This is a genomic window from Mesorhizobium sp. M1066, assembly GCF_040318635.1.
Taxonomy (GTDB): Bacteria; Pseudomonadota; Alphaproteobacteria; order Rhizobiales; family Rhizobiaceae; genus Mesorhizobium.
Genome location: NZ_JAMYMR010000042.1, coordinates 1 through 46,454, shown reverse-complemented (window position 1 = coordinate 46,454; position 46,454 = coordinate 1). Strand labels below are relative to the sequence as shown.

The window sequence follows — 46,454 nt, the reverse complement described above, 5'->3', positions numbered from 1 at the left end:
TGGGGGGGGTCAATGGTCTTCGCGCGGCGGGGCGTGGGGGGCGCCTGGGGGGGGTGGGGGGCCGTGTTCTTGGTCGCCTTGGTGCGTTTTGGGTGGCGGGGGGGGGGCTGGGGGGGCCCCCCGGGCGATGTCCGGGCGACTGTCCATCACCGTCATTTCTTGGGCATGTAGTCGGCCATTTCCCAGATCGGCCGCAATTCGACCGTGCCGGTGCTGGCTGCCGGACAGCGTGCCGCCCATTCGATGGCTGTATCGATGTCAGCCGCCTCGATCATGTAGAAGCCGGCAAGCTGCTCCTTGGTGTCGGCATAGGGGCCGTCGATCACGTTGGTCTTGCCGTCAGCGATCCGCACCGAGGTGGTGGCCTGGGTCGGGCGCAGCCTTTCGCCAGCCAGCCACGCACCGGATTTCTTCAACGCTTCGGTATAGGCGCCATAGGCCGCGCTCATCTGCTGGGCCTTCTCGATCGGCGTGTTCGCCAATGCGGCTTCGTCGCTATTGATCAAAATCATGTATCGCATGGTCTTCTCCCGTTTTGCGAAGGCCGCGTCCTTGCGAGGCCGGACGTATGTCGCGCGGCAGTGGCCGATTTCGACAGGCTGCTCAAAAAACTTTCGGCCCCGATGGCTTTTTGTGCAAGCGGCCATCTGTTTCCTGATCCCTCAACCGTTCGTCTAACGAGCGCAATTGCGGGTTGGCATTTGCGGCTCGCTGTCTAAACTCGCCCCGGTTCGCATCTAGGAGGCGGTGCGGTCGTCGATATTTTCAGGGAGGAGATCCGATGTTCAATTTCAAAACGAAATTCGTTGCAGCCGGCGCCGTGGCGCTCTCGCTTGGCCTGGGCACCATCTCAGCCAGGGCGCAGGAATTCATCAATGTGCTGACCGGCGGCACATCCGGCGTCTATTATCCGCTCGGCGTGGCGCTGTCGGAAATCTACGGCAAGGGCATCGAAGGCGCACGCACCCAGGTGCAGGCGACAAAGGCTTCGGTCGAAAACCTCAATCTGTTGCAGCAGGGCAAGGGCGAGATTGCGTTTGCGCTGGGCGATTCCGTCAAGCTGGCCGCCGAAGGCAATGCCGAGGCCGGTTTCCCCGGCAAGCTCGATAAATTGCGCGGCATCGCCGCCATCTATCCCAATTATATCCAGATCGTCGCCAGCCAGGAGTCCGGCATCAAGACGCTGGCCGACCTCAAGGGCAAGAGCCTGTCGGTCGGCGCGCCTGCCTCCGGCACCGAGCTCAACGCCCGCGCCATCTTCGCCGCCGCCGGGCTGAAATATGAGGATCTCGGCCGGGTCGAATACCTGCCCTTCGCCGAATCGGTCGAACTGATCAAAAACCGGCAGCTCGACGCCACGCTGCAATCGGCCGGGCTCGGCGTCGCCTCTATCCGCGACCTCGCCACCTCGGTGCCGATCAATGTCGTGGCGGTGCCAGCAGAGGATGTTGCGAAGATCGGCTCGCCCTATCTTTCGGTGGTCATTCCCAAGGGTACCTATGAGGGCCAGAGCGAGGATGTCGCCACCGCCGCCGTCGGCAATTTCCTCATCACCCGCGCCGATGTCTCCGACGAGACCGCCTACCAGTTGACCAAGCTGATATTCGACCATCTCGACCAGCTTGCCGCGGCGCATGCCGCTGCCAAGGCGATCGACCCGGCCAAGGCGCTCGACGGCATGCCGGTGCCGCTGCACCCCGGTGCCGAGCGTTATTACAAGGAGAAGGGGCTGTTGAAGTAAGACGCGTGGCAACCTGACATGTCTTCGCCAGGCGCCCCCCTCTGTCCTGCCGGACATCTCCCCCTCAAGGGGGGAGATTGGACGTCACCACACCCTTCGCCAATCGCTAACGTTGCAGGACGTGCGCAGACACCAAGGCTGCTGATCTCCTCCCTTGAGGGGGAGATGCCCGGCAGGGCAGAGGGGGGCGCCACGCACTACACTTCGCTCCTTTTGGAGACCGTCGGATGAGCGAAGCAACGTCTGGAACAATACCCGACGGCAAATCCGCCACCTTCCATCTTCCTGTCGTCGAAGAGCAGGTCGAAGGCCTGCCGCCAGGCTTCGGCGACGGCATCGCCGGCAAGGCCGCTTTTCTCATCGCTGTCGCCTTTTCCGTGTTCCAGATCTATGTCGCCGCCTATGGCAGCATTCCGAGCCAGGTGGTGCGGGCCATGCATGTCGGCTTCCTGCTGCTGCTCGGCTTCGGCCTGATCGCCAATCTGCGCGCCAAAAGCATGCCGGCCAAAGCCGCGTTCTGGACGCTCGGCGTGCTCGGTTTCGGCACCGGCCTCTACAATTGGGTGTTCTACACCGACCTCATCCGGCGCTCCGGCTTCCTGACCACGCCGGACCTGATCGTCGGCGCTGTGCTGGTGGTGCTGGTCTTCGAGGCGGCGCGGCGGCTGATGGGCCTGCCGCTGGCGGTCATCGCCTTCATCTTTCTCGCTTACTGCTTTTTCGGCAACCATCTGCCGCCGCCGCTCATCCATCGCGGCTATGATTTCGCCCAGCTGGTCGACACCTTCGCCTACGGCACCGAAGGCATCTACGGCACGCCGATCTATGTCTCGGCCGCCTACATCTTCATCTTCGTCGTCTTTGCCGCCTTCCTCGAACGTGCCGGCATGATCGCGCTGTTCAACGATTTCGCGCTGGGCCTTGTCGGCACATGGCGCGGCGGCCCGGCGCAGGTCTGCGTGCTGTCGTCGGCGCTGATGGGCACCATTTCCGGCTCGGGCGTCGCCAATGTGGTGGCCAGCGGCCAGTTCACCATCCCGCTGATGAAGCGCTTCGGCTTCCGCTCGGCCTTTGCCGGCGCCGTCGAGGCGACCTCCTCGATGGGCGGCCAGATCATGCCGCCGGTGATGGGCGCGGTCGCCTTCATCATGGCTGAGACGCTGAACGTGCCTTATGCCGAAGTGGTCAAGGCGGCGATCATCCCGGCGCTGCTCTATTTCGGCGCCTGCTTCTGGCAGGTGCATCTGGAAGCCGGCAAGGCCGGCCTGCACGGCATGGCCAAGGCCGAGCTGCCCAACCCATGGGACGCGGTGCGGCAACACTGGCCGCTGGTGCTGCCGCTGGCAGCGCTGATCTATCTGCTGTTTGCCGGCTATACGCCGATCTTCGCCGGCACGATGGGCCTGGCGCTGACCATCGTGCTCATCCTCGGCACACCGCTGGCGGCGGCGATCGGACCGCTCGCCTTCCGCATCGTCTTTTGGATCGCCCTCGGGCTTGCCGCCGCTTCGTTCATGAAGTTCGGCGTCAACCTCCTCGGCCTGGTGATCGCCGCACTGATCGTTGCCTGCTTCACGTTCAAGGGCGGCCGCGCGACGTTGCAAATCTGCGTCGACTCGCTTGCCGAAGGCGCCAAGAACGCGCTGCCGGTCGGCATTGCCTGCGCCATCGTCGGCATCGTCATCGGCACGCTGACGCTGACCGGCATCGCCTCGACCTTCATCGGCTGGATCATCTCGATCGGCCAGGACAATCTGTTCCTGTCGCTGGTGTTGACCATGGTCACCTGCCTGGTGCTCGGCATGGGCATCCCGACCATCCCCAACTACATCATCACCTCGTCGCTGGCCGGGCCGGCGCTGCTGGAACTCGGCGTGCCGCTGCTGGTCAGCCACATGTTCGTGTTCTATTTCGGCATCATGGCCGATTTGACGCCGCCCGTGGCGCTGGCCGCGTTTGCCGCCGCACCGATGGCTAGGGAAAGCGGCCTCAAGATCGGCATCCAGGCGACCAAGCTGGCTATTGCCGGCTTCGTCGTGCCGTTCATGGCGGTCTATACGCCGGCGCTGATGCTGCAGGACGCCGGGCCAATCGCCGCCCAGTTCGGCTATCCCGTCGAGGTCGCATACATCGTCGCCAAGGCGTGCATGGGCATCGTGTTGTGGGGTGCCGCCGCCGTCGGCTTTCTCGCCCGCCGCATGGCGTTGTGGGAACGGCTCATCGCCTTCGCGGCCGGCGTGCTTCTGGTCGCCGCGGTGCCGCTCACCGACGAGGCCGGCTGGGTGCTGGCGCTGGCCTGGATCGGCTGGCACTGTTTTCGCTCACGGCAGGCCGCTAAAGCATGAGCCTGTGCATCCTGGCCGCCGGCAAGACGGTGACGCTCTCCGTTGCCGCCTTCACCCTGTCCTGGACGCATTCGGTGGAACGGACGCGGTGGGAGGAAGACTGGAAGGTCACGCCTACCGGCCTGCAGTTGGTCGAAGCCCGGATCGAGGGCTCGGGCGCCGGCATGGAGCCACCGGAAGGCGCGCTGCTGAAGGAGGGTTGGTGGAGCTATGCGCCAGAGATCGACCCACAACGACGCGTTGTGCTCGCCGCTTCCGGCGCGACCGGCGACGGCTGGACACTGTGCACGGTTCAGGGCTGCAGGGAACTGGGCATAGCTGCAGGCGGACCGATCGTGCTGGAGCCGTGCGGGCCGGATGGCACGACCCAACCACGATAATGCGTGATCGGCCTTCAGAGCAGATGAGAAATCTCGCCGGGAACGCGGAAGCGGCTTCCTCGGCGGCTTCGAACGAATGGACGATGCGGGCGCCAGAAGCGTCAACGTCGACGATGAGGCGCTTCAAGCGCTGCTCCCCATAGCCACGTTTTCTAGCCAAGGAACCGTTCCCGCAGCTCGGGTGCGGGGATCTCGCAGCTGTCCTTCTTGCCGAACAGGGCGTAGCGGTTCTTGGCGATGCGATCGTAGAGCCAACCACGCAACGGGCGCGGCAGCAGCAACAGCGCCTTTGCCGCCCGCCAGGGCCAGCCGAGTTCCGCCATGACGGCGACGAAGCTGTCCAGCCGCGTGAAGGCGACGCCGTCGATCAGGACGAGGTTGGTTTCGTAAGAGTCCGTGCGCAGTCCATGCTTCCGGAACAGCGCCTCGCCGAAGGGCGACTGCGCCGTGGCGAAGCGGAAACGGCCTTGGCGGTCCAGCCTGACCACCATGCGCACGAAGCCGGAGCAGAGCACGCAGACGCCATCGAAAACGATCAATGGATAGCGTGCGTCGAGAGTTGTTCCTGAGGGATGATTTGACTGGGGTCGACTGGGTTGGGAATGGTCGGTCACGCTGGCCTCGGCTGCTCGTGTCCTACGACACTAAGCCGGCCAGCGTCGGTATCAAAGCCCCGGCGTTGGCGCACGGCGCCTGTCGGCGAGAGCGGGACGCTCGGCGCGATAGGTGGTGGCGCGGGTAGAGGCGGCGGGCCTGCAGATCCGGCTGTCGTGGCGATTTTCGAAAGCCATGATCAGTGCGCGCCCAGCGAGTTGCCGCGACGGGCGCAGGCCGGGCCGGGGCCGCGCATGTAATAGCGCTCGGGCCGATAGGTCGGCGCGATGAATTCGCGGATTGCGGCAGCATAGCCGATGAGGTGCGCGAGGAAGTTCATTACCCTGGTCCCTGTCCCGATTTTCGGATGTCCCTTCCGAATTGCGGTCATCATAGCGTCGAGGCGTGAATAGTCGGTGAACGTGATGTTAATATCTGGTCGAAAATGCCTTGCTTCGTGGCTGGATTGCGGCTGATTCGGGGTCTTTCGGTGCAGTTCGTCGGCATTCCGGCCAATGTGACTTTTGCATCACATATGTTTCGTTTGAATGTCGCCGGGGCGCGGTTCTGTTTCAACTTTTGCCGCGCCCGCGAAATTTCCGTGCTGGCGACTTGGCGCCGGGGAAAACGATCCTTTGCATCTGAGCGCCCGCGCGGCGGAACTGGAGCGCGGCCCGCCCGTTCTCACCTTCATCTGGTTCTGGAAGGAAGATATCATGGCGCCGCGTCCGGCCTGGAGAGGCTATCTGAAGCTTTCGCTGGTCACCTGTGCCGTCGAACTCACCAATGTCGTCACCCACACGGAGCGGGTCTCGTTCCGCATTCTCAATCGCAAGACCGGCAACACGGTGAAGCGCCTCTATGTCGATGCCGAAACCGGCAAGCCGCTGGAGGAGGATGACGAGATCAAGGGCTATGAACTCGACGATGGCGATTTCATCCATATCGAGGAAGATGAGATCGAGGCGGTGCAGATCGAATCCTCGCACACGATGGCGCTCGACGGTTTCGTCGACAAAGCTTCGATCCAGCAGATCTATCTCGATACGCCCTATTATGTCGCCCCGGCCGACAAGGTGTCGGAAGAAGCGTTCGCCGTCATCCGGGACGCGATGGCGGGCAAGAAGATGGCTGGGTTGGCGCGTATCGTGCTCTACCGACGCGAACGGCCGGTGGTTATCGAGCCGCTCGGCAAAGGCATGGTGCTGACGACGCTGCGCTACGACAACACGGTGCGCCAACCGGGCACCGTCTTCGGCGACATCGAGTCGGTGAAGACCGATCAGGAGATGACCGACCTCGCCGAGCTGATCATCGACAAGAAGAAGACCAAGTTCGATCCCTCGAAATTTGACGACAAATACGAGGACGCGCTGCTGGAACTGATCCGCGCCAAGAAGGCCGGCCACAAGGCGCCGAAGGCCAAGGCGGCGCCCAAGCCTTCCAATGTCGTCAATCTGTTCGACGCGCTGAAGAAGAGCCTGTCAGATTCCGGGTCATCGAAAAAGCCTTCGTCGGCGAAAACCAAGCCGGCGGCCAAACGCGCCAAGCCGAAAGGCAGCGCACCCAAACGCAAATCGGCCTGAGGAACCCAACGGATGGCCAGCCTCGAACAATATCATTCCAAGCGCGATTTCAAGAAGACCGCTGAACCGGCGGGCAAGGTCGCCCGGACCAAGAAGAGCGAGGCCGGCGGCATCTTCGTCATCCACAAGCATGCCGCGACGCGGCTGCATTACGACCTGCGGCTTGAGCATGACGGCGTGCTGTGGAGCTGGGCGGTGACGCGCGGCCCGAGCCTCGACCCGCATGAGAAGCGGCTCGCCGTCCATGTCGAGGACCACCCGATCGACTATGCGCCGTTCGAGGGCACCATTCCCAAGGGCGAATATGGCGGCGGTTCGGTCATCGTTTGGGACGAGGGCACCTGGACCCCCGAGATCGACCCGGCCAAGGCGATGAAGAAGGGCCATATCAGCTTTGAGCTTGAGGGCCACAAGCTGCATGGGGCATGGCATCTGGTGCGACTGAAGCCGCGTGCGGGTGAAAAACGCGACAATTGGCTGCTGATCAAGTCGGACGATGCCGCAGCGCGTCCTGGCGAGGATATTCTCAAGGAGGCGCCGGAATCGGTGAAGTCCGGCCTGACCATCGAGGAGGTCGGCGAGGGCAAGTCCGCAAAGGGTGAGAAGCCAAAGGTCTGGCATTCCAACAAGCCGGCCGCCGGCAAAGCGAAACCCGGCAAACGCCTCGACTTCATCGAGCCGCAGCTGGCCACGCTTGAGCGCGATGCACCGCCAGGCAAGGACTGGCTGCATGAGGTGAAGTTCGACGGCTATCGCATGCAGGCGCAGATAGCCGGCACCGATGTGCGGCTGCTGACCCGGACCGGCCTCGACTGGACGGAGAAATTCGGCAACGAGATCGCCGCGGAGCTGGCCGGGCTGAAATGCAGCGACGCCATCATCGATGGCGAGGTGGTCGTGCTCGCCGACAGCGGCGTTTCCTCCTTCGCGCTGCTGCAGCAGGACCTGTCGGCGAAGCGGACGCATCGGTTCATTTATTACGTGTTCGACCTGATGCGCCTCGACGGAAGGGATTTGCGCCGAGAGCCGCTGGTCGAGCGCAAGCAGGCCTTGCAGGAGCTGCTCGGCGAACAGTCCGACAATCCGGCAGTCCGCTTCAGCGACCATTTCTCCGAACCTGGCAAGATCATGCTGGAGCATGCCTGCCGTATGGGCCTGGAAGGCGTCGTCTCCAAGCGTGCCGATGCACCCTATCGCAGCGGCCGCGGCCCGACCTGGGTGAAGTCGAAATGCACGGCGCGGCAGGAATTCGTCATTGGCGGCTATCTGCCGTCGGACAAGACCGGCCGCGGACTGCGCTCGATCCTGGTCGGCTTCCACGAGGGCGGCAAGCTGCATTATGCCGGCCGCGTCGGCACTGGTTTCTCCGGCAAGGGCGCCAATGAGCTGAAGGCAAAACTCGATGCATTGACGGCAAAAACATCGCCTTTCGCAACCGCCGTGCCGAAGGGAAAGGGCCTGGTCTGGGTCAGGCCCGAGCTTGTCGGCGAAGTGGAGTTTCGCAGCTGGACCTCGGACCGTATAATACGCCACGCCTCGTTCCAGGGATTGCGGGAGGACAAGGCGGCGGAGGAAGTCGTGCAGGAAAAGCCCAAAGCGTCGACAGGCAAGCCATCGACAGGCAAGAGCACGGCCAAGCCGGCATCGGGTGGCAAAGCCGCCGGATCGATGACGACCACTGTAAAACTCTCGCATCCCGACAAGCTGCTGTGGCCGGACGAAAACATCTCCAAGCGGGGCCTGCTGGACCATTACGCGCAGGTTTGGCCGCGCATGGAACAGTTTGTCGTCAACCGGCCGCTCAGCTTGGTGCGGGCGCCGGACGGCGTCGGTGGCCAGCGTTTCTTCCAGAAACATGCCTCGGCCGGCATGAGCGACAAGATCGCCCGCATGAAGGACCCTACTGACGGCGAGGAGATCCTGTACATCCGGGATTTCGATGGTGTTGCCGCACTGGTCCAGTATGGCGTGGTCGAGATCCACATTTGGGGGTGCACGATCGATGAGATCGAAAAGCCCGACCAGATCATCTTCGATCTTGATCCCGATGAAGGTGTCGACGTGAAGGCGGTCCGCGAGGCGGCACTCGATATCAGGGGCAAGCTCGACGAGCTGTCGCTGCCGAACTTCGTCAAGACGTCGGGCGGCAAGGGCTTTCACGTCATGGTGCCGCTGAGACCAGCGGCGGATTGGGAGGAGGTCAAAACCTTCGCCCATGATTTCGCCAGGGCGCTGGAGCAGGGTGCCCCCGACCGCTACACGGCGACGCTGTCGAAAAAAGCGCGCACGGGAAAGATCTTCGTCGACTATCTGCGCAACGGCAGGGGCTCGACGACGGTCGCGCCCTATTCGTCGCGCGCCAAGAAGGGCGCCACCGTGTCGATGCCGGTGACCTGGGCCGAGATCGAGGCCGGGCTGGCGCCGAACGCTTTCCCGATCGGCGACAAGACGACGCTGAAGGAGTTGGCGAAAGCCGATCCGTGGAAGGAATTTTTCAAGCAGGGGAAGGTGTTGAAGCGGGGGTAGTTCTCCGGGCGCCCCCTCTGGCCTGCCAACACCTCAGCTCAAAAACACCCTCTCAAACGCCTGCTTGCCCGGCGGCGAGAAGATCACCGCGCGGCTGTCCTTCTCGCGGCGCGCCCATTTCTCGGCAAGGATCTTGTCGAGGATGGCGGCGCCCAGAGTGCCGGCGAGGTGTGAGCGCCGCACGCTCCAGTCGAGGCAAGCGCGGCACACCGGCCGCCGCGGCTTGGTGTAGACATCGATGCCTATCGCCGCGAAATGCGATGCCGCCGATGGCCCGAGCCTGATCTCTTGTTCGTCGCGGACCAGTACGTTCTTGGCGACGAGCCGATCGAGCATCGCCACCGCCTGCTCGCCGGCGAGGTGATCGTAGCAGACGCGCGCCACGCGCATGGGGCCATCGCGCGGACCCGGGCGCACACGCTTTGGACCGACGGCTTCCGCGACGCCTGTGATGGCTTCGATCATGCCCGCCACCTGCGGTCCGGCGAGGCCGTAATAGCGATGCCGGCCCTGGCTCGCCACCGTGAGCAGCCCACCTTCCATCAGTTTGCCCAGGTGCGAGCTGGCGGTCGGCAGCGAGACGCCGGCCTCGAGCGCCAGCTCGCTCGCCGTCAGCGCCGTGCCGCCCATCAGGGCATTCAGCATGTTTGCCCGTGCCGGGTCGCCGACCAGGCTGGCGATGCGGGCGATGTCTGGTCCTTCGCGCATGGTTCGTTCCTCATCGAAGCATCCTTGTCAGATAATCACTATTCTCAGGTGAGATCAAGGAGACGACGATGGCCGCACGAACCGCTTTCCCCGCAGCCCCACTTCCCAGCCGCCGATCGTTCCCGTTCGTCACCTGGCTTCGCTCGCGGCTGCTGGCCCGCTGGTATGACCGCCATCTGCAGCGTCTCGACCTTGCCGAGATCGATGATCACCTGCTGCACGACCTTGGCCTGACACGGCAGGACGTGCGCCGCGAATGCGCGAAATCCTTCTGGCAGCCCTAGCAGGCCGGGCGGCAGGACGTTTCGATGCCGCTCAAACTATCGACGCAACCCCAAGGAGACCACAATGACCATCACCTGCTTCATCCACTACGAGATCGACCCGTTCGGCAAGGCGGCCTTCGAGGAGTATGCGCGCAATTGGGGCCAGGCCATTCCACGCTGCGGCGCCGACCTGATCGGTTACTACGCGCCGCATGAGGGCTCGGCGACGACCGCCTATGCCGCCTACAACATCGAGAGCCTGGCCGCCTACGAAGCCTATCGCGCCCGGCTTGCCGCCGATCCCGCCGGCAAGGCAAACTACGAGTTCGCCAAGCGCGAGAGATTCATCCTGAAGGAGGACCGCATGTTCCTGAAACACGTCTCGGGCCCGCATGCGAAACTGGTGCTGCCGTGATTGCCGTCATCTTCGAGGTCGAGCCGGCGGCGGGCCGACGCCACGCGTATCTGAGCATCGCCGCCGATTTGCGTCCGCTGCTTGACGGCATCGACGGCTTTCTCTCCATCGAGCGTTTTCAAAGCCTGGCCGATCCGAACCGCATCCTGTCGCTGTCGATCTGGCGCGACGAGGAGGCGGTCAAGGCCTGGCGCAACACCGAAGAACACCGCCAAGCGCAGAAGGCCGGCCGTGGCGGTATCTTTGCCGGCTATCGTCTGCGCATTGCGCATGTGGTGAGAGATTATGGGCTGACGGAGAGGGACGAGGCGCCGGCCGACAGCCGGGCAGTGAATGGGTGACAGCCTCGCGCCAGCCCCTCATCCGGCCGCTGTGCGGCCACCTTCTCCCCTCGGGGGTCCGAAGGACGGGCGAGACACGTGGCTCGCCCCGGAATGGTCAGCCGAGCGAAGCGGAGCCTGGGTGAGGGGGCGCTTTGCGGTTACGCATTTCCGATCAGCACGCCGGCCGCGAACACCAGGGCGCCGCCCAGCACCACCTGGAAGGCGGCACGCAGGAAGGGCGTCTGCATGTAGCGGTTCTGGACAAAAGCGATCGCCCACAATTCGAAGAACACCACCACCGCGGCAACCCCGGTGGCCGTCCAGAAATGCGGAATGAGATAGGGGAGTGCGTGGCCGAGACCGCCCAGCGTCGTCATGACACCGACGGTCAGACCGCGCTTGATCGGCGAGCCGCGGCCCGACAGCTTGCCGTCATCTGAAGCGACTTCGGTGAAGCCCATCGAAATGCCGGCGCCGATCGAAGCGGCAAGCCCGACCAACAGCGTCTGCCAGGTGTCATGCGTGGCAAAGGCAGCGGCAAAGATCGGCGCCAGAGTGGACACCGATCCGTCCATCAGCCCGGCCAGCCCTGGTTGCACATAGGTTAGGATGAACTGGCGCTGCTCGGCGGCGGTCTCTTCATCCTTCACTTCGCCCGGTACATGTTTCTGCTCCAGCCGCTGCGCCAGGGTCTCATGGCCCAGTTCGGCCACCGCCAGATCGTCGAGCAGTTTTCGCGTCGAGGCATCTGCCGTGCGCTTGGCCGCCTCGACATAGAAAAGGTAGGCTTGCCGCTCCATCGCCTCGGCCTGGCTGCGCACGTGCTCGATGCCGAGCGGCCGGACCAGCCAGTCGGGCTTGCGCTCGTAATAACCCTTCACATGTTCGCGCCTGATCAGCGGTATGCGCTCGCCGAACCGCTTGCGAAAAAGCTCGATCAGCGCATCGCGATGGCCATCCTCTTCCCCGGCCATCTCCTCGAACACTTTTGCCGATTGCGGGAAGTTTTCCGTCAGGCCATCGGCATAGGCGCGGTAGATGCGTCCGTCATCCTCCTCGGACGAAATGGCCAGCGCCAGGATCTCCTGTTCGGAGAGCGATTCGAAGGGACGGCGGCCGAAGCCGAAAACACGGGAAAGCATGAGGAATTCACCCTAGTTTAGAATGGTTCTAAACTATGGTTTGGCGTGCCTAAGGTCAATTGCGCGCTTGGGTCGCGCTCAAGAATTGTTGAAGTCCCGCGCGCGAGGGCCTCCCTTCATTATCAGTGAATGTTCACCTATATGATTTGACCCAACCAAAACAAGGAACCGGCAGATGACGGCAAAACAGCCTCCGCACCCCTATGACCCAAAGCCCGTTCTCGATCTCATCGCCAGCATCGAGGCCGACCTGCAGCGCCTGAAAGGCCTAGTCGAGCAGCAGGTCGAGAAATTCGACCCCGCCAATCCGCACAACAAGGCGCCGGACGGCAAACTGACCGAGGAAGGCGTCGAGTGCTGCTACCGCATGTTCGACGAAGGCAAGTCGCGCTATTCGGTCGCCCAGCAGATGAAAATCTCATTTGCCGCCGCCAGCCACCGGTTCAACAACTGGCGAAAGCTGGGCGGGAGCAAGAGGCAGAGGACGCTGCTGGGTTAAGGGCGCTCAATTGCCGTCTCGGCGCCGCCCCTCATTGCCCTGCCGGGCATTTCTCCCCGTATAGTGACGGGGAGAAAGAAGCCGGCCGCGACACCGGCACCCTTCTTGCAACGCTGATGATTGGCGAAACCGCTGGCGACGGCGCCCCTCTCCCCGTCACTATACGGGGAGAGGATGCCGGCAGGCAGGCGAGGGGCAGCGCCACGCCGGTCATGACTAACCAAACTTTGTAACGGTTACATTTTTTCATTGGTGCGTCACATCTGTTTGCGGGCATCATGGAAAGACCCCTGTCCACTGGACCTTACAGGACCCGCCATGACCACCCCTCCCGGGATCGCCGACATCCACGCCGCCGCCGCACGTCTCTCCGGCCTGATCGTCGAAACCCCCTTGATCGAATCGCAGGAGCTGAACAAGCGCTTCGGCGGCCGCATCCTGTTCAAGCCGGAGACGCTGCAGCGCACCGGCTCGTTCAAATTCCGTGGCGCCTACAACAAGCTGTCGTCGCTGAGCGAGGAGGAACGCAGCCGAGGCGTCGTCGCCTTCTCGTCGGGCAATCATGCGCAGGGCGTCGCGGCGTCGGCGGCGATGTTCGGCGTCGAGGCGGTCATCGCCATGCCTTCGGACGCGCCGGCGATGAAGATCGCCAACGTCCGCAAGATGGGGGCGGAGGTGGTGCCGTTCGACCGCTTTCGCGACGACCGCATGACCGTGGTTCGCCCTTACATGGAAAGGGGCATGGTGCTGGTGCCGCCTTTCGACGACCCGGCCATCATTGCCGGCCAGGGCACTATCGGCCTCGAATTGATGCGCCAGGCAAAAGTGCTTGGCGTCGACCTCGATGCGGTGATCGTCCCCTGTGGAGGCGGCGGCTTGTCGAGTGGCATCTCCGTTGCTGTCAAGGATGCCTCGCCGAACACAGCGGTCTGGGCGGTAGAGCCCGAGCACTTTGACGACACCCGCCGCTCGCTCATCGAAGGCGCCAGGGTGTCGAACGAGCCGGGCCACGCCTCGATCTGCGACGCGATCCTGACCGCCGAACCCGGCCTGATCACCTTCGAGATCAACCGCAGGAACCTTGCCGGCGGCATCGCCGTCTCCGACAAGGCGACCGCACAGGCGATGCGCGACGCGATGGCCTACCTCAAGCTGGTGGTCGAACCCGGCGGCTGCGTGGCGCTGGCGGCACTGTCATCGGGCGAGATCGAACTGTCCGGCAAATGCATTGCCGTGGTGCTGTCCGGCGGCAATGTCGATTTCGGCACCTATGCCGGGATCATGGCGGCGGCTTAGAGCGGTGACAGGCGGGTCGAGCGGATACCCTGAAATCCGGCAGCGCTGAGCATGGCCATCCAACGCCCGCTCGCGCGCTCGGAACTGCCTGGTGATACGGCATCACTGGCCAGCCACCTCATCGGCAAGATCGTGGTGCGCGAACTGCCCGAAGGCATCGCCAGCGGCCGCATCGTCGAGACAGAGGCCTACGTTGTCGGCGATGCCGCAGGACACGGCTACCGGGGCCAGACGCCGCGCAATCGTTCGCTGTTTCTCGAGCCCGGGCACGCCTATGTCTATCTCGCCTACGGCATCTCCTACATGCTCAACGTTTCAAGCGAGATGGCGGGAACCGGAACCGGCGTGCTGATCAGGGCGCTGGAGCCGCTCGAAGGCATCGCGATCATGCGGCTCAATCGCGGCATCGAGCGTTTGCGCGACCTGGCACGGGGACCGGGAAGGCTCGCCCAGGCGTTGCGGATCGATCGTTCGCTCGACGGGCTCGATCTTTGCCGCGAAGGCCCGCTCTGGCTCGGACATGATGGTGGCGAACCCGGCGAAATCGGGAAGAGTGTCAGGATCGGCATCTCGAAGGATGCGGACTGCCTGCTGCGGTTCTATGTCAAAGGGAACCCGTTCGTCAGCGGTCCAGCTTCGCTCAACGGTTAAGCGATGGCCGCTGATTGGCCTTGACCCTAGTCCAGCGTTCGCCTGAACCGCACCAATGCCACACCGGCAAACAAGGCCACGAACACCACCAGCCAGCCGATCTCCGTTGCCACCGCCGGCAGTTCGGCGCCCTTCAGCATCACCGCGCGGGTGATGCGCAGGAAATGCGTCAGCGGGAAGATCTCGCCGAAGATTTGTGCCCAGTCCGGCATGCCGCGATAGGGGAACATGAAACCCGACAGCATGATCGACGGCAGGAAGAAGAAGAAGGTGAGCTGGAGCGCCTGCATCTGCGTGCGGGCGATGGTCGAAATCGTGTAGCCGAGCAGAACCAGCGCCAGCACGAAGATCAGCACGGCGGTCAACAGCAGCGACATCGATCCGGTGAAGGGGATTGCGAACAGCAGCTTCGCCGCCGCCAGCACCACCACCACCTGCACGCCGCCGACCGCCAGATAGGGCAGCACCTTGCCCATCATGATCTCGAGCGGGCTCGACGGCATCGCCAGAAGGTTTTCCATCGTGCCGCGTTCGGTCTCGCGGGTCAGCGCGATCGAGGTCATCATCACCATGGTCATCTGCAGGATGACGCCGAGCAGGCCGGGCACGATGTTGTATTGCGAGATGCCTTCGGGATTGTAGCGCCGGTGTACGACGACATCGAGCTGGCCCTTGGCGGCCTCGGCCGCGGCTTCCTGCGTCCCTTGCGCCCTCAGCAGCGCCTGGCTGGCGACGGTGCCGAGCGTCGAGATGGCGCCGCTGGCCACCGCCGGGTCGGTGGCGTCGGCCTCGATAAGTATCTGCGGGTTGTTGCCGCTCTCCACCCTCCTGGCGAAATCGGCGGGGATGGTGACGACGAAGGCGACGTCGCCGCGCGATATCAGGAACTCGGCCTCGGCGGCATTTTGCGCGACATGGTCGAAACGATAGTAGCCGGTGGTCTGCAGCGCCGCGACAATGGCCCGCGTGTAGGGATCGTTGCTCGTCGCCACGAGTGCCGCCGGCAGGCTTTTCGGGTCGTTGTTGATGGCGTAGCCGAAGAGCACCAACTGTATCAGCGGCACGCCCAGCATCATGGCGAAGGTGATGCGGTCGCGCCGCATCTGGATGAATTCCTTGATCAGCAGCGCGCCAAGCCGGGCGAAGGAAAAGACGCTGTTCATGCCATGTTGTCCTTCGACCCGGACATGAACTGGATGAAGACGTCCTCGAGGCTGGTTTCGCCGGGCGAAACTTTCACGCCCTTATGCTCTTTCTCGACGTCTGCGAGTGCGGCTTCGAGCTTCTTCCTGTCGGAGCCGACGACATGCAGCGTCGCGCCGAAAGGCGCCACCTGGTCGACGCCGGGGCGGCCCTGAAGCGCTTCGGCGACCTGATCGAGCCGTGGTCCCTGCAGCACAAACGTGGTCAGCCCGGCATTTTTCACCACTTCGGCGACGGTGCCGGTGGCCAGCATCTTGCCATAGGAAATGTAGCTGATGCGATGGCAGCGCTCGGCCTCGTCCATGTAGTGGGTGGAGACCAGCACGGTCAGCCCGCCGCTGGCCAGGCGATGGATCTCGTCCCAGAACTCGCGCCGCGCCTTCGGGTCGACGCCGGCCGTAGGCTCGTCAAGCAGCAGCAATTTCGGCTTGTGCATGATGCAGGCGGCCAGCGCCAGCCGCTGCTTCCAGCCGCCCGACAAGGTGCCGGCCAGCTGGTTGCGGCGCGACGCCAGGCCGAGGTCCTCCAACGTGCGCGCCACATGCTCCTCGACCGGCTTCAACCGGTAGAGCCGCGCCACGAATTCGAGATTCTCGCCGATCGTCAAATCCTCGTAGAACGAGAATTTCTGCGTCATGTAGCCGACTTCACGCTTGATGCGCAGGCTGTCGGTGCGGATGTTGAAGCCGAGCACCGTGCCTTCGCCTTCGTCCGGCGTCAGCAGGCCGCACATGATGCGGATGGTGGTGGTCTTGCCCGAACCGTTGGGCCCGAGAAAGCCGACGATCTCGCCCTCGGCGACCGACATCGTCACATGGTCGACGACGGTCTTGTCGCCAAAACGCTTGACCAGGCCATGGACGTCGATGGCGTTCATTTTGCACTGTCCGCGAGATCAACATCGACGATCTGGCCCGGCTGCAGCGGGCCGGCATCGCCCTCTGGCCGTGCCTCTACGAGGTAGACCAGCTTCTGCCGGTTCTCGAGCGAATAAATCACCGGCGGCGTGAATTCCGGATCGGGCGAAACGTAGCTGACGCGCGCCTTCACATCCGGGCCGCAGCCGTCGCAATGGACGCCGAGCAAGGTGCCTACCTTGACCGAGGAGAAGGCGGCTTCGGGTATATAGACGCTGAGCTTCACCGCACCGTCGGGCAGGATCGAGATGACAGGCGCGGTCGGACCTGATGTATCGCCCGGATTGCGGATGACATCGTTGACGCGGCCCGGCGAAGGCGCTGCCAGCACCCGCTTCGACAGTCGCCATTGCGCCTGCTCCAAGGCCGCCTGCGCCTGCTTGACCTGGTTGTCGGCGGCCTTGATCGTTTCGGGGCGCGCCGGCAGGCCGCCGACGGCGAGATTGGCATTGGCCTGGCCGACCTGGGCAATGGCCGTTTCGAGCGTGGCCGACGCGGTGTCGAAATCGGCCTGCGTGCCGGCGCCGCGCTTGAACAGATCGGCGGCGCGGTCGTATTTGCGCTTGGCGTCGGCGGCCTGGGCGCTGGCCATGTCGACCTCAGCCTTCAGCACGGCGATCTCTTCAGGCCGCTTGCCGATCTGCAGGTCGGCCAATTGCGCCTGCGCCTGGGCAAGGCCGGCCTGCGCCTGCGCAACCGCGATCTTTGCGTCGGCACTTTCCAGCGTCACCACGGTCGTGCCGGGCACCACGCGGTCGCCGCGCTTCACGGTGACGGTCTCGACCTGCGCCACCTCTATCGGTGCCAAAAGCACGTAGTCGCCTTCGACATAGCCGACGGCCAGCGGGGCTGCCGGGGCACAGGCGCTGAAAAGCTGCGCGGCGAGCGGCAGCGAACACAGAAAGCTCATGGTCTTTGCCCCTTTGTCTTTGCACCTTTTCTGGCGGCCAATATGGCCTTGAGATTGCCCGAAGTGACCGCCACCACCTTGGCGGCCTCCGCGGCGCCGATATCGGTCCAGCCCATGCGGCGCATCACCGCCTCGCGGCCGATGCGGAAATAGATGACCTGGCCGATCAGCGTGAACACGGTGAGCCTTGTGGCCTCGCTTTCGGCGGGCTCGCCGGTTGCCTGTTCCCAGAGTTGGCACAGCCGGCGATGGCTCGGCTCGAAGACACCGTCATAGATACGATCGAGGGCTGCCGTCGGATGGGAAAGTTCGCGCAGGATGAACTGCACGATCTCGCCGGCCTGCGGACTGGCCACGACAAAGCCGACCATTCGCTCCAGCGCCGCGAAGAGCTGCGCCTGCGCTGCCTCGGGACCGACCGGCGCGGTCGCCTGCGCGTTGCCGAGCGCCGGGCCGGCGACCGTCTGGATGGTCTCGACAATAAAGTCGGCGGCGGCCGTGCGAAGGCCCTCCTTGCCACCGAAATGATAGGCGATCGAGCCGATATTGGCTCGCGCCTCGGCGGCGATCTCGCGCGTCGAGGTGCCGTCGAAACCCTGACGCCCGAACAGTTTCAGCGCCGCCTGGACGAGGGCCGCGCGCGTCATCTCGGCGGGCTCGCGGCGAAGAATTTTAGGCTCAGGTAGTTTGATCATGAGCAGAGTTTAATCAATCGATTGATTAAGTCAACTTCTGTTCGTCATTGTCTTGCCATCGACGGCGGCAAACGCTTTAGTGCGCGGCCATGGGCAAGGAAGTCGAACGAAAATTCCTGGTCACCAGCACCGCATGGCGGGAGTTGGCCGAGGCCAATATCCGCATTCTTCAGTTCTATCTCGCTGCCGGCCCCGAGCGCACGGTGCGCATTCGCATCAGCGATGGCACTTCCGCCAGGCTGACGCTCAAATTCGGCAGCAAGGCGCGCGAACGCGACGAATTCGAATATTCGATCCCGCTGTCGGAGGCGGTGGAGATGCTGGACTTCGCCATCGGACGTGTCATCGAGAAGACACGTCACCATGTTAGGCACCGTGGCTATCTCTACGAAATCGATGTCTTTGGCGGTCCGCTTGCGGGACTTGTGATCGCCGAACTTGAGACGCCGGAGGACGTGCCGGACGAAATGCTGCCTGACTGGCTCGGCCGCGAAGTCACCGGCGAGTCAAAATTCTATAACGCGTCGCTCGCCCTTGGGGGGATACCGGAGATCGCCGCATGAGCTTTCGTATCGATCCGCGCCTGCCGCTTACCGGCGAGGTCGGGCGTATCCTTGCCGAGGAAATCGGCAAGGCGCTGCATCACCTTGACGCCGCACGGAGCCGGCCGGAACAGGCGCTGCACAAATGCCGCAAGCGGTTGAAGAGCGCTCGTGCCTTGCTGCGCTTGGTTCATTCCGGTGACGAAACATTCTGTGAGACCGAGAACCAATGCTACCGCAACGTGGCCGGCCTGCTTGCCGGTCCGCGCGAGGCGACAGCGCTGATCGAGACCATCGACCGGCTGGCGGCAAGCTTTCCCAAGGAGGGCGCCGAAGACGGGCTGGGTGCGGTTCGCGACAGGCTGATCGCGCGCCAGCAGGAATTGCATGAAGGCGCCGGGCTCGAAGCGGCGATCGGCGCAGCGACCGCCGCTTGCGAGGATGGCCTCAAACGCATCGAAGCGCTGGCCTTGCCCGACCAGCCGGAACAGGCGGCCGACGTGCTTGCCGAAGGTGCCCGCGTCACGCTGCGCCGTGCCAGGAAGGCGCTCGACAAGGCCGGATCGCGGGGCGCGGCCGATGATTTCCACGATTTGCGCAAGGCGGCCAAGACCCACGGCATGCATCTGTCGCTGCTCGGCAGGCTGTGGCCGACACCGATCAAGGCCCGGCGCAAGGCGGTCGACGAACTGGCCGAGCGGCTGGGCGACCTGCACGATGTGCTGGTGATGCGCGCGCTGCTCGAGGCCGACGACCAGCCGCTCGGGCCGCCCGAGGACACGAAACTTCTGGGCAAGCTGTTGAAACGGTCGGAGAAGCAGCTGAAGAAGAGCTGCCTTGCCGAGGCGGCCGAACTGTTCGGCGACAGTCCCAAACGCTCGACACGCAAACTGGCCCGCAAGGCGCGCGACGATCTGGCTGCGCCGCCGGAAGAGGCCGCGGCGACGGCAAGTTGACTTGGCGCCTTTCCTCTCCCTCCGGAGGGGGAAGAGGTGGCGCTGCAAAGCAGCGACGGAGGGGGGGAAGCCATTCGTCAAACGCGCCGCCGCCTGCAATACAGGCACAAACCCCGCGCGCAAGGGCGACCCCCACTCCGTCGAGCTTCGCTCGACACCTCTCCCCCGATCGACGGGGGAGAGGAAAAGCGCGCGTTCACCGGCTTCATTCCTCTGCCTTCAGCGGGGAGACGGTGGCCGCGAAGCGCGCCGGATGAGGGCCTGCGCCCTATCAGCAACCCTGTCGCTCCACCCGTGCGCTAGCCCTCATTACCCGCCCATGCTAATCGCCATGGAACATGACCGAGCCCGGCGACACGCTTCTGGATCGACTTGGCCGCTGGCTTGCCGGCCGGCTGCAGGAAGAATCGTCCGGCTACGAGCCCTACACACCGTCCGATGCCGAAACGCTGCGCCGCACGCTTGAGCCCGGCGACATCCTGCTGATCGAGGGCAACCAGAAGATCTCGGCGGCGATCAAATACCTGACCCAGTCGACCTGGTCGCATGCGGCCTTCCATGTCGGCGACGCCTTGCCAGAGCCGCAAGACGGCTCGGAGCGGCCGCGGCTGATCGAGGTCACGCTCGGCGAAGGCTGCGTCGCCGTGCCATTGTCGCGCTACCGCACCTACAACACCCGCATCTGCCGGGCGAGCGGGCTGGCGCCGGAGGATCGCGACAAGGTCGTCGCCTTCATGATCGGCAGGCTCGGCCTGAAATACGACCTCAAGAACATTTTCGACATGCTGCGTTTTTTCTTCCCGACACCGCCGGTGCCGGTGCGCTGGCGGCGCCGCATGCTGGCCTTCGGCTCCGGCGATCCGACGCGGGCGATCTGCTCGACGCTGATCGCCGAGGCCTATGGCCAGATCCGCTATCCGATCCTGCCCGAAATCACCCGTGCGCCCGGCCGCGCCTCGGCGCAGTCTAACTATTCGCGCAAGGAAATCCTGCACATCCGCCACCACTCGCTCTACACGCCGCGCGATTTCGACCTGTCGCCCTATTTCCGCATCGTCAAACCGACGCTGGAATATGGTTTCGACTACCGGCAGATGGTCTGGGACGACAAGATTGCTGATCCCGGGGCGAAGGCCGCCGAATAGACGCGATCAAATGAGTCCAACCGCGTGGACGGCCCGGGAGCGCGCCGGCCGGCGGCGCTTTGGCGTCAGTGCTTGCAAGCCGCGGCCCGCACGTCCGAGGGTGTAGCGTCATAACGGCGACGGAACGCCCGGTTGAAATAGGAAAGATCGTTGAAGCCGGCCTCGTAGGCGATCGCGGTGATGCTGCGTCCGGCATGGCGTGGATCGCCGAGCATGCGATGGGCGCGCGCCAGCCGCTGGTTCATCATGAAATCAATCAAGGATGTGCCATCGCTCTCGAACAGCTTGCGGACGTAGCGGGCCGACAGTCCGTGGCGGGCGGCGACGTCCTGCGCCGACAGGTCGACATGGCCACCATGCGCGACGATATCGGCCTTGATGGCGCGCAAGCGGGCAACGCTGACGCCGCGGCCGCGCGCGATCTGGGCCGCATCCCTGGTCGCTCCCATGGCGAGTGCGGCAAGGTCGAAGACATGCGTCGCCGCAAGGTGGCAGGCCTCCGCGGTCAACTCGTCTCCGACCTCCTGGATCGAGCTGATATAGTCGAGCAACAGCCGCATCGCCCCGCTCTGGGTCGGCAAGGGCCGCATAAGGACCGCGGCCGGATCGCCGATCAGAGGCGAAAGCTGCTTGCGCGAAAAACTGAGATTGACGAAACGGAACCCGCCGGCGCCGATCAGGTTGAGGCCAACCTCTTCACCGCTCATCATCAGCGCCTGGCCGTTGCCGACCGCCTCCTCGCGGCCGCGATGCTTCATCACACTGCCACCGTCGAGGGCCGCCAGAAGAACGAAGTCGTCGTTGTCGATCAGCGACGACGTATGATGCACCCGGAATTCCGATGAGCTGCCGGTGGCGATGCCGAGGCCCGGCAACGCGCGCACCCGCATGTCGATCTGCGCCGGCGCCAGCGGATCGAGGTCCACCCTCAGAACGGTGCGGCCGTAAACCTCGCGCGTAATCTCGACGCGATCCCGCTCCGGAAACATCTCCGTCGCCAGCCTGAACGAAGCTGACGGCCCCATCGTCGCAGTCATCGACACCCCCATGCCCAAGAGCGCGGTCATATGCGCCGCGACCTGCAAAACGTCAATCCCGGGCCGTTTTGGCCGCTTTCAGTGCCGTTCTGTCCAAGCTGACCCCCTTCGATGCCCCTAGTTTTGCGGCGCGATTCCAAAACCGGAACCGCATTGGCGGCAATCCAAGGGGGCACGATGTTTCATTTGCAACTGTTCAAGACGCTGTCGGCACTGGCAGCGGCAGGCTTCAATCCGCGCGTCTATCTGCTGTCGATCGCCTTGGGCAACGCGGTGACCGATCATCGCGAGGCCAAGCTGCCGCCGCGCGCTGCCCGATGATGAGCAGCACCATGAAAAAGATCATTTTCCTGGCCCTGACCCTTGCCCTGGCGGGCTGCCAAACGGGCGAGGCCGACAGCAACCCGGCATCGATCGCGAGCGCGGCCGGCAGCAGGAAGGCCCAGAACGAACCGACGACGGAAACGGCCTGCGCCGATGCCGCCAAGAAGGCGGCGAAGGCGCAGACCAATGCGGCTCTGCTCGGCGGTGTCCTGTCGATGGCGGGGGGTCTTGGCGGTCTGGCTGGCAATGGTGGGGTCATTGCCGGCCAGGCCGCCTCGATCGGCGGCTCGGTTCTGCAGTCCCAGGCGACGAGCAGTGCCCGGGCCGGCATTGCGGAGGATTGTTATGGCTGAGCGGCGTTTCGCAGCCATGCGCCGGCTGGCCGGCGCGCTCGCACTTGCCGGCATGATCTTCGACAGCCCGCAGGCCTTGGCGCTGACAGCGCGGGATGCGTCGGCGGTCGTGGGCCTGATCGAGGCCTTGCAACCCGAATTCGGTCAGTTCGCCTATGACGAGGAGATCGCCGCCGACTGGTACGAGCGCGATGCCGCGGACAAGGGCTTGATCGACACAGCCGGTTTCACCGCCGACAGCTGGAAGATCGCGCTTGGCGAGACCATGCGCGGGTTCCTGGCGACGATGCCGGTCGCAGAACTCGATGCCATTTTCGCCAAGCTCAGGAATGCCATATCCGGCATGAAGGAGCTGACCGACGCGCAGAAGACAGAGACCATCGACGCCATCGACGAAGAGGTCGAAGAGTTGATGGCTTTGCGGGCCGAGGGCGACCCCTTCGCCGATGTCGTCAGGCCGCTGACGCCAAAAATCCGCAGCCTCATCCTCGGCCCGGCGATGGGGCGATAGGATGTTGGGCAACAGGAAACGAGTGGCGGGAAAAGCAACTCCGAGCGGCGGCATCGAGGCCGAACATCGCGGCATTTTTCCCACCACGGCACGTGTCAGGCGGGGCAGCCCGATCGCGATGCTTATCTGCCTGCTGGCGTCCAGCTGCAGCCAGACGGCCGCCAGCCCGCCGCTAACGCCAGACCCGCATGCGCAATTGGCGGAGCTGGCGGCCGGCCCCGACTCGCCGGAGGGCCTTGGCGAGGCCCTGGCTGCAGTCGAGGCGACCAGGAAAATGCAGGATTGCCGGGCGCGCATGAACGAGACCGCCGGGCAGATGAAGATGATGGGCGCGGTCAACGGCGCCGTCGGCATCGCCGGCCGCATGGCAGGTCCGGGCGGCAAGACAGCGGCGAAAATGGTGGCCGTCGGCACCGCCAGGGCCGTGCGCGGCAAGCTCAGCCGCCAGATGCAATCATGCTGAGACGATTGGCCGATCAGGCCGGCAGCGGCCGTCGTGTCTTGGCGGCCGGGTCGGTTGCTCTCGCACCGGCATCTCGCGCGTGCGGCCCGATCGGCATGATCGCCGGGAATGGCGTCGCGCCAAAGGCAAATGTCCATTTGTAGCCGACCAGCCCGTCTTCCGGCGTCGTGTGCTGGTCGTGATGGGCCAGCAGTTTGGCGCGATCGGCGAGGTCCTGCGCCTCGCGTCGCACCATCTCCGCCGTCTCCGGCCGCATCCGCCTGCTAAAGCTGACGAAGGTCGCTTCCTTGTCGATATGGGTGATCGCCCAGCCGATGAAGTTCTTGTTGGTCATCTCGAACAGCGGCCGCAGCGGCCCTTCGAAATTCCACTGGATCGGCGTCTCGACAAGCAATCTCGCCGTGAGCCCGCGGCCGAGCGCGATCAGGCCGAGCTCCTCGAGATCGCGCAGATAGAGGAACATCGAGGCTTCGCTCAGGCCTTGCGAGCGCATGATGCCCTCGGGCGTGAATTTTTCCGACAGCATGACGAAGATGAACAGCAGTGCCGGCCGGCCGGCGAGCCTGCGTTCGATCTCCGGCGCGATGTGGTTGACCGGCCCTGGCCCCCGGTTCATCGAGCCGAGCACGTTCTCCAGCTCGACACCGGCGGCAGCGCAGATCTCCACCAGCCGGTCGAGCTTGCAGTTGCGCTCGTGGAAGATGCGCTTCACCGTCGGCTCGGAAACCCCCATGCGTTCGGCAAGCTCGCGATAGGTGACGCCCTTCGCCTTCAGCGTCCGCTTCAACGCGTCGAAGATAAGGCCGTTCATGGAATGCACCTCTTGCCGTGGGTTTCGTATCGACTTTCGATACTAGAGGTTATCGACCTTTCCGGAAAGTATCGAAAATCATAGCTCTCCGCCGTCATCACAGGAGAGCAGCCATGAACACCCTCGTCACATCAGCCTTTCTCGCCGTCATCGGCATTGCAGCAGTGCCTGCCGCCGAGGCTGGAGAACTCTGGCGCGCCACCGGCCTCGAACAACCCGAATCGGCCCTGTTCGACGCAGCCAACAATCGCCTCATCGTTTCCAACATATCAGGCAATCCCGGCGACGCCGACGGCAACGGCTATCTCAGCGTGCTGTCCGTGGACGGCAGGACGGTCACCCAACACTGGACCGACGGCATGGACGCGCCCAAGGGCATGGCGATAGCGGGCGGCAAGCTCTATGTCGCCGACATCACCAAGGTTCGCGTCGTCGACCTCGCCAGCGGCAAGCTCGTCGCCAGCATCACGGTACCGAACGCTGTTTTCCTGAACGACATGACATCGGACCAATCAGGCAACGTCTATGTCACCGACATGCTGGCCGACGCCATCTACCGCATCGACGGCGACCGGCCGGAGCTGTTCGCCAGGGATGCGATGCTGGCTTCGCCCAACGGCGTCTTCGCCGATGGTACCAGGCTGATCGTCGCCTCCTGGGGCAAGGGCATCAAGTCCGACTTCAGCACGGCGGAGCCGGGTGGGCTGCTGTCGGTCGACATCGCCAGCAAGGTGGTTTCGCCCTTGCCGGGCGCGCAGAAATTCGCCGATCTCGATGGCGTCACCGCCATCGGCGACACCATCTATGCCACCGCCTACATGACCGGTACGCTCTACCGCTATCAAGCCGGCGGCGCGCCGGAAGCGTTGGCGCACTTCAAACCGGGCAGCGCCGACATCGGCACCGATGGCAAGTCGATCCTCTATGTGCCGTTGATGAACGAAGGCGAGGTCGTGGCGCTGAAGCTCGACTGAGAGCCATGATCGGTGCCTCAGGGGCCGATCTCCGAGACGTTCGCCAACAGCCGATGGACTGTCGTTCATCGGCGAGGATCGCCAACTCGAACTCTTATTGTGGCTAGTAAACGGTCGCCCGGATCGGCCCGCCAAGCGCCAATAGCGGACATTGCCGAGCAGATATTTTGATGTCGCCTTTGGGCCGGTAGCAGTCCGTCAGCTTTTAGTTGAGGCATCGAAAGCGGACATCGGGTTGCGGGCGTACCGACGACTCAATTGGGGACGGCAGCAGACTGGCTGGTATTGTCGGGCAGCCGACGGTGGCGAAGACGTAGGGAGGCCGGTGCGGGAGAGGGGAATCTGTGTTCTCAAACCAGCATCGACTGCTGGGCGGAGATACCCGCCGTCGCGCCTTGCGATATTGCCGTGGTGACCGAGGCCATGGACGGGTTCGCAAGATCGCCGGCAGCATAGATGCCGGGCGTGCTGGTTTCGCGGCGCTCATCGACCTTGATGGCGATGCCGAGAGGCGTATTGACCGTGGCGAGGCCCACTAATTCATGCAGGCTTGCGGACGGCTTGTTGCGCGGATGCGCGAACAGGATGTCGACCGCGGCATTGCGGCCGCTCTCGAGATTAACGGTAGTGATATGCCCCCGGTGATGGGCGATTTCGGCGATCCGGCCATCAACGACAGGTATGTTGCGGCGCGCCAGATCGGCCCGAACATCGGGTGAAATGTCGTGACCATCGGCGAAGACCGTCAATGTTTCGGTCCAGTCGTGGTACAGCCTGACATAATTGTGCGACGGCGGGCCGGACCAGACGAGACCCCAATGCTGGTCGGCGACTTCAAAGCCATCGCAATAGGGGCAGGGCACGATGGATGTGCCCCAGCTTTCGGCAAAGCCCGGAACATCAGGCATCTGGTCGGCGACGCCATAACTCAGGATCAGGCGGCGCGTCCCAAGGCGTTCGCCATCGCCAGTGAGGACGGAGAAATCGTCGATGGTGCCGGAGATGCTGTCGGCCCGGGCATTGACCAGCCTGATCGTGGGATAACGCGCCAGTTGCTGCCGCGCTTCGGCCAGGATGTCCAGCGGTGGCTTGTGATCGTGGCCGAGCAGACCATGCGAATGGCCGGCGAAGCGGTTGCGCGGCAGGCCGGTATCGAGAACGGTGACCTTGCGACGGGCACGTCCGAGCTGCAGGGCGGCGGCGAGACCGGCAAAGCTGCCGCCGATGATGATGACGTCATCCATGGTGATGGGCTCCGTGTGTGGATGAGGGGCTGGCTGGGCTTGGCTTGCACATTTTTGACACTGCGTGGTATCGTAATTCAAGAATTATGATACTGTCAAGGACTGGAATTGTCGTGACCGAAAACAGCCAGGGCCGGCGCGGCCGGCCCGCCAATGAGGCGCTTGGCCAAACGATAGTCGACGCCGCGTGCGAACTCTTTGAGGAATTGGGTTTTCATGCGACGACATTGGACAAGGTCGCCCAGAGAGCGAAGATATCCAAGCTCAGCATCTATCGGCACTTCGAGAACAAGGAGGCGCTGTTCAGCGCGGCCATCGCGGCCCGCTGCCATCAGTTTGCACCACAGGCCCTTTTTGAAGGCGTCGACGGTTCGGCCGAAGATCAGCTGATGGCGGTGGGATCATCCCTGCTTCGCACGCTGTTGAACCCGGACGTCCGCAGTGTCGAAGCCATGATCATGGCCGACAAGACGAATCAAAAGTCGTTAAGCAAGCTCCATTACGAAGCCGGCCCCGCCCATGTCATCGCCCAAATCGAGGCCCTGTTGCGTCAGTTGCACGCGAAGGCGGTTCTGAACGTGACCGATCCTCTCCGGTCCGCCCGCCTGTTTGCCGCGCTTATCAAAGGATCCGATCTCCTGATTATCGCACGCTTCGATGAGGCGAGAGCAGAGGACGACAACGAAATCGAATCCTATTGCCGGTCGGCCGTCGCCATGTTCATCGCCGCGCACGGTGGCACGACCACCCGGGCGGATAGCCTAGGAGTACTTGCATGATATTTGGGGCCGACCGGCGGCGTAACCTGCTACCACCCCATTCGAGGCCTTAGTGCTGGCTTAGCAGACCATCAGCTTTCGGGAATCTGCAACGGTGGTCTGAATGGCGGAAACGGCGCAAAGCGGCCGTTCACGTCGCGCCATGCGTGAGTCAACCCAAGGCCAAAACGTTTGCGTTCAACCGGCGGACACCTGTGTGGCCCGCCGACCGGCAAATCCCGATTTCTACTCTGCCTCCAGCTTCCCTTTCAGCTGCGCCCGCGCATCCTTGATCGAGGCGGCATAGGTCACCAGTGGGCGCTTGACGCCGTGGTTGATCAGCATGCGCCGGATCTGCGGCGCGGCACCTGATATGATGAAGCGGACGCCGGCGCGTTTCGCCTTGTGGGCGGCGCCCTCGATGACGTTGGCCGCCGTCGAATCGAAGAACGGTACGGCCGAGCAATCGAGGATGAAGTTTTTGCGCTGGTCGGCGATGCGGTCGAGCACGGTGCCGACGGTCGACGCGGCGCCGAAGAAGAAGGCGCCGGAGATGCGGTAGACGACGGTGTCGGCGTCGGTCGCCTCGCTTGCATCGTAGGCGTTGGTGCTGTCGGCGACATCCTCCTGCACCAGCGGCTGATCGGCCTCGACCGCAATCGACTTGGCCATGCGGTCGATGAACAGGATCGACCCCAGCACGAAGCCGACGACGATGCCTTCGGTGAGATCGCGGAAGATGACGAGCAGGAAGGTCGCCATCAGCACCAGCGCATCGCCGCGAGAGGCACGCAGCAAGGTGGCGAAGGCCTGTTTCTCGAACATGTTCCAGCACACGACGGCCAGCACGCCGGCAAGGGCGGCGAGCGGGATGTAGCTGGCGAGCGGCGCCGCCACCAGCATCAAAGCGAGCAGGATGGCTGAGTGGACGATGCCCGAAACCGGTCCGTGGGCGCCGGCCCGCACATTGGTCGCCGTGCGGGCGATGGTGCCTGTGGCGCAGATGCCGCCGAACAGGGCAGACGCGATGTTGGCGAAGCCTTGCGCCACCAGTTCGCAGTTGGAGCGGTGACGCCGGCCCGTCATGCCGTCGGCGACCACGGCCGACAGCAGCGATTCGATGGCGCCGAGCAAGGCGAAGGCGATGGCATCCGGCAGCACGTCAATAATCCTGTCCAGGCTGACCGGTGGCAGAGCGGGCATTTGCAGGCTGCGCGGGATGCCGCCAAAGCGGGTGCCGATCGTCTCCGCCGGCAACGAGAGAAGCGCCACGACCAGCGATGCCAGCCCGATGGCGATGAGCATTGCGGGCCATGTCGGCCGCCAGTGCTTCAGGCCGGCGATGGTGACGATGGTCAACACCGCCACCAAGGTCGCCGCCGGGTTGATGGTGCCGGCCGCCTCGGCGACCGCGATCAGCTTCGGCACCAGCGGTCCCGGCTCCTTGCCGGCAAGCGTCAGCCCGAACAGTTCGACGATCTGTCCCGAAAAGATGATGACGGCGATGCCGGCGGTGAAGCCGACCGTCACCGGATAGGGAATGAACTTGATGTAGGTGCCGAGACGGAGATAGCCGATGGCGAGCAGGAAGACCCCTGCCATCATCGTTGCCAAAAGCAGCCCATCGATGCCGACACGGGCAACCGTCGCTGCCACCAGCACAATGAAGGCGCCGGCCGGACCGCCGATCTGGAAGCGGCTGCCGCCGAGCGCCGAAATGATGAAGCCGCCGACGATCGAGGTGTAGAGGCCGCGCTCGGGAGCGACGCCCGAGGCGATCGCGATCGCCATCGACAAGGGCAGCGCGACGATGGCGACCGTCAGCCCGGCAATGGCGTCTGCCTTGAAGTCGGCGACCGTGTAGCCCTCGCGCCAGACCGTCACCAGCTTCGGTGTGAACAATTCGGAAAATGTCGGCTTTACCGACCTGTGGGCCGGTTCATGCACTGCCCGCTGCGTCTGATCCATGGACTGCCTTCCACACCCTGAAAGGCGGCGGGATCGTCGGCAGGGCTGTCGGCGGTCGCCGTCGCGACTTTATGCCGGCTCAGCCTTGGGACCCGGCGGCACGGCAGGCTTGAGGCGCACGCCCCGGCCGCCGCGCTCGTTCTCGCCGATCAGCTCCACCCCGGCCTCGTCGAGAGCCTGGATGACCTTCATCAGCGTGTCGACCACGCCCCTGACCACGCCATCGCTCGCCTCCATGCGCTGGATGGTCGGAAGCGAAACGCCGGCGCGCTCGGCGAGCGTCTTCTGATCGATGCCGGCCAGCGCCCTTGCGGCGCGCATCTGCGCGGCAGTGATCATCGGCCACAATCCCCGTCTGAGTCTGCAAAAATGAGGTATAATACCATTATTGTGATGTTTCAAGCATTAGTATGAACGTCTGGGACGTAAGGCGCGGCGCATTGACTGACCATTTTTTCAGATACTTTCACGGGCTGATCAACCGGCTGATCTAATCTCCAGTCTCGCCGTTTGGATGCTGCCCACGCCATCGCTGCCACGCCCGGGCAGCGAGCCAGCAAAGCATCGCCCAGACGAAGCCCGCGCACCAGCCGGCAAGCACGTCCGATGGCCAGTGGACGCCAAGATAGATGCGGCTGATGCCAACCAGCAGCGTCGTCAGCACCGCCAGCGACAGCACGTAGATCTTCGTCGTTCGACCGGGCAGGAAGCGTGCCGCCAGCGCGCCGAGCGTCAGATAGGTCACCGCCGACAGCATGGCGTGGCCGCTCGGAAAAGACAGCGTCGTTTCGTTGACGAGATGCGAGACGAGTTCGGGGCGCGGCCGGTCGATGCCGGCTTTCAGCAGGCTCGACAGCACCTGACCGCCGGCCACCGCCACGAAGATGAAAAGGGCGGTCGCCGGCCTGCGGATAAGCAGGAGATAGACGATTACCGCCGTCACGATCAGCACCAGCACGCTGCCGCTGCCGAGGCTGGTGATGTCGCGCATCGCGCCTTGCAGCCACAGCGGGCCGATCGGGCTGTCAGGGCGGCCCGCCTGGCGGAAGGCGAGCAGGATCTCGGTGTCGAAGCTATGTGGCGTGGCGGCGCGCGCCACCTCCATCAGCTCCTCGAATCCCCACAGGCCGGCGGCGATGACCAGGCCGGCCAGCAGCACCGGGAATTCAACCCGGTTGAGCAAAGCGTTCGCGGCGTTCTTCATCGGCAATTCGCCCGTTACAGTCGGCTTTGCAGATAGGGTCCGAGCGTGATCAGCGCCACCGCTGCGATCGCCAGCATGATCCCGGTCGCCTGCAGCGCATTGACGCGCTCGCCGAAGAAGACCAGCGCCACGACGTTCACCGAGACCAGCTGGATGACGGCAGACAGGCTGAACGACACCGACATGCCGAATTCGCGGATCAGCCGCAGCATGATCAGATTGCCCAACGAATAGAGTGCCAGCGTCAGCGCGATCTTGCCAAGGCTCGGCGCCAGGCCCCATTGCTTGGCGGCTGTCGCCGCCAGCAGGAAAATGACCGTCGAAAAGCCGAGCTGCAGCAATCCTGAAAAACTCAACGCTCCGTCCCCTCTCGAAGCGGCTCCCGCCGCGTGTGTCGCGGACGTTGTTTCCCAAGCGCGCCGGGACGTCAAGCGACCTCGACCAAACGAAGCTCTTGGCAATGGCAAGCCGGAAGCTCAAAGTACTACCATCGCCCAATCTGTCGGTTCGAAGGGCGGTCAGGGGCTCATGATTCGCAGTTTTCAAAACCTGGTGCGGCGCTGGAGCGAGCTTTCCCTTGCCCTGCAATTCGTCGTTGCCGGCGGCTTTGGCCTGCTGGCCGTCATGTTGGTGGTCGGCACCTGGGTGACGGCGCAGATCCGGGACGGCGTCATCCGCAATTCGGCCGCCACGACGGCCCTTTATGTCGACAGCGTGATTGCGCCGCTGCTTCCCGACTTGCGCAAGGAGCAGGAGCTCAGCGAGTCCGTCAAGCAGGCGCTGGACGAGACGCTTGGCCAGGGCGCGCTTGGCAAGCGCCTCGAATCGTTCGTGCTCTGGCGCCGCGACGGGACGGTTCTCTATGCCAAGGAGACGGCCCTGATCGGCCGCCGCTTCGGTCCGAGCGACAATCTGCGTTCCGCCTTCGAAGGCAACGTCGTCGCTGAATTCAATAGATTCGATGATGATGAACGCGAGGAGAAGGCTACCGGCCTGCCCTTGCTGGAGATCTACAATCCCGTGCGCGAGCCCTGGTCGGGCGAGGTGGTGGCGGTCACCGAGTTCTATGAGATCGCCGACGATTTCCAGGCCACCCTGGCGTCCGCTTTGTGGTCGAGCTGGCTGATCGTGGCCGGCGCGACTCTGGCGGCATTCCTGCTCCTGTCGGGCATCGTCCTGCGCGGCAGCCGCACCATCGACGACCAGCGTGGGGCGCTGCGCCGCCAGGTGTCGGAGCTGCAGGATCTGGTGGCGCAAAACAGTGCCTTGCGACTGCGCGTGCAACGGGCCTCCCGCCGCGCCACCGCGCTCAACGAAAGATATCTGCGCCGCATCGGCGCCGACCTCCATGACGGCCCGGCCCAACTCGTGGCCCTGGCGGCGCTGCGCATGGACAGCCCGATATTTTCCAGCGATGGCCATTCGGGCGTAAGCCGTTCGACCGAGGTCGCGATGATCCGCAAGACGCTGGAGGATGCGATGCGCGAAATACGCGGCATCTGCACCGGCCTTGTCCTTCCGCAGATCGAGACGGCTGCCGCAAACGACATTCTGCGGCTGGCCGTCAAGGAACACGAGCAGAGGACGGGAACGTCGGTGACGCTGACGCTGGCCGGACAGTTGCCGGAACCCGGCGCTTCCGAGAAGATCAGCATCTATCGTTTCGTTCAGGAAGGGCTGAACAACGCCTATCGCCACGGGCTAGGCAAGGATCAGGCGGTGAGCGCCGGGATGAAAGATGGCAGGCTTTTTGTCGAAGTGTCGGACGGCGGGCCGGGTTTCGATCCGGCGGCACGGGTCGAGGGCCTCGGGCTCGCCGGCCTCAGGGAGCGGGTCGAAAGCATTGGCGGACAGTTCGAAACCTTGACCGGGCCGCAAGGTACGCGTTTGGTAATCCGTCTGTCGGTCGAGGAGCAAGCATGACTGGTACCATCCGCATCGCCATTGTCGACGATCATCCCCTCTTTCGCGAAGGTGTGACGCGCAGCCTGTCGGAAATCGGGGGCTTCGAGATGGTTGGCGAGGGCGCCACGGCGCAGGATGCCGAACGCCTCGCCACAACGGTGCGGCCCGACATCTTGCTGCTCGATATCTCCATGCCGGGCGGCGGGCTGACCGCGGTCGCAAGCATCCTCGCCAGCCATCCCGCCCAGAAGATCGTCATGCTGACCGTTTCGGAGGCCAATGCCGATGTGACAAAGGCGCTGAACGCAGGGGTGAATGGCTATGTGCTCAAAGGCGTCGGGTCGCGCGGGCTCGCCGACATCCTGCGCAATGTTGCAGCCGGCGAAAGCTATCTGTCGCCGACGCTGTCGGCCCGGCTGCTTTCGGATCTCCAGTCCCAGCAGCCGACCGACGGCATTGCGGAACGGCTGCGGCAGCTCACCGATCGGCAGACGGAAATCCTGCGGCTGGTGGCGGAGGGGCTGAGCAACAAGGAAGTCGCCTTGCGGCTTGAGCTGCAGGAGAAGACCGTCAAGCATCACATGACCGGGGTGCTGTCGAAGCTCAATGTGCGAAACCGCACCGAAGCGGCCTTGATGATGCGTGAGTTGCGCGACCGCGATAGGCCTTCTTAGAGCATTTCACCGTTTCACGGAAACGGCGAGCTGCTCTAACTCTTTGTTTTCACGCAATTCTAGACGGAAACCGCTTCACATTTTTCCTAGAATTGCTCTAGGCCAGGTACGGGGAAAATGCGCAGCGGTTTCCCGTCCTGGATTGCGCAAAAGCGCGTCGCGCCTCGCGACTGCAATCATTGCGGTGCCGAAAACCGGGATGACGCCGGCCGAAAACGAGGTCACCTCCGCCGGGGGGCGGCGGAGGTGACGTGCAAAGCTGACCGTTGCCTGTTGGCCAGCTTCACAAGCCCTTGAGACGATTGGCGTCGGCCGGGGTAGCCTGGCGGTCGATGATCGTGCGACCGAGCGCGTCCTTCATGCTGAAACGTCCGTTCTCGAGCTTTTCCGTTATGCCGTCGGGATGCCGGACCGTGATCTTGTTGCCGGTCACGTCGACCTTGTCACCGGTCTTTGCATTGACATGGCTTCCGCTCTTACCCTGATTGGATCCCGATTTGCCGTTATTGCCGTTATTGCCGCTGTTGCCATTCCCATTGCCGTTGCCGTTGCCGCTATTACCGCCATTGCCCCCGCCGGAATTGCCGCCGTTGCCGCCACCGCCACCACCACCACTGTTACCGCCACTCTTGGCGTAAGCGCTGGCGGTCTGGATGCCGGAAACGGAGCCGTCCAGGACAATTTGGTAGGGAGCAATCGTCAACGCCAGCGCCGCTGCCGATTTGAGCGCCAGCCGGCAACAACGGGTCGTGACCGATCTGTGCATTTTGATCTCCGACGACTGAGCCCGGCGCGCCCCACCCCAACGTTGCAGTGCAACAACATTGCCGAAAGACGCAGCGCCCGGAAGCGACCTCCGACCGTTGCGGTTGTCAACTAGGACCTTTGCAAGCGCAAGATTGGACTGAAGTCCCAAGCGTATGCTACATTAGCTTTGCATGAACGGCGCCGCGACCGCCATCGCTAAACGGGAGACTCGCTTTCCCGACGCCTGACGACGGCAGACGCCGAACATCAAGTCACCTCCGCCGGGGGCGGCGGAGGTGACTTGTCGAGCCGGCTTTGTCCGTTGATCCGTTGGTAACGACTGACGTCATGCGCCATTGCAGGATGCGCGCGAAACATGCCGCCGAAGGTCTCCTTCCTCTCGAAAAGACGATTCCGGAGCGGCTCACGGCCTTCGGGAATGCTGAGCCAGCGCTGCGCGCAATGCCTGTCGCGTCTGAAAGGTCTCCCGATGTCACGAAAATGTGACCCGGCGATTATAAGGGGTCAACAGGTACCCCACGCTCCAGCCAACCCGACAGCCAGAGGCAAGCCACGATGACTGACCTTCGCTCCCCCGACACCCGATTCCGCACCAGCCTGCTCGAGGAAAACGACGGCCCGGCCATCAACGCCTCCGACAACCGCACCATGGGCGAGATCATCGCCGCGCGGTTCTCGCGCCGCGGCTTCCTCAAGGGCTCGCTGGCCGTCTCGGCCATCGCCGCCACCGTCAGCCCGCTGGCGCTGATCAGCGCCGACGAGGCCAGGGCAGCGGGAGGCTCGGCCTTCGCGTTCGACGAACTCGAGGCCGGCATCGACGACAAGCACCATGTCGCGTCGGGTTACGATGCCGATGTCCTGCTGCGCTGGGGCGATCCGTTGTTTGCCGATTCGCCCGACTTCGACCCGACGAAACAGTCGGCCGTGGCCCAGGCGAAACAGTTCGGCTACAACAATGACTATGTCGGCTACATCCCGATCGGCGGCTCGGCCGAACATGGCCTGCTGGTGGTCAACCACGAATACACCAATCCGCATCTGATGTTCCCGGGCATCGTGAAGATCGTCGAAAAGGACGGCAAGAAGTCGGCCGAAGTCGCACCCCTCTCGAAGGAGCAGGTCGATGTCGAGATGGCCGCCCATGGCGGCACCATCGTCGAGATCCGCAAGGACGGTGGCAAATGGCAGGTGGTGCGCGACGGCAAGCTCAACCGCCGCATCACCTCCAACACCGAAATGGCGCTGTCCGGCCCGGTTGCCGGCCATGACCGCGTCAAGACCAATGCCGATCCGTCCGGCACCAAGGTGTTCGGCACGTTCAACAATTGCGCCGGCGGCGTCACGCCCTGGGGCACCTATGTGATGGCCGAGGAGAACATCCATGGCTATTTTTCCGGCGAGCTGCCGGAAGGCCACAAGGAAGCCGCGAACTACAAGCGTCTCGGCATTCCCGAAGGCGCCTATGAATGGGCGGCGCATTACGAGCGTTTCGACATCGCCAAGGAACCCAACGAAGCCAACCGCTTCGGCTGGATCGTCGAGGTCGATGTCAACGACCCGACCTCGACGCCGAGGAAGCGCACCGCCATGGGCCGCTTCAAGCATGAGGGCGCCGAATCGATCGTCGCCAAGGACGGCCGCGTCGTCTTTTATCTCGGTGACGACGAGCGCTTCGACTATGTCTACAAGTTCGTGACCAGGGCCGCGTTCAATCCGAACGACCGTGCCGCCAACAAGGACTTGCTCGACGATGGCACGCTGCATGTCGCCAAGTTCGCCGAAGACGGCACGGTCGAATGGCTGCCGATCGTCTTCGGCCAGGGGCCGCTGACGGCTGAAAACGGTTTTGCCAGCCAGGCCGACGTGCTGATCGAGACGCGCCGCGCCGCCGACCTGCTCGGCGCCACCAAGATGGACCGCCCGGAAGACGTCCAGCCCAATGGCGTCAACGGCAAGGTCTATGTCATGCTGACCAACAATTCGAAGCGCAAGGCCGACCAGGTCGACGCTGCCAACCCGCGCGCCGAAAACGCCTTCGGCCACATCATCGAAATCGCCGAGGACGGCGGCGATTTCACGGCCGCCAACGGCAAGTGGGAAGTGCTGCTGAAATGCGGTGATCCGGCGGTTGCCGATGTCGGCGCCACCTTCTCGACAGCAACGACGGCCAATGGCTGGTTCGGCATGCCCGACAATTGCGCGGTCGATTCGGCCGGGCGTCTCTGGGTCGCGACCGACGGACAGGGGCCGAAGGCCACCGGCCGCACCGATGGCCTGTGGGCAGTGGACACCGAGGGGGCGGCGCGGGCGACCTCGAAACTGTTCTTCCGCGTGCCGATCGGCGCCGAGATGTGCGGTCCGCTGTTTGCGCCCGACGACCAGACCGCCTTCGTCGCCGTCCAGCATCCGGGCGACGGCGGCGAGGACTGGGAAGCGTTCGGGCGCCCCTCTTACTATGAGGACCTGTCGACGCGCTGGCCCGACTTCAAGCCCGACATGCCGGTGCGGCCGTCCGTGGTCGCCATCACCAGACAGGGCGGCGGCAAGATCGCGGTCTGATTGCCCACTCGCATGGGCAGCAGCGGAGCAGAATTTGCACCGCTGCTGCGCCTTGAAGCCGCGGCATGTATCCCTTGGGCTGCGGAGCAGCTCCAGGGTCTGCGCCGCGTCGCTTCGCTCCTTGCTCCGCCCCAGGATGACGAGGCGACGGGTGAAGTCGGTCAAGCCTCAGGAAAGATTGGCAATTTAAACGTGGCGCTCTAGGTCTTTATCAGGAGATCGCCATGTCGAAGTCCGTCTATGACCGTGGCTTGCTCAAGCCAGCCGAGATCGCCAAGCTGCAGCGCGTGTTCGACGAGGCCTGCCGGCGGCGCGAGGCACATCCCGATTCCGCCGACGCGCGGGAAATCGCGCTTAACCTGCTCGCCCTGCACAATGCCGGCATGGTGGAAGAAGACATGCTGATGGAAGCCGTCGGTTTCCGGCGGCTGGAACCGAAATCAGCGTGATGCGCTGGATTGGTGCGGGGCCGACCTTGCAATTCGTTTGGCGATCGCCTTGGCCAGGATGCCGGCATTGGCGAAGCAGCCGCGAATGCTTGGCCGCATGCCGGTGAACCACAGACCGGGCAATTTTGGATCGGCTTGGCCACCGTTGAAGAGCGGAACGCCCTTGGCGTCGAGCACGCCGAGCTTGCCGACCATGGGCTCCAGCCCGGTGCGGTAGCCTGTCGCGGCAATGACGATGTCGGGATAGATCAGGCTGCCATTGGCCAGGATCACGCCATCGCGGGTGAATTCCCGTATGGCCGGCACGACGGTGATCTTGCCGGCCTTGATGGCGCCGACGGCGCCGTCGTCGGCGGCGATCGCGGTGTAGTCCGAAGTCAGGCGGCTGGCGCCGCCCGCAGGCGCGGGCGGCAGGCCGAATTTGGTCAGGTCGCCGAAAACCAGGCGCTGGGTTGCCGCCATCACCGCATCGGCGAGCCGCAACGGCAGGCGCGCCATGAACGGCGAAAGCCGGTGCACGGCGATCTTGGCAATCCGCTTGGGCAGCAAAGCGGGGCCGCTGCGGGCCGACAGCCAGATGGCGGCCGTGTCTATGCCGGCCAGATGATTGAGCGCATCGAAGCCCGAATTGCCGGCGCCGACGACCAGCACTCTTTGGCCCGCATAGGCTTGCGCGTCACCGAAATCCGCCGAATGGATGATGCGCCCGACGAAATCCTTCATGCCTTTCCATTCGGGGGTGAATGGCTGGCTGTCGCGGCCGGTGGCGATGACGACATTGCGGGCGAAGCGCAGTCCGGCGCTGGTGCGCAATGCCCAGTGATCGCCCTTGAAGGTGATCTCTTCGACCGCGACGCCAAACTGCACCGGCAGCCGGTTCTCCTTCTGGAAATCGTTCATGTGGCGGATGACGACCATCCTTTGCGGAAAGGCGGGCGTGCCAGGGGGAAAGGCGAGACCAGGCAGCGAAGAAAGATCGCGATGGGTGTTGAGATGCAATTGCTGGTGGCGCCGGTGCCAGGGCTCGGCCAGCCGGCTTTCCTTTTCCAGGATCGCCGTCGGCACGCCGGCGTTCATCAAGGCATGCGCGGCGGCCAGCCCGGCAGCACCGGCGCCGACGACGATTGCCGGCTCGACCATGGCCGGCAGATCCGCAACCGATCTGATTGTCGTATCCGTCATTCACTCGAATCCCATTGGACGTCCCGCCGCAAGGCTCGCAGGACGCTGTAACCGTTTGATCGCGCGCAGGATCCCTGCAGCAAACCGCGGCCGAATTTCGAGCGATGCGATTTAGAGCCACATGCCGGGCCGCGGTTGCGCTCTATATGGCATATGCGCGATATCAACGGTAATCAGGTCGCGGCAATGTGATTGATTCGAGGCCTTGGGTGGCTGGCGGGTCTCGGTTATCCCCCACGCGCATGTCCGAAAATCGAGTCCGATTTTCGAGCCATGCGCAGAATCAAAGTGTTACAGCACCTTGGCGCGTCCTGGACGGCCGGCGCTGTAGGCGGCACGCGGAATCTCGACCATGCCCTCCTTGCGGTTCTATTTCGACAAGATCCTTGAGGCTGCCGCGCCCGAGGTCGAGCGGCAGGCGCTGACCCATGTCGAACGCCTGGCACTGGTGCGCCGCTATGGCGACTTCTCGCTCGCCTATTCCACCGCCGTGCAAGGCAAGCTTTCCTATTTCGGCGACGCCGACGGCTACATAGCCTTCGGTACCAAGATGAAGCACCATTTCGCGCTCGGCGACCCGGTGGCGGCTCCGGCGCGTCGGGCCGATTACATCAAGCGCTTCGTCGAGACCGCCGGCAGCCCATGGTTCGTGCAGGTGGGCGAGGATACCGCACGCGTGCTGGCCGGCCTTGGCTACAAGGTCAATCGCCTCGGCATCGACACCCGCCTCGCCCTGCCCGAGCATGATTTTTCCGGGAAGCGCAACGAGACCGTGCGCTACTCCGAGCGCTGGCTGCTGAAGAAAGGCTTTTCGTTCGAAGAGGACAAGCGCACCATCTACCTCGACGAGATCGCCCGGCTTTCGGAAAACTGGCGCGGCGACCGCATCGTCAAGCGCTGGGAGATGGGCTTTCTCAACCGCCATTTCGCCGACCATCTCGGCACCGACATGCGCCGTTTCGTCCTGCACGGTCCCGATGGCGAACTGGTCGCTTTGCTCGACTTCGACCCGTTGTTTGCCGACGGCAAGGTCATCGGCTACACCACCGCCTTCAAGCGCAAGCATCTCGACGCCTCACCGCATGCCGAGGTCGGCCTGACCAAATTCGCCGTCGACCGTTTTCGCGAAGAGGGCATCTCGGTGGTCACGCTCGGCCTGTCGCCGCTCGTCGATGTGGGTCCGAGCGGATTTGCCGAAAGCGATTTCTGGCGCAATGCCTTCCAGCGCGCCTATTCTTCGCCCTGGGTCAACCGCCGCAGGTTCAACCTGCAGGGCCAGGCGGCCTTCAAGCGCCGCTTCCACGGCGTCGAAGAGCCGGTCTATATCGCCTTCCGCAAGGGAACGTATGTCGAGATGCTGGGGCTGCTGCGGCTGGTCAAGGCGATCTAGGTCTGCTGATATTCAGGTGATGCCGGCCTGCAAATGGCGGCTTCCTGCGCTTCCGGTGCTCACGTACGAAAAGTACGCTCCGCTCCGGTTCTCGGAATCCACCATTTTCGTCTCGGCCTGACCTGAATCTCAACAGACCTGTACTTTCGCCGCTCAATTCCTCAGCCGATAACCGGTCCTGAAGATCCAGGCGACGATGCTTATGCAGACAGCCAAGAAGACGACCGTCATGCCGAGGCTGACGCCGACCGAAACGTCGGACTTGCCGTAGAAGCTCCAGCGGAAGCCGCTGATCAAATAGACGACCGGATTGAACAGCGTCACCGTGCGCCAGATCTCGGGCAGCATGTTGATCGAATAGAAGCTGCCGCCGAGGAAGGTCAGCGGCGTGATGATCAACAGCGGCACCAGCTGCAGCTGCTCGAAACTCTTCGCCCAGATGCCGATGATGAAGCCGAACAGGCTAAAGGTCACCGCCGTCAGCACCAGGAAGGCGAGCATCCAGAACGGATGCAGGATGGTCAGCGGTACGAACAGCGAGGCGGTGGCCAGGATGATCAGACCGAGGAGGATCGACTTGGTCGCGGCACCGCCGACATAGGCGATGACGATCTCCAGATAGGAGACCGGCGCCGACAGAAGCTCGTAGATCGAGCCGACGAATTTCGGGAAATAGATGGCAAAGGAGGCGTTGGAGATCGACTGCGTCAACAGCGACAGCATGATCAGACCCGGCACGATGAAGGCGCCGTAGCTGATGCCGTCGATCTCGGTGATGCGCGAGCCGATGGCCGAACCGAAGACGACGAAATACAGCGATGTCGAGATGACCGGCGAGACGATGCTCTGCAGCACGGTGCGGAAAGCACGCGCCATTTCCATCCGGTAGATCGCCCATACTGCGCGAAGGTTCATGGCTCCCTCCTCACCAGATTGACGAAGATCTCCTCGAGCGAAGAGTTTTGCGTGTCGATATCGCGGAACTGGATGCCGCCGGCCTCGAGATCGCGCATCAACGAGGCGACGCCGGGCCTCTCGGCCTGATTGTCATAGGTGTAGGTCAGCTGCCCGCCATCGGGCGACAATTCCAGCGCATAGCGCGAGAGCGCCTCGGGAATGGCCGTCAGCGGATTGCGCAGTTCCAGCACCAGCCGCTTGCGGCCAAGCTTACGCATCAGTTCGGCCTTGTTCTCGACCAGGATGATCTCGCCGCGATTGATGACGCCGACGCGGTCGGCCATCGCCTCGGCTTCCTCGATATAGTGCGTGGTGAGGATGATGGTGACGCCGTCCTCGCGCAGCCGGCGCACCATCGCCCACATGTCCTGGCGCAGCTCGACGTCGACGCCGGCGGTCGGCTCGTCGAGGAACAGGATGCGCGGCTCATGCGACAGCGCCTTGGCGATCATCAGCCGGCGCTTCATGCCGCCCGACAGGGTGATCGCCTTGGCGTCCTTCTTGTCCCACAGCGACAGGTCGCGCAGCACCTTCTCGACAAAGCCGGGGTTGGCCGGCTTGCCGAACAGGCCACGGCTGTAATTGACCGTCGCCCAGACGCTCTCGAAGGCGTCGATGGTCAGTTCCTGCGGCACCAGCCCGATCAGACCGCGCGCGGCGCGATAATCCTTGTTGATGTCGTGGCCGTCGACGGTGACCGTGCCCGACGAACGGTTGACGATGCCGCAGACGATCGAGATCAGCGTCGTCTTGCCGGCGCCATTGGGTCCAAGCAGCGCGAATATCTCGCCGCGCTGAATGTCGAGATTGACTTCCTTGAGCGCGGTGAAACCGGTGGCGTAGGTCTTGGAGACCCCGGAAATGGACAGGATGGAAGGCATGGATGAAAACGGCTGCTTGAAAGAGGTCCCCTGATATAGGCCGAATGTCGGTGCTTGCAACCGCAAGTCAATGCCCTGCTGACAGTTCTCGACAATCGTGCCGGCCGGCCGTTGCAGGTGCGGCGCACAGGCCAGGAGTTGCGCGGCACGCAACCGGCAAAATTGTCCTGTGGCGTTCAGCCTCGCGGCAGGACGCCGCTTTGACCTGAACTCGCTTCGGGCCTATCCTTCGCGAGTATTTGCAGCAGCCGGAGCCCATCATGGACCCGCTCATACTTTCGCGTATCCAGTTCGGCGCGAATATTTCATTCCATATTCTATTTCCGACGATCACCATTGCGCTGGGTTGGGTGCTGCTGTTCTTCAAGCTGCGCTACAACGCGACCAACGATTCCGCCTGGATGCGCGCCTATTTCACCTGGGTGAAGGTTTTCGCGCTGTCCTTTGCCATGGGCGTGGTTTCGGGCGTCACCATGAGCTTCCAGTTCGGCACCAACTGGCCGGGCTACATGGAAAAGGTCGGCAACATCGCCGGGCCGCTGCTGGCCTACGAAATCCTCACCGCCTTCTTCCTCGAAGCGGCCTTCCTCGGCGTCATGCTGTTCGGCTTCCGCCGCGTCTCCAACCGCATCCACACGCTGGCGACGGTGCTGGTCGCCGGCGGCACCACCGTCTCGGCATTCTGGATCATCGCGCTCAATTCCTGGATGCAGACGCCGGCCGGCTTCGAGATGCGCGACGGCGTGGCGCATGCGGTCGACTGGTGGGCAATCATCTTCAACCCGTCGATGCCTTACAGGCTGACCCACATGCTGCTGGCGTCGGGGCTGACGGTGTCGTTCCTGATCGCTGGCCTGTCGGCGCTGCGCTATCTCACCGGCGACCGCTCGGAATCGATGTGGAAGGCGCTGCGCACCGGCGTCTTCACCGCGGCGGTCCTGATCCCGATCCAGATCTTCGCCGGCGACCAGCATGGGCTGAACACGCTAGAGCATCAGCCGCAGAAGATCGCCGCCATGGAGGCCAACTGGAACACCGGCCCCAACGTGCCGCTGGTGCTCTTCGCGCTGCCCGACGAGGCAGCCCGCGAGAACAAATTCGAGATCGCCATTCCCGATGGGGCCAGCCTGGTGCTGCGGCACTCGACCAGCGGCGTGGTGCCGGGGTTGAACGACTATCCCGGCAATCATCCGCCGGTGTTTCCGGTGTTCTGGGGTTTCCGCATCATGGTCGGCACGGGCATATTGATGCTGCTCGTCTCATGGTCGGCGGCCTTCTTCCTCAAGCGCCGACACAGCCTGCCGAAGCCGCTGGCCATGCTGATGGTGCCGATGGCGCTGTCGGGCTGGCTGGCGACGCTGGCCGGCTGGTACACCACCGAGATCGGCCGCCAGCCCTGGCTGGTGACCGGCGTGCTGAGGACCGCCGACGCGGTCGGCCCGGTGGCCGGCAGCCATGTCGCTCTGACGCTCGCCATATACCTCGTTCTCTATGTGCTGTTGCTGATCGCCTATCTCGGCGTGCTGGTGCACCTGGCGCTGAAGGCGGCGAAGGACGGCGATTCATCGCCGCTGCCGGGCGTCATGAACGCCGCCATGTCGCAGCCGGCGGCTGGCGAGTAGGAGAAGAAATGAGCTTCGACTGGCCAACCGCGCTCCCCTTGATCTTCGCCGGCCTGATGGGCCTCGCCATCCTGATCTACGTCATTCTCGACGGTTTCGATCTCGGCATCGGCATCCTGTTCGCCGCGGCTGAAGACGCCGAACAGGATACGATGATCGCCGCCATCGGCCCGTTCTGGGACGCCAACGAAACCTGGCTGGTGCTGGCCGTCGGCCTGCTGCTGGTCGCCTTCCCGCTGGCGCATGGCGTCATCCTGACGGCGCTCTACATTCCAGTCTTCGTGCTTTTGCTCGGGCTGATCCTGCGCGGCGTCGCCTTCGATTTCCGCGCCAAGGTGCCAGCTGGCCGCAAGCATCGCTGGAACCGTATTTTCTTCCTGGGTTCGCTCATCGCCTCGCTGGCGCAGGGCTATATGCTGGGCGTCTATGTGCTCGGGCTCGACGTCGGCCTCGGCGGCATGGCGTTCGGCGTGCTGGTGGCGTTCTGCCTTGCCGCCGCCTACGCGGCGATGGGCGCGGCCTGGGTGATCTACAAGACCGAAGGCGAGCTGCAGAAGAAAGCGGTGCGCTGGCTGCGCACCGCGCTGGTGCTGACCGCGCTCGGCATGGCGGCGGTGTCGCTGGCGACGCCCTTCGCCAGCCCGCGTATCTTCGACAAATGGTTCGTCTGGCCGGAGATGCTTTATCTGTCGCCGCTGCCGATCCTGTCGGCGCTTTTGTTCCTGTGGCTGTGGCGGCAGACCTTCCACCTGCCGAAGCCCGACGACCGCCATTCGCTGATGCCGTTCCTGACGCTGGCCGCCATCTTTGCGCTCGGCTTTGCCGGCCTCGCCTGGTCGTTCTACCCGTTCGTGGTGCCGGATCGCCTGACCATCTGGCAGGCGGCTTCCGCGCCGGAGAGCCTGGCCATCATCCTGGCCGGCACCGTGGTCGTGCTGCCGGTCATCATCTTCTATTCGTTCTATGCCTACCGGGTGTTCGGGGGCAAGGCGACGGATCTGACGTATGATTGATCGGGTCAGTGGGGGTGAAGGTGGCAGCGGCTACCGTGCCTTTGTCATCCTAGGGCGGAGCAAGGAGCGAAGCGACGCAGCGCAGACCCTGGGATGACGACGGAAAGGAGGGCGTCGCCGCCCTTCACACCCGCCCCCGCTTCTCGCGCTCGACTCAATTGCTCGCCGACAGCACCAGCACGGGCTTTTCGCTGTAGAGCGTCGGGAACAGTGCCTTCAAGTTCGCCACCTTGGGCAGGTCGTTGTAGACGATGTAGGGATAGGTCGGGTTCAGCGTCAGGAAATCCTGATGGTAATTCTCGGCCGGATAGAAGGTCTTGCCGGTTTCCAGCGTGGTGACGATCGGCTCCGGGAACACCTTGGCCTGGTCGAGCTGGGCGATGTAGCTTTGCGCGATCTTCCTCTGTGCATCGTTTTCGGCGAAGATCGTCGAGCGGTATTGCGTGCCGGAGTCCGGACCCTGGAAATTCAGCTGGGTCGGGTTGTGGGCGACCGAAAAATACACCTGCAGCAGCTGGCCATAGGTGATTTTCGATGGATCGTAGGTGATCTCGACGGATTCGGCATGCCCGGTGCGGCCTGAGCCGACCGTCTCGTAGACGGCGGTGTCCTTGTCGCCGCCGGTGTAGCCGGAGACGGCCTTGGTGACGCCCTTGACGTGCTGGAAGACGCCTTGCACGCCCCAGAAGCAGCCGCCGGCGAAGATTGCCTTTTCAGTGCCGGTGGCCGCCTTCTCGTCGATTGCCGGCGGCGGGATCTTCACCGCGTCCTCGGCCGAAACCGCCGGCGTCAGCCAGAAGGCGGCGCCCGCTGCGGCAAGTGCCAGGGCGGCGAGGGCGCCCTTGATATACCCGAACGAACTCTTGTGCTTGATGTCGGTCATGGCTGCTCTCCTGTGGCTTCCATTGGGATCAGTCTATTGGATCAGTTACGATGGCGCGATGCGTGAGTTGCGGGACGGGCTCACATTCGCGTGCGCCGAATGCGAAATCTTACCGTCAGCGCTGCCCCTCACTGTCCTGCCGGACATCTCTCCCCGTAGAACGGGGAGAGAGCAACTAGCCGCGACGCTGGCGTTTCCACCTGCAACTCCGATGATTGGCGACACCGTCGATGAGCGCCCTCTCCCCGTCACTATACGGGGAGAGGATGCCGGCAGGCAGGTGAGGGGCAGCGCCAAGGGCGGCCATTGTGAATGGACGGCTGAGACGCAGTAGAATTATGTTGCCGGCTTCATCGCATCCGTTGCCGGCTTCATCGCATCCGTTGCCGGCTTCATGGCGTCGGCGGCCGGCTTCATGGAATTGGTGGCCATCGGGTCGGCCGGCTTCATCGCCTCGGTTGCAGGTTTCATCGCATCCGCGGCTGGTTTCATGGCATTTGCAGCCGGCTTCATCGCATTGGTCGCGTCGTCGGCACGGGCGATGCCACCGGCAAACAGTGCCATCGAGCACAGAGCGAGAGCGAGTGCCGGCAGCGTCAGGCGGGAAATGGTCATGATGGTCTCCTTGGGGTTGGTCGTGAAGGCGCGCCCTCTTGGCGGCCGTGCTATGCGGCGCCGCTCCATGCGGCGTTGCGCAATTCTTGTCGAAGCGCGATCTAGTCGGTCGCGGCAGCCAGGATCGGTCCGCCACCGGGCGACTGCACGAGCACGGCGGTGCTCAGGCCGCCGGATGCGGCGGGCAGCGGATACGTCGTGGCCGCGCCGGTCCAGCTGCCGAGGTTTTCGAGCGCATGCACGACATTGGCGTGCGGCAAGGTGCGGCCGGTGTTTTCGCCACGCGCCACCGGCACCTCGACGACGCCCTTGGCATAGCGCACCAGCCAGACATCGGCGTGGCCGCCAGGTGCGGCGCCGGCGCCGATGCTGATCTTGCCGCCATCGAGCGACAATGCCGGGCCGCCCGTCCGGCCGCTCGCCGAGACCAGCTTTTCGATCTCGCCAGGTGCGGCGCCAACGACATCGGCATGGCCGTTGACCACCACTTGCGGCGTGAACGGCCCGTCATGGCCGAGCGCCGGCTCGTAGCTGACCTGGCGCTGGGTGAATTCCTGTTTTCCGAAAATATCCTTCCAGCCGAGATAGTCCCAATAGGTGACGTTGAACGACAGCGCCAGCACGCCGGGCTGGTCCTTGACCTTGATCAGATTGGCATTGGCCGGCGGGCAGGACGAGCAGCCCTGGCTGGTGAACAGCTCGACCACGGTGAGCGGCTGGGCCGCCGCCGCACCGAGCGACGCCGCCAGCGCGAGCGCTGAGAGGCTGGACACTGTGACGAACTTGCGGGACATCGGCTGGCTCCATGGGCGGCGGCGCCTGGATGCGCCGCTGATACCCCCACTTCGCCGCTGCTTGCTGCTTCGTTACAGCGCTCACTGGTTTGTGATGAAGGTTCGTCGCTTTGCTGCGCTGGACAGTGTCACTGGCGATCGCGGCAAGCCAAATCTCCCTCCTTGAGGGCAGGGCTATCGCATATGGAAATCCTGAGATGTCTGCCCGGCACGGACCCCCACCCCTAACCCCTCCCCACAAGGGGGAGGGAGACTTCCGTTGGCGCTGACCCAGG

At 63.8% G+C, this 46,454-nt stretch carries 50 protein-coding genes; 27 read left to right on the top strand and 23 right to left on the bottom strand.

All coding sequences use genetic code 11. From position 1 onward, the window contains the following. Nucleotides 1–152: 152 nt before the first annotated feature. A complete protein-coding gene (locus NKH52_RS30485) occupies nt 153–521 on the bottom strand; it encodes a YciI family protein (protein ID WP_031213674.1) in 369 nt (122 codons plus the stop codon). 260 nt (nt 522–781) lie between these two features. Here NKH52_RS30485 and NKH52_RS30480 point away from each other — a divergent pair, with 260 nt between their 5' ends. From NKH52_RS30480 to NKH52_RS30470, 3 genes are all read left to right on the top strand, one after another. Then, a complete protein-coding gene (locus tag NKH52_RS30480) occupies nt 782–1,741 on the top strand; it encodes a TAXI family TRAP transporter solute-binding subunit (protein WP_127297569.1) in 960 nt (319 codons plus the stop codon). Nucleotides 1,742–1,968: 227 nt separating this feature from the next. Next, nucleotides 1,969–4,086 (top strand): TRAP transporter permease, encoded by a 2,118-nt coding sequence (locus tag NKH52_RS30475; protein ID WP_352735924.1) that lies wholly within the window; start codon nt 1,969–1,971, stop codon nt 4,084–4,086. Further along, the gene (locus NKH52_RS30470; protein WP_352735923.1) at nt 4,083–4,466 is read left to right on the top strand and encodes a DUF1850 domain-containing protein; all 384 of its coding nucleotides are present in this window, start codon (nt 4,083–4,085) and stop codon (nt 4,464–4,466) included. The genes NKH52_RS30475 and NKH52_RS30470 overlap by 4 nt, the downstream gene beginning before the upstream one ends. Nucleotides 4,467–4,618: 152 nt before the next feature. Here the strand turns inward: NKH52_RS30470 and NKH52_RS30465 are convergent, their stop codons facing one another. Continuing rightward, on the bottom strand, nt 4,619–5,080 hold the full coding sequence (locus NKH52_RS30465; protein WP_502908147.1) for a thiol-disulfide oxidoreductase DCC family protein: 462 nt from the start codon (nt 5,078–5,080) through the stop codon (nt 4,619–4,621). Between the two features lie 179 nt (nt 5,081–5,259). Further along, a complete protein-coding gene (locus NKH52_RS30460) occupies nt 5,260–5,400 on the bottom strand; it encodes a hypothetical protein (protein WP_023813501.1) in 141 nt (46 codons plus the stop codon). Nucleotides 5,401–5,776: 376 nt separating this feature from the next. Between NKH52_RS30460 and ku the strand changes: the two genes are divergently transcribed. Next, entirely contained in the window at nt 5,777–6,646 is an 870-nt protein-coding gene (ku, locus tag NKH52_RS30455; protein ID WP_352735925.1) for a non-homologous end joining protein Ku, read from the top strand. 12 nt (nt 6,647–6,658) lie between these two features. Then, nucleotides 6,659–9,172: a DNA ligase D gene (gene ligD, locus NKH52_RS30450; RefSeq protein WP_352735921.1), complete on the top strand. Its 2,514-nt coding sequence runs from the start codon at nt 6,659–6,661 to the stop codon at nt 9,170–9,172. Nucleotides 9,173–9,205: 33 nt separating this feature from the next. Here ligD and NKH52_RS30445 read toward each other — a convergent pair whose 3' ends face one another. Then, a complete protein-coding gene (locus tag NKH52_RS30445) occupies nt 9,206–9,880 on the bottom strand; it encodes an ArsR/SmtB family transcription factor (RefSeq protein WP_352735920.1) in 675 nt (224 codons plus the stop codon). Between the two features lie 68 nt (nt 9,881–9,948). Here NKH52_RS30445 and NKH52_RS30440 point away from each other — a divergent pair, with 68 nt between their 5' ends. The 3 genes from NKH52_RS30440 to NKH52_RS30430 all read left to right on the top strand — a co-directional run bounded on the left by NKH52_RS30440 (nt 9,949) and on the right by NKH52_RS30430 (nt 10,902). After that, entirely contained in the window at nt 9,949–10,164 is a 216-nt protein-coding gene (locus tag NKH52_RS30440) for a DUF1127 domain-containing protein (RefSeq protein ID WP_352735919.1), read from the top strand. Nucleotides 10,165–10,228: 64 nt separating this feature from the next. Then, nucleotides 10,229–10,561: an NIPSNAP family protein gene (locus NKH52_RS30435; RefSeq protein WP_352735918.1), complete on the top strand. Its 333-nt coding sequence runs from the start codon at nt 10,229–10,231 to the stop codon at nt 10,559–10,561. Further along, nucleotides 10,558–10,902 carry an antibiotic biosynthesis monooxygenase family protein gene (locus tag NKH52_RS30430; RefSeq protein WP_352735917.1) on the top strand — a complete coding sequence of 115 codons (345 nt, stop codon included), beginning with the start codon at nt 10,558–10,560 and terminating at the stop codon, nt 10,900–10,902. The genes NKH52_RS30435 and NKH52_RS30430 overlap by 4 nt, the downstream gene beginning before the upstream one ends. Nucleotides 10,903–11,042: 140 nt before the next feature. Here NKH52_RS30430 and mbfA read toward each other — a convergent pair whose 3' ends face one another. Then, nucleotides 11,043–12,026 carry an iron exporter MbfA gene (gene mbfA / locus NKH52_RS30425; protein WP_127297559.1) on the bottom strand — a complete coding sequence of 328 codons (984 nt, stop codon included), beginning with the start codon at nt 12,024–12,026 and terminating at the stop codon, nt 11,043–11,045. Nucleotides 12,027–12,201: 175 nt separating this feature from the next. Between mbfA and NKH52_RS30420 the strand changes: the two genes are divergently transcribed. The 3 genes from NKH52_RS30420 to NKH52_RS30410 all read left to right on the top strand — a co-directional run bounded on the left by NKH52_RS30420 (nt 12,202) and on the right by NKH52_RS30410 (nt 14,472). Further along, nucleotides 12,202–12,525: a hypothetical protein gene (locus NKH52_RS30420; RefSeq protein ID WP_024502197.1), complete on the top strand. Its 324-nt coding sequence runs from the start codon at nt 12,202–12,204 to the stop codon at nt 12,523–12,525. A 318-nt stretch (nt 12,526–12,843) separates the two neighbouring features. Next, on the top strand, nt 12,844–13,821 hold the full coding sequence (locus NKH52_RS30415) for a threonine/serine dehydratase family protein (protein ID WP_352735916.1): 978 nt from the start codon (nt 12,844–12,846) through the stop codon (nt 13,819–13,821). A gap of 51 nt (nt 13,822–13,872) precedes the next feature. Continuing rightward, on the top strand, nt 13,873–14,472 hold the full coding sequence (locus NKH52_RS30410; RefSeq protein ID WP_352735915.1) for a DNA-3-methyladenine glycosylase: 600 nt from the start codon (nt 13,873–13,875) through the stop codon (nt 14,470–14,472). Between the two features lie 26 nt (nt 14,473–14,498). Here the strand turns inward: NKH52_RS30410 and NKH52_RS30405 are convergent, their stop codons facing one another. Genes NKH52_RS30405 through NKH52_RS30390 form a run of 4 tightly spaced genes read right to left on the bottom strand, consistent with a single transcriptional unit; the run spans nt 14,499 to nt 18,197 of the window. Continuing rightward, nucleotides 14,499–15,635, bottom strand: a complete 1,137-nt coding sequence (locus NKH52_RS30405) for an ABC transporter permease (RefSeq protein ID WP_352735914.1) — start codon at nt 15,633–15,635, stop codon at nt 14,499–14,501. Beyond that, nucleotides 15,632–16,552 (bottom strand): ABC transporter ATP-binding protein, encoded by a 921-nt coding sequence (locus NKH52_RS30400; protein ID WP_352735913.1) that lies wholly within the window; start codon nt 16,550–16,552, stop codon nt 15,632–15,634. The genes NKH52_RS30405 and NKH52_RS30400 overlap by 4 nt, the downstream gene beginning before the upstream one ends. Beyond that, nucleotides 16,549–17,502 (bottom strand): HlyD family secretion protein, encoded by a 954-nt coding sequence (locus NKH52_RS30395; RefSeq protein ID WP_352735912.1) that lies wholly within the window; start codon nt 17,500–17,502, stop codon nt 16,549–16,551. Before NKH52_RS30395 ends, NKH52_RS30400 begins: the two co-directional genes overlap by 4 nt. After that, on the bottom strand, nt 17,499–18,197 hold the full coding sequence (locus NKH52_RS30390; protein WP_352735911.1) for a CerR family C-terminal domain-containing protein: 699 nt from the start codon (nt 18,195–18,197) through the stop codon (nt 17,499–17,501). The genes NKH52_RS30395 and NKH52_RS30390 overlap by 4 nt, the downstream gene beginning before the upstream one ends. Before the next feature lie 89 nt (nt 18,198–18,286). Here NKH52_RS30390 and NKH52_RS30385 point away from each other — a divergent pair, with 89 nt between their 5' ends. The 3 genes from NKH52_RS30385 (at nt 18,287) to NKH52_RS30375 (ending at nt 20,840) form a co-directional block, all read left to right on the top strand. Continuing rightward, nucleotides 18,287–18,760, top strand: a complete 474-nt coding sequence (locus tag NKH52_RS30385; protein ID WP_352735910.1) for a CYTH domain-containing protein — start codon at nt 18,287–18,289, stop codon at nt 18,758–18,760. Continuing rightward, nucleotides 18,757–19,695 carry a CHAD domain-containing protein gene (locus NKH52_RS30380; RefSeq protein WP_352735908.1) on the top strand — a complete coding sequence of 313 codons (939 nt, stop codon included), beginning with the start codon at nt 18,757–18,759 and terminating at the stop codon, nt 19,693–19,695. Before NKH52_RS30385 ends, NKH52_RS30380 begins: the two co-directional genes overlap by 4 nt. Nucleotides 19,696–20,033: 338 nt before the next feature. Continuing rightward, the gene (locus NKH52_RS30375) at nt 20,034–20,840 is read left to right on the top strand and encodes a C40 family peptidase (RefSeq protein WP_352735907.1); all 807 of its coding nucleotides are present in this window, start codon (nt 20,034–20,036) and stop codon (nt 20,838–20,840) included. Nucleotides 20,841–20,905: 65 nt separating this feature from the next. On the opposite strand, the gene NKH52_RS30370 is transcribed toward NKH52_RS30375, so the two are convergent. Beyond that, a complete protein-coding gene (locus NKH52_RS30370; RefSeq protein ID WP_245486339.1) occupies nt 20,906–21,907 on the bottom strand; it encodes a helix-turn-helix transcriptional regulator in 1,002 nt (333 codons plus the stop codon). A 147-nt stretch (nt 21,908–22,054) separates the two neighbouring features. On the opposite strand from NKH52_RS30370, the gene NKH52_RS30365 reads away from it, so the two are divergent. From NKH52_RS30365 to NKH52_RS30350, 4 genes are read left to right on the top strand one after another with little or no spacing between them, the layout of a single operon-like run. Continuing rightward, nucleotides 22,055–22,198, top strand: coding sequence for a hypothetical protein (locus tag NKH52_RS30365; RefSeq protein WP_023813481.1), 144 nt, complete (start codon nt 22,055–22,057; stop codon nt 22,196–22,198). A gap of 11 nt (nt 22,199–22,209) precedes the next feature. After that, nucleotides 22,210–22,554: a hypothetical protein gene (locus NKH52_RS30360; RefSeq protein WP_352735906.1), complete on the top strand. Its 345-nt coding sequence runs from the start codon at nt 22,210–22,212 to the stop codon at nt 22,552–22,554. Beyond that, nucleotides 22,547–23,065, top strand: coding sequence for a hypothetical protein (locus NKH52_RS30355; protein ID WP_352735905.1), 519 nt, complete (start codon nt 22,547–22,549; stop codon nt 23,063–23,065). Before NKH52_RS30360 ends, NKH52_RS30355 begins: the two co-directional genes overlap by 8 nt. Before the next feature lie 22 nt (nt 23,066–23,087). Next, a complete protein-coding gene (locus tag NKH52_RS30350; protein ID WP_352968286.1) occupies nt 23,088–23,528 on the top strand; it encodes a hypothetical protein in 441 nt (146 codons plus the stop codon). Nucleotides 23,529–23,541: 13 nt separating this feature from the next. On the opposite strand, the gene NKH52_RS30345 is transcribed toward NKH52_RS30350, so the two are convergent. Further along, nucleotides 23,542–24,339 (bottom strand): helix-turn-helix domain-containing protein, encoded by a 798-nt coding sequence (locus tag NKH52_RS30345; protein WP_128305308.1) that lies wholly within the window; start codon nt 24,337–24,339, stop codon nt 23,542–23,544. 113 nt (nt 24,340–24,452) lie between these two features. Between NKH52_RS30345 and NKH52_RS30340 the strand changes: the two genes are divergently transcribed. Further along, on the top strand, nt 24,453–25,313 hold the full coding sequence (locus tag NKH52_RS30340; RefSeq protein WP_352735903.1) for an SMP-30/gluconolactonase/LRE family protein: 861 nt from the start codon (nt 24,453–24,455) through the stop codon (nt 25,311–25,313). A 350-nt stretch (nt 25,314–25,663) separates the two neighbouring features. Here NKH52_RS30340 and NKH52_RS30335 read toward each other — a convergent pair whose 3' ends face one another. Beyond that, on the bottom strand, nt 25,664–26,557 hold the full coding sequence (locus tag NKH52_RS30335) for an NAD(P)/FAD-dependent oxidoreductase (RefSeq protein ID WP_352735902.1): 894 nt from the start codon (nt 26,555–26,557) through the stop codon (nt 25,664–25,666). Nucleotides 26,558–26,664: 107 nt separating this feature from the next. Between NKH52_RS30335 and NKH52_RS30330 the strand changes: the two genes are divergently transcribed. Then, a complete protein-coding gene (locus tag NKH52_RS30330; RefSeq protein WP_502908149.1) occupies nt 26,665–27,336 on the top strand; it encodes a TetR/AcrR family transcriptional regulator in 672 nt (223 codons plus the stop codon). 225 nt (nt 27,337–27,561) lie between these two features. Here NKH52_RS30330 and NKH52_RS30325 read toward each other — a convergent pair whose 3' ends face one another. The 4 genes from NKH52_RS30325 to NKH52_RS30310 all read right to left on the bottom strand — a co-directional run bounded on the left by NKH52_RS30325 (nt 27,562) and on the right by NKH52_RS30310 (nt 30,843). After that, entirely contained in the window at nt 27,562–29,283 is a 1,722-nt protein-coding gene (locus NKH52_RS30325; protein WP_352735901.1) for a SulP family inorganic anion transporter, read from the bottom strand. 69 nt (nt 29,284–29,352) lie between these two features. Beyond that, nucleotides 29,353–29,622, bottom strand: a complete 270-nt coding sequence (locus NKH52_RS30320) for a helix-turn-helix domain-containing protein (protein ID WP_352735900.1) — start codon at nt 29,620–29,622, stop codon at nt 29,353–29,355. Nucleotides 29,623–29,773: 151 nt separating this feature from the next. Continuing rightward, nucleotides 29,774–30,487 carry a phosphatase PAP2 family protein gene (locus tag NKH52_RS30315; RefSeq protein WP_352735899.1) on the bottom strand — a complete coding sequence of 238 codons (714 nt, stop codon included), beginning with the start codon at nt 30,485–30,487 and terminating at the stop codon, nt 29,774–29,776. 14 nt (nt 30,488–30,501) lie between these two features. Next, complete coding sequence (locus NKH52_RS30310; RefSeq protein WP_352735898.1) at nt 30,502–30,843, bottom strand: hypothetical protein; 342 nt, start codon at nt 30,841–30,843, stop codon at nt 30,502–30,504. A 172-nt stretch (nt 30,844–31,015) separates the two neighbouring features. Here NKH52_RS30310 and NKH52_RS30305 point away from each other — a divergent pair, with 172 nt between their 5' ends. Together NKH52_RS30305 and NKH52_RS30300 are read left to right on the top strand one after the other, a co-directional pair. Further along, nucleotides 31,016–32,410, top strand: coding sequence for a sensor histidine kinase (locus NKH52_RS30305; RefSeq protein ID WP_352735897.1), 1,395 nt, complete (start codon nt 31,016–31,018; stop codon nt 32,408–32,410). Then, nucleotides 32,407–33,066 (top strand): response regulator, encoded by a 660-nt coding sequence (locus NKH52_RS30300; protein WP_023813468.1) that lies wholly within the window; start codon nt 32,407–32,409, stop codon nt 33,064–33,066. The genes NKH52_RS30305 and NKH52_RS30300 overlap by 4 nt, the downstream gene beginning before the upstream one ends. Nucleotides 33,067–33,349: 283 nt before the next feature. Here NKH52_RS30300 and NKH52_RS30295 read toward each other — a convergent pair whose 3' ends face one another. Beyond that, nucleotides 33,350–33,982 carry a hypothetical protein gene (locus NKH52_RS30295; RefSeq protein ID WP_502908145.1) on the bottom strand — a complete coding sequence of 211 codons (633 nt, stop codon included), beginning with the start codon at nt 33,980–33,982 and terminating at the stop codon, nt 33,350–33,352. A 407-nt stretch (nt 33,983–34,389) separates the two neighbouring features. Between NKH52_RS30295 and NKH52_RS30290 the strand changes: the two genes are divergently transcribed. Together NKH52_RS30290 and NKH52_RS30285 are read left to right on the top strand one after the other, a co-directional pair. Then, nucleotides 34,390–36,393, top strand: coding sequence for a PhoX family protein (locus tag NKH52_RS30290; protein WP_352735895.1), 2,004 nt, complete (start codon nt 34,390–34,392; stop codon nt 36,391–36,393). Between the two features lie 224 nt (nt 36,394–36,617). Beyond that, complete coding sequence (locus NKH52_RS30285) at nt 36,618–36,842, top strand: hypothetical protein (protein ID WP_352735894.1); 225 nt, start codon at nt 36,618–36,620, stop codon at nt 36,840–36,842. Here the strand turns inward: NKH52_RS30285 and NKH52_RS30280 are convergent. Then, nucleotides 36,834–38,024, bottom strand: coding sequence for a flavin-containing monooxygenase (locus tag NKH52_RS30280; protein ID WP_352735893.1), 1,191 nt, complete (start codon nt 38,022–38,024; stop codon nt 36,834–36,836). The genes NKH52_RS30285 and NKH52_RS30280 overlap by 9 nt on opposite strands. Before the next feature lie 352 nt (nt 38,025–38,376). Here NKH52_RS30280 and NKH52_RS30275 point away from each other — a divergent pair, with 352 nt between their 5' ends. Next, a complete protein-coding gene (locus NKH52_RS30275; RefSeq protein WP_127296923.1) occupies nt 38,377–39,414 on the top strand; it encodes a phosphatidylglycerol lysyltransferase domain-containing protein in 1,038 nt (345 codons plus the stop codon). 153 nt (nt 39,415–39,567) lie between these two features. Here the strand turns inward: NKH52_RS30275 and NKH52_RS30270 are convergent, their stop codons facing one another. Together NKH52_RS30270 and NKH52_RS30265 are read right to left on the bottom strand one after the other, a co-directional pair. After that, a complete protein-coding gene (locus NKH52_RS30270; RefSeq protein ID WP_352735892.1) occupies nt 39,568–40,329 on the bottom strand; it encodes an ABC transporter permease in 762 nt (253 codons plus the stop codon). Beyond that, on the bottom strand, nt 40,326–41,252 hold the full coding sequence (locus NKH52_RS30265) for an ABC transporter ATP-binding protein (protein ID WP_127268578.1): 927 nt from the start codon (nt 41,250–41,252) through the stop codon (nt 40,326–40,328). The genes NKH52_RS30270 and NKH52_RS30265 overlap by 4 nt, the downstream gene beginning before the upstream one ends. A 260-nt stretch (nt 41,253–41,512) precedes the next feature. On the opposite strand from NKH52_RS30265, the gene NKH52_RS30260 reads away from it, so the two are divergent. Together NKH52_RS30260 and NKH52_RS30255 are read left to right on the top strand one after the other, a co-directional pair. Beyond that, nucleotides 41,513–42,874 carry a cytochrome ubiquinol oxidase subunit I gene (locus NKH52_RS30260; RefSeq protein ID WP_352735891.1) on the top strand — a complete coding sequence of 454 codons (1,362 nt, stop codon included), beginning with the start codon at nt 41,513–41,515 and terminating at the stop codon, nt 42,872–42,874. Nucleotides 42,875–42,882: 8 nt separating this feature from the next. Continuing rightward, nucleotides 42,883–43,887, top strand: coding sequence for a cytochrome d ubiquinol oxidase subunit II (locus NKH52_RS30255; protein WP_127296919.1), 1,005 nt, complete (start codon nt 42,883–42,885; stop codon nt 43,885–43,887). A gap of 154 nt (nt 43,888–44,041) precedes the next feature. Here the strand turns inward: NKH52_RS30255 and msrA are convergent, their stop codons facing one another. From msrA to NKH52_RS30240, 3 genes are all read right to left on the bottom strand, one after another. Continuing rightward, nucleotides 44,042–44,770 carry a peptide-methionine (S)-S-oxide reductase MsrA gene (gene msrA, locus NKH52_RS30250; RefSeq protein ID WP_352735889.1) on the bottom strand — a complete coding sequence of 243 codons (729 nt, stop codon included), beginning with the start codon at nt 44,768–44,770 and terminating at the stop codon, nt 44,042–44,044. 336 nt (nt 44,771–45,106) lie between these two features. Beyond that, the gene (locus NKH52_RS30245; protein ID WP_352735888.1) at nt 45,107–45,385 is read right to left on the bottom strand and encodes a hypothetical protein; all 279 of its coding nucleotides are present in this window, start codon (nt 45,383–45,385) and stop codon (nt 45,107–45,109) included. 101 nt (nt 45,386–45,486) lie between these two features. Continuing rightward, the gene (locus tag NKH52_RS30240) at nt 45,487–46,179 is read right to left on the bottom strand and encodes a DUF1223 domain-containing protein (RefSeq protein WP_352735887.1); all 693 of its coding nucleotides are present in this window, start codon (nt 46,177–46,179) and stop codon (nt 45,487–45,489) included. Nucleotides 46,180–46,454: the final 275 nt, after the last annotated feature.

Coding starts and splice junctions, on each gene's coding strand:
- NKH52_RS30290 (WP_352735895.1), top strand. CDS start 34,390: ATGACTGACCTTCGCTCCCCCGACACCCGATTCCGCACCAGCCTGCTC.
- NKH52_RS30245 (WP_352735888.1), bottom strand. CDS start 45,385: ATGACCATTTCCCGCCTGACGCTGCCGGCACTCGCTCTCGCTCTGTGC.
- NKH52_RS30340 (WP_352735903.1), top strand. CDS start 24,453: ATGAACACCCTCGTCACATCAGCCTTTCTCGCCGTCATCGGCATTGCA.
- NKH52_RS30415 (WP_352735916.1), top strand. CDS start 12,844: ATGACCACCCCTCCCGGGATCGCCGACATCCACGCCGCCGCCGCACGT.
- mbfA (WP_127297559.1), bottom strand. CDS start 12,026: ATGCTTTCCCGTGTTTTCGGCTTCGGCCGCCGTCCCTTCGAATCGCTC.
- NKH52_RS30305 (WP_352735897.1), top strand. CDS start 31,016: ATGATTCGCAGTTTTCAAAACCTGGTGCGGCGCTGGAGCGAGCTTTCC.
- NKH52_RS30320 (WP_352735900.1), bottom strand. CDS start 29,622: ATGATCACTGCCGCGCAGATGCGCGCCGCAAGGGCGCTGGCCGGCATC.
- NKH52_RS30440 (WP_352735919.1), top strand. CDS start 9,949: ATGGCCGCACGAACCGCTTTCCCCGCAGCCCCACTTCCCAGCCGCCGA.
- NKH52_RS30270 (WP_352735892.1), bottom strand. CDS start 40,329: ATGAACCTTCGCGCAGTATGGGCGATCTACCGGATGGAAATGGCGCGT.
- NKH52_RS30315 (WP_352735899.1), bottom strand. CDS start 30,487: ATGAAGAACGCCGCGAACGCTTTGCTCAACCGGGTTGAATTCCCGGTG.
- NKH52_RS30385 (WP_352735910.1), top strand. CDS start 18,287: ATGGGCAAGGAAGTCGAACGAAAATTCCTGGTCACCAGCACCGCATGG.
- NKH52_RS30260 (WP_352735891.1), top strand. CDS start 41,513: ATGGACCCGCTCATACTTTCGCGTATCCAGTTCGGCGCGAATATTTCA.
- NKH52_RS30345 (WP_128305308.1), bottom strand. CDS start 24,339: ATGAACGGCCTTATCTTCGACGCGTTGAAGCGGACGCTGAAGGCGAAG.
- ligD (WP_352735921.1), top strand. CDS start 6,659: ATGGCCAGCCTCGAACAATATCATTCCAAGCGCGATTTCAAGAAGACC.
- NKH52_RS30460 (WP_023813501.1), bottom strand. CDS start 5,400: ATGAACTTCCTCGCGCACCTCATCGGCTATGCTGCCGCAATCCGCGAA.
- NKH52_RS30255 (WP_127296919.1), top strand. CDS start 42,883: ATGAGCTTCGACTGGCCAACCGCGCTCCCCTTGATCTTCGCCGGCCTG.
- NKH52_RS30380 (WP_352735908.1), top strand. CDS start 18,757: ATGAGCTTTCGTATCGATCCGCGCCTGCCGCTTACCGGCGAGGTCGGG.
- NKH52_RS30410 (WP_352735915.1), top strand. CDS start 13,873: ATGGCCATCCAACGCCCGCTCGCGCGCTCGGAACTGCCTGGTGATACG.
- NKH52_RS30420 (WP_024502197.1), top strand. CDS start 12,202: ATGACGGCAAAACAGCCTCCGCACCCCTATGACCCAAAGCCCGTTCTC.
- NKH52_RS30480 (WP_127297569.1), top strand. CDS start 782: ATGTTCAATTTCAAAACGAAATTCGTTGCAGCCGGCGCCGTGGCGCTC.
- ku (WP_352735925.1), top strand. CDS start 5,777: ATGGCGCCGCGTCCGGCCTGGAGAGGCTATCTGAAGCTTTCGCTGGTC.
- NKH52_RS30470 (WP_352735923.1), top strand. CDS start 4,083: ATGAGCCTGTGCATCCTGGCCGCCGGCAAGACGGTGACGCTCTCCGTT.
- NKH52_RS30275 (WP_127296923.1), top strand. CDS start 38,377: ATGCCCTCCTTGCGGTTCTATTTCGACAAGATCCTTGAGGCTGCCGCG.
- NKH52_RS30360 (WP_352735906.1), top strand. CDS start 22,210: ATGAAAAAGATCATTTTCCTGGCCCTGACCCTTGCCCTGGCGGGCTGC.
- NKH52_RS30335 (WP_352735902.1), bottom strand. CDS start 26,557: ATGGATGACGTCATCATCATCGGCGGCAGCTTTGCCGGTCTCGCCGCC.
- NKH52_RS30355 (WP_352735905.1), top strand. CDS start 22,547: ATGGCTGAGCGGCGTTTCGCAGCCATGCGCCGGCTGGCCGGCGCGCTC.
- NKH52_RS30285 (WP_352735894.1), top strand. CDS start 36,618: ATGTCGAAGTCCGTCTATGACCGTGGCTTGCTCAAGCCAGCCGAGATC.
- NKH52_RS30280 (WP_352735893.1), bottom strand. CDS start 38,024: ATGACGGATACGACAATCAGATCGGTTGCGGATCTGCCGGCCATGGTC.
- NKH52_RS30300 (WP_023813468.1), top strand. CDS start 32,407: ATGACTGGTACCATCCGCATCGCCATTGTCGACGATCATCCCCTCTTT.
- NKH52_RS30485 (WP_031213674.1), bottom strand. CDS start 521: ATGCGATACATGATTTTGATCAATAGCGACGAAGCCGCATTGGCGAAC.
- NKH52_RS30240 (WP_352735887.1), bottom strand. CDS start 46,179: ATGTCCCGCAAGTTCGTCACAGTGTCCAGCCTCTCAGCGCTCGCGCTG.
- NKH52_RS30265 (WP_127268578.1), bottom strand. CDS start 41,252: ATGCCTTCCATCCTGTCCATTTCCGGGGTCTCCAAGACCTACGCCACC.
- msrA (WP_352735889.1), bottom strand. CDS start 44,770: ATGACCGACATCAAGCACAAGAGTTCGTTCGGGTATATCAAGGGCGCC.
- NKH52_RS30325 (WP_352735901.1), bottom strand. CDS start 29,283: ATGGATCAGACGCAGCGGGCAGTGCATGAACCGGCCCACAGGTCGGTA.
- NKH52_RS30395 (WP_352735912.1), bottom strand. CDS start 17,502: ATGAGCTTTCTGTGTTCGCTGCCGCTCGCCGCGCAGCTTTTCAGCGCC.
- NKH52_RS30405 (WP_352735914.1), bottom strand. CDS start 15,635: ATGAACAGCGTCTTTTCCTTCGCCCGGCTTGGCGCGCTGCTGATCAAG.
- NKH52_RS30365 (WP_023813481.1), top strand. CDS start 22,055: ATGTTTCATTTGCAACTGTTCAAGACGCTGTCGGCACTGGCAGCGGCA.
- NKH52_RS30435 (WP_352735918.1), top strand. CDS start 10,229: ATGACCATCACCTGCTTCATCCACTACGAGATCGACCCGTTCGGCAAG.
- NKH52_RS30390 (WP_352735911.1), bottom strand. CDS start 18,197: ATGATCAAACTACCTGAGCCTAAAATTCTTCGCCGCGAGCCCGCCGAG.
- NKH52_RS30370 (WP_245486339.1), bottom strand. CDS start 21,907: ATGACCGCGCTCTTGGGCATGGGGGTGTCGATGACTGCGACGATGGGG.
- NKH52_RS30475 (WP_352735924.1), top strand. CDS start 1,969: ATGAGCGAAGCAACGTCTGGAACAATACCCGACGGCAAATCCGCCACC.
- NKH52_RS30445 (WP_352735920.1), bottom strand. CDS start 9,880: ATGCGCGAAGGACCAGACATCGCCCGCATCGCCAGCCTGGTCGGCGAC.
- NKH52_RS30400 (WP_352735913.1), bottom strand. CDS start 16,552: ATGAACGCCATCGACGTCCATGGCCTGGTCAAGCGTTTTGGCGACAAG.
- NKH52_RS30375 (WP_352735907.1), top strand. CDS start 20,034: ATGACCGAGCCCGGCGACACGCTTCTGGATCGACTTGGCCGCTGGCTT.